This window comes from Streptomyces sp. NPDC058796 (genome assembly GCF_042745235.1).
GTDB lineage: Bacteria > Actinomycetota > Actinomycetes > Streptomycetales > Streptomycetaceae > Streptomyces.
In genome coordinates this window covers 341,330-392,479 of the sequence record NZ_JBHYOP010000004.1, presented here as the reverse complement: position 1 = coordinate 392,479, position 51,150 = coordinate 341,330, and the positions used below count along the sequence as shown (strand labels likewise).

Genomic DNA, 51,150 nt, shown 5'->3' with positions numbered 1-51,150 from the left:
GTCCGCAGCAGTGCCACCGAGCAGGTGGAGCAGGCGGGTGCCGCCCTCGCGCCCAGTCCCAGCGCGTCACCGCAGACCCTGCCCAGCGCGGCCGAGGCGCCCCCCGGGCAACCGGTCGCACCCGAGCAGCCGGCCACCGAGGAGCCGAAGAACGACGGCGGCGGGGGCGGAGACGGAGACGGAGGCGGCGGCGAGTCCAAGAAGCCCGCGCCGCCGAAGCCGGTGGTGCCCGCCCAGAACGTCCTGCTGCGCAACGCCACCACCGGCATGTGCGCCGAACTCCCCGGGCGTGGCAAGGGGGAGATCAACGGCCCCGTCCAGCAGGCCGTCTGCGACGACACCGACGGTGACAACCAGATTTGGGACATCGAGGTGAAGGACGAGAAGGGCGGCCCCGGCGGCGCGGACCTCTTCCAGATCCGTAATGTCAAGGACGAACTCTGCATGGACCTGGGCGAGTTCGGCGCGCGGCCCATCACGACGCCCGTCTCCGAGTTCCACTGCGACGGCACCCTCGCCGACAACCAGCTCTGGTGGATCGACAAGCAGCCCAGCGGCGCCTACTGGATCCGCAATGTCGTCAGCGACAACAAGTGCCTGGACGTGAGCAACGCCAACGGCGGCGGCCTCTTCGCCCGGCTGACGCTCTACAACTGCACCAACACTGACGACCAGGAGTGGGAGATCGTCCCGGTGAAGAAGGACTGACGTCAAGAAGGACCGACGGTCACCAGCCGCCTTCGCCGGGCACCAGCCGCCCGGCCTTGCGGTACTCACGGCGGGCGCCTTCCAGGAGGTCGCCCGCCGTCACGCTGTCCCCGCGTCCGGCGGCGAGGTAGGCGGCGGTGACCACGGCGCTGCGGATCGAACCGCCGGCCAGCTCGAAGTCCCGGGCCAGCGGCGCCGGGTCGATGCCGTCGGCGGACGGGACGTGGGTCAGGCCGTGCCGCCACAGGGCCAGACGCTGCCCCGCGTCCGGGAACGGAAAGTCGACCACCAGGTCCAGGCGCCGGGTGAAGGCCTCGTCGATGTTGGCGCGCAGGTTGGTGGTGAGCAGGGCGATGCCGTCGAAGGACTCCAGCCGCTGGAGCAGGTAGGCGCTCTCCATGTTGGCGTACTTGTCGTGCGCGTCCTTGACCTCGGACCGCTTGCCGAAGACCGCGTCGGCCTCGTCGAAGAGGAGTACGGCGTCGGTGCGGTCGGCCTCCGTGAAGATCCGCTCCAGGTTCTTCTCGGTCTCGCCGACGTACTTGTCGACGATCGACGACAACTGGACGACGTAGAGGTCGAGGCCCAGGTCGGCCGCCACCACCTCCGCCGACAGGGTCTTGCCGGTGCCGGACTCGCCCGCGAACAGGCCGAGGACGCCCCGGCCGCGCCCGCCGCCGGCGCTGAGCCGCCAGTCGCCGAGGACCCGGTCGCGGTGGCGGGCACGCAGGGCGAGTTCGCGCAGCTGGGTCAGGGGTTTGTCGGGCAGGACCAGATCGGTCCAGTCGACGGCGGGCCGGATGCGCCGGGCGTGGCTCTCCAGGCCGGAGGCCGACTGGCGGCGGGCGGCGAGCCGGACGTGCGCGGCGGTGACCGGGCCGCCGTCGAAGGCGGCGAGGGCGCGGGCGGCTTCGGCGGCCCGCCGGACGCGGTCGCCGCCGAGACGGTACGGGGCGACGGTGGCGGCCAGGTCGAAGGCGTCGGCGTCGGGGCCGAGCGCGGCCCGCCAGGCGGGCGTCCCGCCGGCCCGGCGGCCCGGGGCCTCCAGGATCAGGGGGTCGTCGGGCGACCAGTGCGGGTCGTACGGACGCGGGTCCGTCATCAGCACGGACACGTCGCTCGCCGCGGTCAGCGCCCGCACCAGCGGACCGGGTCGTTCCGGAAGGTTCGGCACGACGACCGCGCGGCCGCCGAGGCGGGCCTCGCGCAGCAGCTCGGGGACGTGGTCCCCGGGGTCCGGGCAGTGCAGCGCGTCGAGGCCGGCGAGGCGCAGGGCCGAGGCGATGGCGGCGAGGCCGTCGCCCTCGCGCTGTTCCCGCAGGTGGACGGTGTGCGGGCCGGCGAGCAGGCGGGCGGCGAGCCGCTGCGCGAAGTCGTCGGCGGCGGTGTCGGCGGGCAGCGGCTGAGGCATCGGGTGCAGGCGGCCGAGCAGGGCGGCGTCCGGGGTGTCGTCGCCGAGCAGGTGACCGGTCAGCCGGTCGGGGACGGTCAGCGAACGGGTCAGGAACGGGCGTTCCGGCTCCTCGACCTCCAGCAGGCCGAGGGCGCGCAACGGCGCCGAGGCGTGCAGGCGGGCGCGGGCCGCCGCCGCGTGCGCGGGCACGGCACACAGGTCGAGGGCGAGGCCGGCGGTGGCCCGGCGGCGGCTCACGTCGTCGTTGAGGTAGCCGTAGAGCGGTTCGAAGGTGCGGTCGACGTCGGGGGCGAGGGCGACGAGCAGCACGGCGACGTCCAGCTCGGTCAGCCCCGTCCGGGCGGCCAGGGACGCCAGCCGGTCGGCGGTTCCGCCGTCGGAGGGCAGCGGGCCTGAGGCGGTGCCGGTATCCGCCCCGGGACCTTCGGCGCCGGTCGCCGCGGGCTGCCAGGTGCGCAGCAGGTGGCGTACCGCCTCCTCGGACAGGTAGAGGCCCCGCAGCGGGTCGTCGGCGGTGGGATCGGTGGCGGCCCGCCGCTCGACCAGCGCGGTCACTCGCTCCCGCAGTGCGGTGAGCCGGGCGAGCAGGGCGCGGGCGGGGGCCTCGCAGGGGGCGTCGGAGACGGTGGTGTGCGGGGCGTTCACCGCGGGTCCGTGGGTCGGGCGGCCGGGTTCCTGCGGGCCGCGGCGCGGGCGGCGCGGGCGGCCGCGACCTGGTGGGGGCGGTGGGAGCGTCCGGCGGGCTCCGCCGTGTCGCCGGCCAGGTCGCGCACCCGGACCGTCGCGCCCTCGGTGACCGGGGGCCCGGCGTCGTACTCCGGGAAGGCGGGGAAGGGCGCGGTCACCACCAGGTCCAGGGACGGCTTGAGTTCGCCGCCCAGGGCGGACCAGATCTCGGCGAGGGAGCGGGACTCCGTCTGGATGCCGGCCACCGTCAGCGGCACCGAGAGGCCCAGCTTCGCCAGGGAGCCGGGGAGTTCGGCGGGCGTCAGTATCTCGCGGGGCAGCAGGGTGGCGAGTACGGCGGACAGCAGCCGGTGTTCGTCCTGGGGGGTCTTCGTCCAGGCCGTCACCAGGTACGACAGCCGGAACCAGCGCGGCGGCTGGCGGCGCCGCACCACGATGTCGTTCTCGTCGCGCACCGCCGTCTGACCGCGCTGCCGCCGGGCCACGTCCTCCCGGATGTCGTACAGGTAGGCGTTGACCGAGGGGGCGTTGCGCCGGGCCGCCCAGTCACGGGTGGGTGCCTCGAAGGACACGTCGATGCCCGAACCCGTCAACGCCCCGCCGCCGAGGAGGCTCTTGAGGACCTCGTCCACCTCGTGGATCACTTTTGCGCTCCCGCCCTGCCCGCCCTGCCCGTACTGCCGTTCCGCCCGGCCCGCCGTCCGTCCTCGATCGTGCCCCGGCCGGTGGGCCGTCCGCAGGCGCGCCGGGGACGGCGGCCGGGCAGCCCGGCCTGCCCGGCCGGTCCCGGAGGGCGGCATTCGATTGCCCGTTCGGTCAGATGTAGCCTTCCCGCAGGGCATAGGCCACGGCGTGCGCGCGATTGCGCAGGTGAAGTCGCGTGGTGAGCCCGTGCATGACGTTCTTGACGGTCCGTTCGGAGTAGGACAGCTTGCCGGCGATCTCACCCGTGTCGAGACCCTCGGACACCAGTCGCAGGACGTCCACCTCGCGGGGAGCCAGGCCCAGCGAGGGGGCGCCGGGACGGCCCGCCGCGCCCCGGTGCAGGGTGCCCACCTGGCTGATGAGCCGTCCGATGAGGTCGGCGGGCAGGTCGCCGTCGCCGCGTGCGGCGGCCAGTACGGCCTGCACCAGGCGGTGGGCGGTGGCCTCCTGGCGCCACACGATGGCGCCGACGCCGCACTCGACGACGTCCAGCAGTTCGTTCTCGCGGATCGCGCCGACCACGAGCACGGCGCGTGCGCCCTCGCTGCGCACGATCCGCCGCAGCCGGGTGAGCGCCGCCTCGTCCAGCGCGTCCTCGATGAGCAGGGCCACCGTGCCGGGGCCGGACTCCTCGCGCAGGTCGATCTCCGGGTGCCGGCGCAACTGGCTGACGGCGCCCTCGCGGCTGATCGGGTCCGGAGCGGACACCGCCACCGGGACACGCCGGTCGGTGACACCGGTGGTCCGGCCGGTGCCGAGCGTGGATGTGGCGCTGGTCCGGGGTGAGTTGGGCAACCGTTTCCCCCCTGTTCACGTGCCCGCTGTCCGGCACTGGCCGACAGCGGATGAGCGTGTTCCACACTTCTGTGACTGCTGGGACCGCGCAATCGTGGAGCACCACGAGGCGCACCACGAGACCACGGGAACAGCCGTCGTCATCGCGTCTCGCGAGGATGTTTCCGCAGGTCAGGAGAGTCCTGCGCAAGGGTGGGCGGGCTCGTGGCCGCGGGCGCGCACCACCGTGAGCCTCGCCACAACCGCCGCCCGGTCCGCGGAATCCGTCGCCGCGCGTGGGCCACTTCACACCACCCCCGTCCGCGTTCGTACGTCTCACAGACCGGGGGAGCATCATCCACCACAGGAGGCACCCGATGACCGGACCGCTCCGTGAACGCGACGACGCCCAGGCGCTGGTGGCGGGGGAGACCGAGCGCGCCCGGGCCGGCACCGGCGGGTTCGTCCTGTTGCGCGGCGCCACGGGTACCGGCCGGACCGCCGTGCTGGAGCGAGCCGCACGGCACGCCGCGGACCAGGGCCTGCGGGTGCTGCACGCACGCTGCTCTCCCGAGGACACGGCGGTGCCCTTCGCCACGGTCCTGCAACTCCTCGGGCCGGTCCCGGAGTTCACGGACCTCGTGCCCGGCGGTGACGACCGCGGCAGCGCGGCCCGGCTGTGGCGGCTGCTGCGGTCGTACGCGGACGAGGGTCCGCTGCTGGTGGCCGTCGACGACGTCCACCTGGCCGACGAGCCCTCGCGGCGCTGGCTGCTTGAGGCGGCCCGGCGGCTGGACCGATTACCGGTACTGCTGGTGGCCACCGAGCGCAGCCAGTACGACATCGACCCGAGGCCGGCCGGGCTGACCCAGGCCCTGTCGCCCTCCCTCGTACGCGCCCACACCCTCGCCCCGCTCGGCGACGCGGCGGCCGCCGGGATCGTCCGGGCGGCCTTCCCGGGAGCCGGGCCGCGCTGGACGGCCCAGTGCGTGCGGGCCGGCGCGGGCAGTCCGCTGCTGCTGCACGCCCTGCTGGACGACCTGCGCGGGGCCGGCTCCCCACCCGACGGCGTGCCGCCGCTGCCCGCCACCTGCGCCGAGCTGTACCCCGGGAGCTACCCGGCGGCCGTCTCCTGGTGGCTGAACAGCGCCGGTACCGCGACGGCCGACGTGGCCCGCTGCCTGGCGGCACTGGAGCAGGCGTGGCCGCAGGACCCGGACACGGATCCGGGGGTGCTGCCGGCCGGGGCTGTGGACAGGGGTGTCGGTCCGGGTGAGCCGGGTGGTCTGTGGGCCGGGACGAAGGCCGGCGGTTCGGACGACCCGCGCGCCGGGGCGGGTGCGGGGGGCCGGGGTGCTTCGCGCGCCGAGGCGGAGGCGGCCGGTGGGCTCGGCCCGCCTGCCGAGACGTACGCCGATGGCCGGGCCGGTCGCCGTGCCGAGGCGGGTGCGGGTGGGCCGGGTGGCCTGCGGGGCGGGGCGGACGCCGGTGACCCGGTCGACCTGCTCGCCGAAGCGGCCGGGGCCGATCCCGCCCGCGTCGCCGGGTGGCTCGCCGCCATGACGCGGCTCGGGCTGCTGCGGCGGGACGCCTCCGGCCGCCCCCGCTACGCCCACCCGCTCCTGCGCGACGCCGTGCTGACCGGCTGGCCCAGGCCCCGCCGGGAGGCGGCGCACCGGGCGGCGGCCGAGGCGTCGCTGCGGCGGGGCGGCCGGGTCGAGGCGGTCGCCCGGCACCTGCTGCGGACGCCGGCCGCCGGACCGCCCTGGGCGCTGCGTGTGCTGCGGGACGCGGTGACCGTCGCCGTGCACGACGCCCGGCCCGCCGACGCCGTCGCCTACCTGCGCCGGGCGCTGGACGAGCCGCTCGCCGACGACCTGCGGCAGCGGCTGCTGACCGAACTCGGCTCCCTGGAGTACGCGTCGGCCGACGCCCCCGCCGCCATCGCGCGCCTCGCCGAGGCCCAGCACCTGCCGGCCGAACCCCGCAACCGGGTCCGTACGGCCGTCGCCCTCGGCACCGCCCTCGCGGCCCGCGGTGAGATCCGCACGGCCATGGACGTACTGCGCCGCACGGAGGGCCGGCTGTCCGGGCATCCGGGTCTCGCCCGCACCGTGCAGGCCGCCGGCGCGCTGCTGTCCGACGAGGACCTGGCGACCCGCCAGGAGGTGTACCGGTCGCTGTGCGAGACCGGCGAGCACACGCCGGAGGTGCTGGGCACCGCCGGACAGGTGCTGCTGGTGCGGTACGGGGCGACCGCCGGGCTGATCTCGGCCGAGGAGGCGATGACGCGCGTACGGGCCCTGCTCGCGCAGCCCGGCGACCCGCTGGCGGAGCCCTTCCTGCTGGGTACGGCCGCCGCGGTCGCCCAGTGGGCGGACGAACTCGACGAGGCGGAACGGCTCGTGGAGCGCGGGCTGGCCGGGCAGCACCCCGCGCTGCTGCACCCGATGCAGCACGCGCTCCTCAACACCCGCGCCGACATCGCCGCCGCCCGCGGCGACTATGCCCGCCTGCTCGCCGACGACCGGCACAGCGACACGGCGGCCTCCCGTACCGGGCCCACCAACCGGGACGCGCACGCCCTGTTGGCACTCGTCCACACCGGGCGCACCGAGGAGGCCGGACGGCTCGCGCACGCCTTCGACCTGCGCAGGGCGCCTGAGGGGTGGGAGGTGAACCGCTTCCTGTACGCGCGGGGCGTGCAACGGGCCGCCGCCGGTGACGTGGTGGGAGCCGTGCACGACTTCCTGGAGTGCGGGCGGCGGCAGACGGCCCGCGACGTGGTCAGCCCCGTCGTCACCCCGTGGCGGACGGCGGTCGCGGAGTGCCGGCTGGCGCTGGGCGGCGGCCAGGAGGCGCTGGCCCTGGCGACGGAGGAACTGCGGCTGGCCCGGGTGTGGAACACTCCGCGCACGGTGGGCCGCGCCCTGCGCGTGCTGGGCACCGCGACCGGCGGACGGCGCGGCCTGGAGCTGGCCGAGGACGCCGTACGGACGCTGCGGGAGGGGCCCGTCGACACCGGCACCGAGCTGATCGAGGCGCTGCTCGCCCAGGGCCGGCAGCTCCTCGCCGCCGGTGAACGCGGACGCGCCAGGGACCGCCTGCGCGAGGCGGCGGACCTGGCCGAACGCAAGGGTGCCGTACGGCTGCTCGCCCTGGCCGGGCAGGCCCTGCGCGACAGCGGAGCCCGGAGCCCGGCGACCGCCGGGACCGGCTCCGGGGCGCTGACCGGCAGCGAACGCCGGATCGCCGAACTGGCCGCCGCCGGCCGCACCAACACCGAGATCGCCGACCTGCTCCACCTGGCCCGGCGTACCGTGGAGACCCACCTGACCAGCACCTACCGCAAGCTCCGCATACGCCGCCGCACCGAACTGCCCACCGCCCTCGGCCTGGCCCGGCCCCTCGAGCCCTGCCCGGTCACGCGTGACTGAAGCCCTCCTCCGGCGCGCGAGTTCACGGCGCGACGCTCGCCCATCAGGAGCGGTCCCGTTCCTCGCCCCGAGCGGTGCGCGGCGGAGCCGCGGCCGGCCGCCCGGCGAGCGCCGACGGCTCACCGCGTGCGCAGCAGCCGCCCGATCTCCAGCTGCTCCCTCTCCAGCGGATCGCCGTCCTCGACGTTCCACAGGCTGTTCTGCAGGACGCGGCCGAGGCTCCAGGCGCGGGCCCGTTCCCGGTCGAGACCGAGGACGTCGGTCATGGCGTCGAAGCGCCACATGGTCTCGTCCGGGTCGTAGCGGTTGTCGAGGGCCGGCAGCAGGTCGAAGGCGGGGTCGCCGGCCAGCGGCTTGGGGTCGATGGCGAGCCACGGGGCGCGGTCGGAGCCGAGGACGTTGTCGTAGTGCAGGTCCCAGTGGAGCAGCCGGTCGCCGGGCTCGTCCACGACCTCCCGCACGGCGGCCGCGCAGTCGGCGACCAGGCGCCGGTCCTCGGGGTCGGGGATGCGCTCCAGGGCCCTGGGCGTCCGTTCCAGCATGCCCCGCGCGATGTCCCCGAGGCGGCGCAGGCCGGGCGGTGCCGGGGTGGCGGTGAGGTGGGCGAGCAGCCGGGCGATGACCTGGACGGCCTCGCGGGAGTCCGCGACGTGACCGAGCGTGCGGGCGGGGTCCAGCCGCTCCAGCAGCATGGTGCCGGTGGCCGGGTCGTGGTCCAGCAGCCGCACCGCCCCGTCACCGCCCCACCGGCGCAGGGCGACGGGCTCGCCCTCGGTCTCCGCGTCGAGCATCTGGAGCTTGAGCGCGGCCGGGGTGCCGTCGCCGCGCACCACGGGCAGCACGAGCGCCGCCCAGCCGTGCATGGCGGACCCGTCGAGGCGCAGCTCCCACCGGTCCAGGAACTCGGCCGCCAGGGCGGGCAGCGCGTCGATGAAGGCGCGGCCCGCCTCTCCGTTGTACTTCGCCTGCGAGGCCGCCAGCGCGTCCGGAACGTCGATCACGTCGGCCGACGCTACCGGCGTCCGGCGCCGCGGTCACCCGGATATCGGGCCGCAAGAAGCGTCCCGCGCCGGGGAATTCAACGGAATCCGAAGCAGACAGCCCCCGCCCACCAGGGCTAACGTCCTGGCCATGAGCAGCCCGAGCAGCGGCGTCGTGAACGGCGGCATCTCCTACTGGTACGCGGACGACGGCCTCCCGGCGACGGTCCGGGAGCCGCTCGGCGGTGACGCGTCCGCCGACGTGGTGATCGTCGGCGGCGGATACACCGGCCTGTGGACGGCCTACTACCTCAAGAAGGCCGCGCCCTTCCTGCGGATCACCGTCCTGGAGCAGAGGTTCTGCGGCTACGGCGCCTCCGGCCGCAACGGCGGCTGGCTCTACAACGGGATCGCCGGCCGCGACCGGTACGCCAGGCTCCACGGCCACGAGGCGGCCGTGCGCCTCCAGCGGGCGATGAACGACACCGTCGACGAGGTGATCCGCGCCGCCGGGGCCGAGGGCATCGACGCCGACGTCCACAAGGGCGGCGTGCTGGAGGTGGCGTGCACCCCCGCGCAGGCGGCCCGGCTGAAGGCGTTCCACGAGGCCGAGCTGGCGTACGGCGAGAAGGACCGGGAGCTGTACGGCGCCCGGGAGACGGCCGAGCGGATCCGGGTCAGCGGCGCCGTCGGCTCGGCCTGGACCCCGCACGGCGCCCGCCTGCACCCGGTGAAACTGGTCAAGGGCCTCGCGGCGGCCGTCGAACGCCTCGGTGTCACCGTCCACGAGTCGACGCCGGTCACGGAGATCACCCCCCGGCACGCCACGACCCCCTACGGCACCGTCCGCGCACCCCACGTCCTGCGCTGCACCGAGGGCTTCACCGCCTCCCTCAAGGGCCAGAGGCGCACCTGGCTGCCGATGAACTCCTCGATGATCGCCACCGAGCCGCTCACCGACGAGCAGTGGGAGGCGGTCGGCTGGGCGGGCCGGGAGACCCTCGGCGACATGGCGCACGCCTACGTGTACGCCCAGCGCACCGCCGACGGCCGGATCGCGCTGGGCGGGCGCGGAGTGCCGTACCGCTTCGGTTCCCGCACCGACAACGACGGCACCACCCAGGCGGCGACCGTCGAGGCGCTGCGCGAGATCCTGGTCCGCTTCTTCCCCTCCCTCGCCGGGCTCCGGATCGAGCACGCCTGGTCGGGCGTCCTCGGCGTGCCCCGCGACTGGTGCGCCACCGTCACCCTGGACCGCTCGACGGGCCTGGGGTGGGCGGGCGGTTACGTCGGCTCCGGTGTCGCCACCGCCAACCTCGCCGCCCGCACCCTGCGCGATCTGGTCCTGCGGGACTCCGGCCAGGGCGGCCGCACCGACCTCACCGACCTGCCCTGGGTGAACCACCGGGTGCGCCGCTGGGAACCGGAGCCGCTGCGCTGGCTCGGCGTGCGGGGCATGTACGCCGTCTACCGAGAGGCCGACCGGCGCGAACGCGCCACGCACAGCGCCGGTTCCTCCCGGCTGGCGCGGATCGCGGACCGGGTGTCCGGCCGGGGCTGACGCACGCCGCGGGGCCCCGCACGGCGGGGCCCCCGCGACATCCCCTAGGCCACCGGTTCCGGCACCCGGTCGGCCGGGCTGCCGTGCTCCGGGGCCTTCGCCGTCACCATCAGGCCCGCGACCAGGGCCGCCAGCAGCATGATGCCGGCGGCCAGCCAGATGGCGACCGTGTAGCCGTGGACGATGCCCTCCCGCACGACCTGCTGCCGCTGTGCCGGGTCGGTGAGGTGGGAGGTGATCCAGGAGGCGCTGGTGCTGGTCGCGACGGTGTTGAGCAGCGCCGTGCCGATCGAGCCGCCCACCTGCTGCGAGGTGTTGACCGTCGCCGAGGTCACGCCGGAGTCCTGCGGGGCGACCCCGGCGGTGGCGGTGGAGAAGACCGGCATGAAGGTCAGGCCCATGCCGAGGCCCATCAGGATCAGCGCCGGCAGGATCTCGGAGGCGTACGCGGAGTCCACGGTCATCCGGGTGAGGAACACCATGCCGCCGGAGGCGAGGACCATGCCGGGCGCCATCAGCATGCGCGGGCCCACGCGGCGCAGCAGCCGGGCCGAGATCTGGGTGGAGCCGATGACGATCGCCGCGGTCATCGGCAGGAACGCCAGGCCGGTCCGCACGGGGGAGTACCCGAGGATCTCCTGGAGGTAGTAGGTCATGAACAGGAACATCCCGAACATGCCGATGACGGCCAGCATCATCGTCAGGAAGCACCCGGCGCGGTTGCGGTCGCGGATGACGTGCAGCGGCAGCAGCGGCACCCGTGCCCGGGTCTGCCACCACACGAAGACCGCGAGGAGGACGACGCCCGCGGCGAACAGCGCCAGCACCAGCCCGTCGGTCCAGCCGCGCGGCTGCGCCTCGCTGAAGCCGTAGACGAGGGCGACCAGCCCGCCGCAGCCCAGCAGCACGCCGGGCACGTCGAGGCGGGCGCCGGGGCGGCCGGGGCGGGTGTGCAGCAGGGCGTAGGCGCCGATCACGGCGGCGACGGCGACGGGGACGTTGACGTACAGGCACCAGCGCCAGTCGAGGTACTCGGTGAGCACACCGCCGACGATGAAACCGACCGCGGCGCCGCTGGCCGCGAGCGCGCCGTAGATGCCGAAGGCCTTCCCGCGCTCTTTGGGGTCCGTGAAGGTCGTCGTCATCAGGGACAGCGCGGACGGCGCGAGGACCGCGGCGAAGACGCCCTGGAGCGCGCGGGCGCCGAAGAGCATCGCCGGGGTGGTGGCGGCGCCCCCGATCGCGGAGGCGACGGCGAAGCCGATCAGCCCGATGACGAAGGTGCGCTTGCGGCCCACCAGGTCCGCGATCCGCCCGCCGAGCAGCAGCAGTCCGCCGAAGGCGAGGGTGTAGGCGGTGATGACCCACTGCCGGTTGCCGTCGGACATGCCCAGGTCGCGCTGGGCGGAGGGCAGCGCGATGTTCACGATGGTCGCGTCCAGTACGACCATCAGCTGGGCCAGGGCGATCACCACCAGCCCCCACCAGCGGCGGGGGTCGGCTTCCGCGGGCGCGGCCGGCTCGCCTGTCCGGGTGGCACTCATCTGGCCAGAAGACCATGAACCGAGACGTACCGCATCCTTTCGAGGGCCGGCCGTCGCCGCTCACGGCTCCAGGACCACCTTCCCGGTCGTCCCCCGGTTCTCCAGCGCGCGGTGCGCGGCGGCGGCGCCGGCGAGCGGGAAGCGGTGCACCGCCGGGACGAGCCGTCCCTCGGCGGCCTGGGCGAGGGCCCGCAGTTCGAGGGTGCGCACGGGGTCGTCGCCGCCGGCCCTCTCCGTCATCGCGGGGCCGAGCACCTTCTGGGAGACGCCCTCGACGAGGTACGGGGTGCCGTCGTGCAGTCCCTCGCCCGACCAGCCGAACACCAGGTGCCGGCCGCCGGGCCCCAGCAGGGCGACCGCCTCGCGGGCGACGTCCCCGCCGACGCCGTCGAAGACGACGGTGGCCTTCCCCGCGCCGCCCAGGTGGGCGCGGACCTCGGCCGGCCACTCGGGGTCCCGGTAGTCGACGGCGAGGTCGGCGCCGTTCGCGGCGACGCGGGCGGTCTTCTCCGGGCCGCCCGCGAGGCCGATCACCGTGGCGCCGGCGTGCTTCGCGTACTGCACGAGCAGCGTGCCGATGCCGCCGGCCGCGGCCGGGACCACGGCCACGGAGCCGGGACCGAGGTCGGCGAACTGCAGGATCCCCATCGTCGTACGCCCCGTCCCGACCATGGCGACGGCCTCGGCGAAGTCCAGGTTCGCGGGGATCTCGTGGAGGCGGGCGGCGTCCGCGACGGCGAGTTCGGCGTAGCCGCCCGGGGCGAAGCCGAGGTGGACGACGACCCGCCTGCCGAGCCAGTCCCCGGACGTTCCCTCCCCGAGGGCGTCGACGACACCGGCGACCTCGCGGCCGGGGACGGTGGGCAGGTCGGGCGGCTGGGGCATGGGCCCCTGGATGCCCTCGCGCAGGGCGGTGTCCAGGAGGTGGACGCCCGCCGCGCGGACGGCGACCCGGACCTGGCCGGGGCCCGGCCGCGGGTCCTCGACCTCTTCGAGGACGAGGTTCTCGGCCGGGCCGAAGGCGTGCAGACGGATGGCGTGCATGAATCCCCCAAGCAGGGCGGCGGGTCGGGTTACCGCCTCCACCCAACGACCTCAAGCATGCTTGAGGTCAAGCTCGCGCCTGCCCAGCGCCAGGGACACCGCCGTCAGCGCGCTGTTGAAGGACACCTCCGACAGCAGTCCCGGTGCGGCGACCTGGTCGCCGGCGAGGTAGATCCCGTCGCCGCGGTCGACGGCGGGCCGGTCGCGCCACGTGCTGCCCGGCAGGTCCACGGCCCCGGTACGGCCGTTCGCGACCGCCTCCCGCCGCCAGGTCAGCCGCTCGCGCCAGCCGGGGAAGCCCAGGTCGAGCAGCTCCTCGGCGCGGGCGGTGCCGTCGGCCTTCGACTCGCCGGGCGCGATGGGGACCTGCCCCTGGATCAGCTGCTCGCCCGCCGGCGCCAGGGTGCGGTCCTGGGCCGTGAACCGCTCGATCCAGCCCGGCGCGTCGAGGTCGGAGACCGCGAAGGCGTCACCGCGCCGGCTCCGTACGGCCAGGTCGACCAGCGTGGTGCGCCCGCTCGGCCAGGTCAGCGAGGCGTCCCCCAGCAGGCGGCGGGCGGCGTCCAGGGAGGTGGCCACGACCACCGGGGTGTCGGCCGGGACCGTGTCGACGCGGGAGAGGGTCTCCACCCGGACCCCGAGGTTCCACGCCAGGGCGGCCATCCGGTCGATCACGCCCGCCCAGCCGCCGCGCGGGTAGTGCGCCTCCGGCGGCAGCTTGGCGGCCCGGCGCAGCCGCTCCTGCACGAAGGCGGCGGACAGTGAACCGGGGTCGTGGTGGAAGAGGGCGACGGCGCAGTAGTGGGCGGCCGCCCGCGCGCCCTCCTCGCCCGCGATCCCCGACGCCCAGGTCAGGAAGTCGCTGTCCACGGGCGCCCGCCCCGCGCTCCGGCGCAGCAGCTTGAGCATGGCGAAGGGCGGGGTGCGGCGCAGTACGCCCTTGTGGCGCAGCCGCAGCCGGGTCCCCTCCAGCGGCGGCAGCGGCGCGAGCGGACCGATCAGGTCGCGCTGCCGGAGCCACGACCAGTGCGGGCCGCCGTTGTAGAGGGCGTGCGGGCCGTCGTTGGTGCGGTACGGGCCGTCGGCCGTCCGGGCCCGGCCGCCGAGCGAGTGGTGGGCCTCGTGCACGGTGACCTTGGCGCCCGCCTCGGCGGCGGTGATGGCCGCGGTCAGTCCGGCGAAGCCGCCGCCGATGACGGTGATGCGATGCATGGCTGTGGTTCTCCCTCGGGTCGGGGACGCCTTGCGTGGTGCCTGTCCGCGAGTACGACGCCGCCGGGGGCGCCGAATGTGACATGCGGCCGCAGAAGCGGCGTCCGCGCGGACCGGAGCGGAGGGCCGGAGCCGGCGGCCGGAGTGGCTGTCAGTGGTGGGGTGCAGCATGGGGGCATGGTGAGGAGAGCGGCGGGCGGCGGCGGTGCGGGTGCGAGGCCGGGCACGGCGAAGGTGCGGGCGGCGCGCCGCCCCGAGCTGCGGCTGCCGCCCCTGGAGCCGCACGACGGCGGTGAGCTGGAGCCGGACGGGGACTACGACGGGCTGGAGTTCCGCGAGACGGACTTCGCGGGCCAGGACGGCGCGGGCGCCCGCTTCATGGACTGCTCGCTGACCGGCTGTGCGCTGGACGAGGCGTCGATGCCCCGGGCCCGGCTGCTCGACTCCGTCCTCACCGGCGTCCGGGGCGTCGGGGTGAATCTGGCCGAGGCGACCCTGCGCGACGTCGAGCTGCACGACGCCCGCCTGGGCGGCACCCAGCTGCACGGCGCCGTGCTGGAGCGGGTCCTGGTCCGCGGCGGCAAGATCGACTACCTGAATCTGCGCCGGTCCCGGCTCAAGGACGTGGTCTTCGAGGGCTGCGTCCTCGTCGAGCCGGACTTCGGCGGTGCCCGCCTGGAGCGGGTCGCGTTCGTGGACTGCGCCCTGAAGGAGGCGGACTTCAGCGCGGCGTCCCTCACGGACGTCGACCTGCGCGGCGCCGCCCCGCTGGAGATCGCCCGGGGCGTGGACCGGCTCTCCGGCGCCGTGATCAGCCCGGCCCAGCTGCTGGACCTGGCGCCGGTCCTGGCGGCGGAGCTGGGGGTGCGGGTGCTGGCGGGGGAGTAGTCCGGTCCGGGACGCTCAGGAGACGCGCGGGAAGCGGGCCTGGAGCGTCCAGACGGCCGGGTTGTCCGCCAGGTCCTCGTGCATGTCGGTGAGGTCGGCGATCAGGTCGTGCAGGAAGTCCCGGGCCTCCCGGCGCAGTTCGGCGTGGGAGAAGGACAGCGGGGGCTCGTCCGCCGGCACCCACTCCGCCTCGATGTCGACCCAGCCGAAGCGGCGCTCGAAGAGCAGGCGGTCGGAGGACTCGGTGAAGTCCAGCTCCGCCCGCTGCGGCCGGGCGGCCCGGGAGCCCGCCGGGTCCCGGTCGACGCGCTCCACGATGTCGCACAGCGCCCACGCGAAGTCGAGCACCGGCACCCATCCCCAGGCTGTGGACAGTTCCCGGTCCGCCTCGGTGTCGGCGAGGTAGACGTCCCCGCAGAACAGGTCGTGCCGCAGGGCACGGACGTCCGCGCGGCGGTAGTCCGTCTGCGGAGGGTCCGGGAAACGGGTGGAGAGGGCGTAGCCGATGTCGAGCACGCAGGTGATGGTGTCACGGCGGCGGACCGGGTGCGCCGTCGCGGGCCGCCTGCGGGCGACGGGGTGTCGGATAGGTTGCCCGGCGTGATCCTCACGCCGCTCCACCTCACCCCCGACCACGACATCCCCGGCCCCCTCCTCACCGAACTCACCGCCCTCTACGCCTCCAACCACGCCTTCCACGCGCTCGGCGGCGACTTCCCCGACCCGGACGACATCCGTCCGGAGCAGGTGGCGGCGGCGCTGGCCGACGAGTTGGCGCGGCCGGGCGCCGAGGTGCTGCTCGCCCGGGACGCGGGCCGGCTGGTCGGCGTCGTGGTCACACTCGCCCGGCACCCCGACCCGGCCGACCCGGACCCCTGGATCGGGCTGCTGATGATCGACGCGGACCTGTGGGGCCAGGGGTACGGCCGCCGGCTCGCGTCCCTCGTCGAGGACCGCTTCCGCGCCGCGGGCCGCACCGCCGTGCGGCTCGCCGTCCTCGACTCCCACACCGGGGGCCTCGCCTTCTGGACCGCCCTCGGCTACAGGGCCGTGGACCACCGCCGGGACCACGCACTCGGCCGGCCCTGCACGGTGCTGCGCCGTCCGCTGGACAGCGACCGGCCGCGCATTCCGCGCCGCGCCGCCCGGTTCGCCGTGCTCGACCCCGAGGGAGCGGTCTTCCTCTTCCGCTACGACAACACCGAGGTCGGCGTGTACTGGGCGATGCCCGGCGGCGGCCTGGAGGCGGACGAGAGCCCCCGCGCGGGCGCCCTGCGCGAGGTGCGCGAGGAGACCGGCTGGACCGACCTGGAGCCCGGCCCGCTGCTGTGCACCTGGGAACACGACTTCACCCACCTGAGCGTCGGCCCCGTCCGCCAGTACGAGCACATCTACGTCACCCGCGGCCCCCGCCGCGAACCGACCGGCCCGCACCTCGCCGCCTCCCACGCCCAGGACGGCATCCTCACCTGGAGGTGGTGGACCCGCGAGGATCTCGCCGGGTCCCCCGACCCGCTCTGGCCCCCGGACCTGGCCCGGCTGCTCGACGCGTTCGAGGCGTCCGAGGTGTCCGAGCCGCCCGAGGTGCCGGGAGAGTGAGGCGGGACGGACGGGGGCCGGCTCACGGGCTGTCCGGTCTGCCGTCCCCGTACAGCCAGTCCTCCCAGATCGCCGTGAAGTCCTCGTCCGGCGCCGCCTTCTCCACGTAGGCCGTGAAGTCCTCGGTGTCCGCGTTGCCGTGGCGGTGCGCGGCGGCCCAGCCCCGCAGGAGGCCGAGGAACGCCTCGTCGCCGACCGTCTGGCGGATCTTGTGCAGGACCATCGCGCCGCGCTGGTAGACGGGGCTCGCCGAGATGTGCTCCGCGCCGGGCGGCTCCGCGGGCGGGAAGGCCCAGATCGAGGCGTTCGCGTCCGCGTCGCCGTAGTAGGACCCGTCGTAGAGCGCGTCGAAGGTCTCCTGGGCGGTGTCGCCGCCCTGGTCCTCCTCCCACAGCCACTCGGCGTAGGTGGCGAAGCCCTCGTTGAGCCACATGTCGCGCCAGGTCTTCGGGCTGACGGAGTTCCCGTACCACTGGTGCGCGAGCTCGTGGACGAGCAGGACGGTGTCGGGGGCGCCCGGGAAATACGGCCGGTTCTGCGTCTCCAGGGCGTACCCGGCGTCCGCCACGCGGTCGACGATCGCACCGGTGGAGGAGAAGGGGTACGGGCCGAAGTTCTCCACGGCCCACTCCATGACCTCGGGAATCCGTCCCAGCACCTCGCGGCTCGCCTCGGCCTGCCGCGGGTCGACGGCCGTGTGGACCGGCAGCCCGTCGTCGGTGGTGAAGCGTTCCGTCTCCCACTCGCCGACGGCGACCGTCACGACGTGGCTCGCCATCGGCTCTCCGACGTGCCAGGTGGACGTCGTACGGCCGCCACGGGTCGACTCGCCCGTCAACTCCCCGTTGGAGATGGCACCGAGCCCTTCCGGCACGGTCACCTCCAGGTCGTACGTCGCCTTGTCGGAGGGGTGGTGGCTGCCGGGGAACCAGGCCATCGAACCCGTCGGCTGGCCCAGCCCGACCGCGCCGTCGGCGGTGGGCAGCCAGCCCTCCTCGGAGTCGTCGGGGTCGGTGATCGTCACCGGCTCACCGGAGTAGCGGACGGTGACGCGGAAGGTCTCCCCGTCGTCCGGCTCGTCGGCCGGGCGGACGGTCAGCTCCTGACCGGCCCGGTTGAAACGGGCGTCCCGGCCCTCGACGGTGACCTCCTCGACGTCCAGGCCCTTGAGGTCCAGGTTGAAGGCGGACAGATCCTGGGTCGCACGGGCGGTGATCACCGCCGTTCCGGTGAGGTGCCCGTCGTCGGGGTCGTAGGCCAGGGTCAGGTCGTAGTGGCCGACGTCGTAGCCGCCGTTGCCCGCCTTGGGGAAGTAGGGGTCGCGCACGCCCGAGCCGCCGGGGGTGCCGTCGACCGCGCCGCCGCCGCTGCACGCCGCGAGGACGGTGGCGGTGGCGGCGGCTACGAGCAGACGGGGGGTGGTGCGCACGTCGTGATCCTATGGGGCGTTTCACGTGAAACGCCCGTTGGGACCGGCTGTTGGGCCTTCCGGGAGGATCCCGGGCTCTAGTTCAGTGCCGCCGCGCCCGCCTGCGCGAACTTCTCGTCCAGGGCACCGGAGGGAGCACCCGCCACACCGATGCCGGCGATCGGCGCCTTGCCGGACGTGACCGGGACGCCGCCGCCCAGGAACAGGGTGCCCGGGATGTCCTTCAGGTTCGGGGCGTTCTCCAGGCGGCCCTCCAGTTCGGAGGTCGGGGCGTTCCAGGAAACGGCGGTGTACGCCTTCTTCTCGGCCGATTCGTAGGACTGCGGGCCGGCGCCGTCACCGCGCATGGTGAGGATCGTGTTGCCGTTGCGGTCGACGACGGCGACCGTGATCCGCTGGCCCTCCTTCTTCGCGGCCTTCAGGGCCGCCTGCGCGGCCTCGGTCGCGGCGTCGATCGTCAGGTGCGTGGAGGTGGTGGTGTCGCGCTTGCCGGCCTCGGCGGCGGCGGGGGCGGCGGCCACCGCGGAGTCCTGGGCCGCGTCGGGGGCGGAGGCGTTCGCCGCCACCGTGCCGAAGGTCCCGGCGGCGACCGCGGCGAGAACGGCGCTGCCGGTGGCGATGCGGGCGCGGCGGGAGAGGGTCTTCTTCATGGGTGTCTGCTCCTCGAAAGGGGGCGGGCTTCCGTCTGCTCTCCACCCTCAGCCCGGCACCGGCGGTGCGCGGTCGCCGTTCCGGTTGCCGCTCGCGGGCGGATCGGGCGACGGCGGGGTCGTCCGATCGGCTGACCCGCGGGCCGTCCCGAAGGGTCATCATGGGAGTGTTCGCGCAGCTCAGCGTCCCCCTGCGGCAGGTTGGGGGAAGGGCAGGCGCGGGCGGAAGGAGGTGGGCGCCGGATGCCGAAGCCGTACGACCCGGACAGCCGGTGGCTCGGCGCCGTGATGCACGCGGCGTTCTTCCTCCTGCTCGGCGGCGCCCTCGCCCGCTTTCTGCTCCGCCACCCCGGCGAGCCCCGGACCCCGTGGATCTTCGCCCTCTCCCTCACCCTCGCGGTGCTGCATCTGCTCGGACCCGCCCTGAGCGGCCCGGAGCCGACCGGCTCCGTCACCCGGCCCGCCCGGCGGCGCCTGGCCTGGCTGGGCCTGGTGGTCGTGGTGTGGATGGTGCTGGTCGTGCTCGCGCCCAGCTTCGCCTGGTGCGCGGTGCCCCTCTTCTACACCGGCCTGCGCACCCTCCCGGCCAGGGCGGCGCTCGTGCTGGTCACCGTCCTGACGCTGTTCGTCGTCGCCGCGCAGCTCCGGCTCGCGGGGGGCTTCGACCCGAACCTGCTGCTCGCGCCGCCCGCCGTCGCCGCGATCGCCGCCACCGTGTTCCTGCACACCGAACGGCAGGCGGCCCGGCAGCGCGCCCTGATCGACGACCTGATCCGCACCCGCCGGGAACTCGCCGCCTCCGAGCGCCGCGAGGGCACCCTCGCCGAACGGCAGCGGCTGTCCATGGAGATCCACGACACCCTCGCCCAGGGCCTGTCCAGCCAGCGGATGCTGCTCCAGGCCGCCGAACGGGTCTGGGAGACCGACCCGGACAAGGCCCGCACCCACGTCCGGGGCGCCGCCTCCGTCGCCGAGCACAACCTCACCGAGGCCCGCCGCTTCGTCCACGACCTCGCCCCCGCCGACCTCGCCCGCGGCGGCGGCCTGGACGCGGCGCTGCGCGCCCTGGCCGCGCGGGAGTCCGGCGACCACCTCACCGTGCGGGTCCACGTCGACGACGGCGGCCGGTCCCCGCTGCTGCCCGACCGCGTCCAGTCGGCCCTGCTGCGCATCGCCCAGGGCGCCCTGGCCAACGTCCGGGAACACGCGGGCGCCACCGCCGCCGCCCTGACCCTCACCCTCCTCGACGACCAGGCCGTCCTGGACGTCACCGACGACGGCCACGGCTTCGACCCGGCGGTGCTCCCCGACGCCCCCGCCGGGGTGCGCGGACACGGGCTGCCCGCGATGCGCGCCCGGCTGCGCCAGCTGGGCGGCACCCTGACCGTGGAGTCGGCGCCCGGCGAGGGCACCGTCCTGTCCGCCGCCGTCCCTCTGGAAGCGCCCCGCCCCGACCCGGCCGACCGGCAGGAGACACTCCGATGACCCACCCGGCAGACGGCGGGCCCGCCCCCGTCCGCATCCTGGTCTGCGACGACCACGTCGTCGTACGGGCCGGACTGCTCGCCCTGCTCGACAGCGCCCCCGGCATCGAGGTGGTCGGCGAGGCGGGCACCGGCGAGGAAGCGCTGGCGCTCGCCGCGCGGCTGGCCCCGGACGTGGTGCTGATGGACCTGCAACTCGGCGCCGGCATCGACGGCGTGGAGACCACGCGCCGCCTCACCGCCGCCCCGGCGGCCGCTGCCCCGCCGACCGGCTCCGGCCACGTCCCGCACGTCCTGGTGCTGACCACGTACGACACCGACGCGGACATCACCCGCGCCATCGAGGCAGGCGCGACCGGCTACCTGCTGAAGGCCGAACGCCCCGAGGAGCTCTTCGCCGCCATCCACGCCGCCGCCCAGGGCCGGACGACGCTGTCCGGTCCCGTCGCCGGCCGGGTCATGGCCAACATGCGCAGCCCCCGCCCCTCCCTCACCGACCGCGAACGCGACATCCTGGCCCAGCTCGCCACCGGCCTCGGCAACCGGGAGATCGCCCGCGCCCTGTTCATCAGCGAGGCGACGGTGAAGACGCACCTGCGGCGCATCTACGACAAGCTGGGCGTCGACACACGCGCGGGCGCGGTCGCGGTGGCGAAGGAGCAGCGTCTGCTGCCGTGAGGCACGTCCCGAAAGCCCGCAACGGGAACGCCGAAGGCCTCCCGGCCGGACGTCCGGGAGGCCTTCGTGCCGCGAAACGCGCGGGCGAACGTCAGACGTTCACGCCGAAGTCCTGGGCGATGCCCACCAGGCCCGAGGCGTAACCCTGGCCGACGGCGCGGAACTTCCACTCGGCGCCGTTGCGGTACAGCTCGCCGAAGACCATGGCGGTCTCGGTGGCCGCGTCCTCGGACAGGTCGTAGCGGGCGATCTCGGCGCCGCCGGCCTGGTTGATGATGCGGATGTAGGCGTTGCGCACCTGGCCGAAGTTCTGCGAGCGGTTCTCGGCGTCGTAGATCGAGACCGGGAAGACGATCTTCTCGATGTCGGCCGGGAGGGCGGCGAGGTTGACGTTGATCGCCTCGTCGTCGCCGGCGCCCTCGCCGGTGCGGTTGTCACCGGTGTGGACGATGGTGTTGTCCGGCGTCTGCTTGTTGTTGAAGAAGACGAAGTGGGCGTCGGAGTAGACCTTGCCCTGCGTGTTGACCGCGATCGCGGAGGCGTCGAGGTCGAAGTCGGTGCCGGTGGTGGTGCGGACGTCCCAGCCGAGGCCCACGGTGACTTCGGTCAGGCCCGGAGCCTCCTTGGTGAGCGAGACGTTGCCACCCTTGGACAGGCTTACAGCCATTGTTGGGAGTCCCTTCCCTCGTTTACGTACGGCAAGAAAGCTACAGCTACCCCCATGAACGACGAGAGGGGTCCACAAGGTTCCAGCTCTCTTTACTTTCTTTACCGAGGCCGGGGCCGAGGATAATGGGGTGACGTGGACCGCACGGGGACGGGAACATGGACGGCATGTCCGCTCCCCATGTCATCCGCGGCTCCGTCTCCCTTCCCGAGGCCGAGCTCGTCTGGCGTTTCTCGCGCTCCTCCGGGCCGGGCGGGCAGCACGTCAACACCACGGACACGGCCGTGGAGCTCCGCTTCGACCTGGCGCGCACCGAGGCACTTCCCGAGGTGTGGAAGCGCCGCGCGCTGGAGCGGCTGGCCGGACGCCTGACCGACGGCGTCGTCACCGTCCGCGCCTCCGAGCACCGCTCCCAGTGGCGCAACCGCGAGAGTGCCGCCGTACGCCTCACGGCCCTCCTCGCCGACGCCACCGCCCCGCCGCCCAAGCCCCGCAGGCCGACCCGCATACCGCGCGGCATCAACGAACGCCGGCTCCGGAAGAAGAAGCAGCGCTCGGAGACCAAGCGGGGCCGCTCCCCGAAGAACTGGGACTAGCGCGGGCCGCCGGGGGGTCAGGCCAGTTTCAGCACCCCCACCGTCTGCCCCTCGCTCGTCTCCCCGTCCGGCCTGAAGCCCAGCCCCAGATAGAAGCCCTCGGGGCCGTCCGGGCCCGGGTGCCAGGTGACGTAGCACTCCTCGCCGCCGCGTCGGCGGAGCTCCTCGGCCACCGACTCCACCGCGAAACGGCCGTATCCCCGGCCCTGTTCCCCGGCCGCGATGTTCAGCCGCCACAGCCCGGAGCGCCGCACGCTGCCGTCCTCGTACCAGTCGATGTCGAAGAAGGCCATGAGGAAGCCGACGGGGCGGTCGCCGTCGAGGATCAGGCGGGGCCAGGCGACGCCGGGGTGGAGGTAGGCCTCGGCGAGCGACGTCATCACCGGTTCGACCGCGAACTCCTGGTCGGGGCGGACCCGTATGGCCGTGGCGGCCTCGAAGTTCGCGCGGGTGACTTCCTCGAGGCGGAGCTTGGTGCTGGTCGTCATGCGCGCACCCTAGGGGGGCGCCGCACCGACGACGAGCGAATAAAAGGTCACCCCAACTGCCGGTACCGCCCCCGGAAGTACGCCAGCGGCCCGCCGTCCGCGCTCGGCAGCGAGGCGGTCAGCACGCGGCCGATGACCAGGGTGTGGTCCCCGGCCCGCACACGCTGCTCGGTGCGGCACTCCAGGGTGGCCAGGGCGCCGCCGACCAGCGGGGCGTCGGTCGCCTCGCCGCGCAGGCAGGGGATGTCCGCGAACAGGAGCCGGTCGCTGACGCGGCCCTTCATGGCGAAGCGGCCGGCGATGTGCCGCTGGCTCTCGGACAGGACGGAGACCGCCCACAGCGGCTGCTCGTCCAGCAGGTCGTCCATGCGGGAGCCCTCGCGCAGGCTCACGAGGACCAGTGGCGGGTCCAGCGAGACCGACATGAAGGCGGTGGCCGTCATGCCGACGTCCTCGCCGCTCGGCGCCTGCGGGTCGTCGGGATCCAGCGGCGGCTCCTGCGCGGTCACCAGGACCACGCCCGAGGCCAGCCGGGACATGGCGGCACGGAACTCCTCGTTGCTCACCCCCTCAGCATGCCCGGCGGCGGGCGACGGCGACGGGAGCGTGGGGGACGCGGGGGACGTGAGGGAAGGAGTGTTCGGCACATCGTCACGCTAATCGCCGGGCCCGGGGCCCGGCATCGGGCCCCGGGCCGAACCGGGTCCTAGGACCACAGAAGGAGTGCGGCGCGAGGCGTGCGGACGGCTACAAAATTTGCGTTCAGTAAACGCACAGAGAAAACGCAGAAACACCACTCAATTGTTCATCTTTCGCTGTGACTTGAGTCACAAGCGACGGTAATTGTTGACCCTGTGTACCGAGTGGGCAGCGCGCTGTGATTCAGTGGCGGGGAACTGGAAGGGCACCATCACCAAAGGCGCCAAGGCGACCCTTGATTCGCTGCGAGGTCTCGGGGGGAGGGCGAGCATGGAGACCGAGTCGGAGCCCTACGTCCGTCTTGCGTCCCTGCGGCAACTGCACCAGGCCATGGCCGACATGAACAAGGCCCGCAGCCTGGCCGACACCCTGCAGGCCGTCGCCGACGGCGTCGTCCAGGCCCTCGGGTACGAGCTGGCGTGCGTCAATCTGGTCCGGCCCGACGGTGACCTCGTCGTCGCCGCCTTCTCCGGCAACCCGGCCGCCGAGGCCCTCATCACCGGCCGGGCGGGCTCCCGCGAGTCCTGGGACCGGCGGCTGCGCATGGGCGAGCAGTGGGGCGACCTGATCTTCATACCCCACACCGAGGGCTGGGTCCTCGACGACGACGACGTCCCGCAGTGGTACACCGACGGGCCCGCGCCCCGTTTTGAGGACGAGTGGCACCCCTCGGACCGGCTCTTCGCACCGATGTACGCCCCCGGCCCGCAGGGCGGCGGCAACAGCGGGGAGCTGATCGGCGTCCTGTCCGTGGACCGGCCGCGCAACGGCCGCCGCCCCGGCGCCTGGGGCCGCGAGGCTTTGCAGATGTACGCGTTCCAGGCCGCCATCGCGATCAGCAACGCCCGGCTCCGCTCCAACATGCAGCGCGCCCTGGTCCGCCTGGAGCGCGACCAGCAGGCGCTGAGGGCCAGCGAGGAAAGCTTCCGGCAGGCCTTCGAGTACGCCCCCTCCGGCATGGCCATCGCCGAGATGGGCGGCGACCAGCACGGCCGCATCCTGCGGACCAACGACGCCCTGTGCCGCCTCCTGGGCCGCCCCGCCTCCGCGATGCGCCGCTACGCCTTCTCGGACCTCGTCCACCCCGAGGACATCGGCACCCTGCTGCGCACCTCGGCCGAGGGCGGCCGGGCCGAGCTGCGCCTGGGCCGCCGCGACGGCACCTACGTCTGGGTCTCCCTGCGCAACTCCGTCGTCGCCGACGCCGCCGACGGGCCCCGCTTCCTGCTCACCCACGTCGAGGACATAGAGGAGCGCAAGCGCCGTGAGCTCCAGCTCGCCCACCGCGCCTCCCACGACTCCCTCACCGGACTGCCCAACAGCGCCGAGCTGCGCTCCCGCCTCGCCGCCCGGCTGTGCCGGCGCCCGCAGTCGCCCCACGCGGGCGTGGTGGACGCGATGGACGCCGCCTACGGGGACTCCGCCGTCTTCGACTCCGGCGGCCACACCTTCGACTTCGGGGCGGCGGCCGCCGAGCCGTACGGCGCCTACGACCACCATGTGCACGCCGTCGCCCCCGAGGACGGCCGCGACGACGGCACCAAGGGGCTCGCGGTCCTCTTCTGCGACCTGGACGGCTTCAAGTCCATCAACGACCGCTTCGGGCACAACGCCGGAGACGCCGTCCTCATCGAGGTCGCCCGCCGGCTCAGCGGCGGCGTGCGCGACGGCGACACCGTGGCCCGGCTCGGCGGCGACGAGTTCGTGATCCTCGCCAACGGGCTCGGCCGGGCCGACGCCCAGGACCTCGCCGTACGCCTGCGCAACGAGATCATCCAGCCGATCCGCGCCGAGGGACGGGCCGTCCGCGTGGGGGCCAGCTTCGGCATCGGGTGGGCGCACTGCGGCATGACGGCGGACGAAGTGCTGAAGTCGGCTGACGAACGGATGTACGTCGAGAAACGATCTCGTCCCAAACAGCACCGACGTGCCGGATGATCACCAGGTCAGAGCGCTGATGCGGTCTGAGTCACCCGTTTGGGTCACCGCGAGCGGGTAGGCTCGCCCTCTCACGACCCGTACCGCACACGCAACGCATCTGGTTAGGAGACCAAGGGATGACGCCCGGCAACAACGGCGCGAGCACGCCCGAGGACGACGACCCCTTCGGCTACCTCTACGCCGACGGGCAGGCCAACGGGGCCCAGCCGCCGTCCGGTGGCTACGGCTACCCGAACTCCGTCAACCGGGTGCGTCCCGTCGGCACACGGCAGTACGGCGGCGCACCGCAGGGCCATGCGGCCCCGTCCGCCGCCTACGGCCAGGCCGCCCCGCAGCAGCAGGGCGGTTACGGGTACCCACAGCCCAACGCGCACTACGCGGCGCCGGAGACGCTCCCCGGCGGCGGCGCGCCGAACGGCCCGCAGCAGCCGGGACGCGGCGCGGGCGGGGGCGGCGGGCGCCGCGGCCCGAACACCAAGGGCCTGCTGATCGGCGCGGTGGCGGTCGTCGCCGCGGTCGTCGTCGGCATCGCGGTGGCCATGACGAGCAGCGGCTCCGAGGACGACAAGGGCGGCAACGAGGCCGGCGGCGGCTCCACGCCCACCCAGTCCCAGAGCAGCGAGCCCAGCCCCTCGGCCAGCGACGGCGCCGAGGAGGAGGTCGAGCTCCCGGCGGTCGACGCGAAGGCGCTCAGGCTGTCGCCCGGCATGTCGACCGCCTCGGACATCAAGGGCGCGAAGGCCGACGGCGGGGTCTACGTCACGGGCTTCGACCAGGTCGGCGCGAAGGTCACCTGGACCGTGGACGGCATCGAGAAGGCCGGCAGCTACCGGCTGAACGTGCGCTACGGCACCCCGGGCACCGACGCCGACGCCACTTTGATGGTCAACGGCAAGGCCGAAGCCCGCCCGCTCAACATGAGCAACTTCGGCGGCACCCCGGCCGGGGACTGGGAAAAGGGCTGGAAGTCCACCTGGGCCAACGTGAACCTCAACGAGGGCACCAACACGATCGAGCTCGCCTGCAACGCGGACAACAAGTGCGAAGCGGTCATCGACCAGCTCTCGCTCACGACGGGCTGACGGCCCCGTAGACCGGCCGCGGGCCACGTCCGTCGCCCCGCGTCACGCCGCGTCGGCCTCCGCCGTCACCGCGACCCCGCGGCCGAGCAGCTCCTCGTACGCCGCCCGGTCGAACTCGCCCGCCACCGGCGCCAGCACCGTCGCCGCCGACAGGGCGACCGCGCGGGCCAGCCGGTCCGGCCAGGGCAGGTGCTCCACCAGGCCGGAGAGCAGCCCGGCGACCGCCGAGTCGCCCGCGCCGGTCGGGTTGCCGCGCACGTGGGCGGGCGGAGCAGCGCGCCAGCGGCCCTCCGGGGTCTCGGCGAGCAGCCCGGCGGCCCCGAGCGAGGCGACCACCGAGCGGGCACCGCGGCGCCGGGCAGCCTGCGTGGCCCGCAGCGGCTCGTGCGCGCCGGTCAGCTCGGCCAGCTCGTCGGCGTTCGGCTTGATCAGGTCGGGCCGGGCGGCGACCCCACGGCGCAGCGGCTCCCCGCTGGTGTCCAGCAGCACCGGCACGCCCGCCGCACGGGCGGCACGCACCAGGCCGGCGTAGGCGCCCACCGGGACGCCGGGCGGCAGGCTGCCGCACAGGGCGACCGCGGCGGCACCGGCCAGCAGGTCCTCGTACGCCTCCTGGAAGGCGTTCCACTCGGCGGGAGCGACGGCCGGGCCGGGTTCGTTGAGCTGGGTGGTGTCGCCGGTGCGTTCGTCCACGACGGCGATGGTGCGCCGGGTCGCGCCCGCCACCGGCACCAGCGCGTCCGCCACCCCGGGCACGCCGGTGAGTCCCGCGCGCACGGTGTCGCCGGTGGTGCCGCCCGCGAAGCCGGTGACCGTGACCTCGTGCCCGAGGGCGGCCAGCACCCGGGCGACGTTCAGGCCCTTGCCGCCGGGACGCTCGGTCACCCCGGTCACCCGGTGGGAGGCGTGGGGCCTGAGGCCCGGGACGCGGTAGGTGATGTCGAGCGCGGTGTTGAGTGTGACGGTGAGGATCACCGTGCCGACCTCCCCCGATCGTCTGCGGCTGGCGTGCCCGCGGAGCTGTGCTCCACGACACGATCATGCCAAAAGGGCGGCGGTCGGCCCAGCCCCCGGTCGGGTCGGCCGGGGACGGGTCCGGGGACGGATCAGCCCAGTTGGGGATCGACCACCCACGCGCCCCGGCGCATCACGCCCACCAGGTCGAACGCGTCGTCCAGGACCACCAGGTCGGCGTCCTTGCCGGGCTCCAGGGAGCCGATCCGGTCCTCCAGGCCCAGCAGCCGCGCCGGGTTGGCGGAGATCGCCGCGACGACGTCCCCGACCGGCAGCCCGTCCACCGTCACCGCCCGCTTGAAGGCGCGGTCCAGGGTGAGCGTGGAGCCCGCGATGGAGCCGCCCTCCACCAGCCGGGCCACGCCGTCCGCGACCTCGACCTCCATCGGGCCGAGCAGGTAGCGCCCGTCGCCGAAGCCGGCCGCGTCCATCGCGTCGGTGATGAAGGCGACCCGGGCGGCGCCCGCGTGGTGGAAGGCCAGCTGGAGCGCGGCCGGGTGCAGGTGCGTGCCGTCGTTGATCAGCTCGACGGTGATCCGCTCGTCCTCCAGCAGCGCGGTGATGGGACCGGGGGCGCGGTGACCGACCGGAGGCATCGCGTTGAAGAGGTGCGTGGCGACCGTGGCGCCCGCGTCGATGGCCTGCACCGTCTGCTCGTACGTCGCGTCCGTGTGCCCGACCGCCGCGATCACGCCGTGCTCGCTGAGCAGCCGTACGGAGTCCAGGCCGCCCGGCAGCTCGGTGGCCAGCGTCACCATCTTCGCGTGCCCGTGCGAGGCGTCGACCAGCTTGCGGACCTCGGCCGGGTCCGGGTCGCGCAGCAGCTGCTCGTCGTGGGCGCCCTTGCGGCACGGGGAGATGAACGGCCCCTCGAAGTGGATGCCGGCGATGTCGCCCTGCTGCGCCAGTTCGGCGAGCAGCCCGGCCTGCCGGGCGAGGAAGTCCAGGTCGCCGGTGACGGCGGAGGCGACCACCGTGGTGGTGCCGTGCCGGCGGTGGGTCTCGACGCCCTTGAGGACGTCCTCGGCGGTGCCGCCGGTGAAGGAGGCGCCGCCGCCGCCGTGGTTGTGGATGTCGACGAAGCCGGGGACCACCCAGTGGCCCGACACGTCGACGACCTCCGCCCCGGGGGGCGCCGTGTCCGCGATGCGCGTGCCGTCGACGATCACGCGGCCGTCGTCCACGGTCCCGGTGGGCAGTACCACCCGGGCACCGGCGAGAACCTTGCTTGGGGCCATCAGGTGGTTACCTCCGGGGGAGTCGTGGTCGTGGGGGTGCCGTGCGGACCGGCGCCGAGCAGGTCCCAGGCCATCAGCCCGGCGCCCAGGCAGCCCGCGGTGTCCCCGAGCGCCGCGGGGACGATCTCGGGCAGCTTCTGGAAGGTGACGCGCCGTCGGACGGCGTCCCGCAGCGGTGAGAACAAGGTTTCCCCGGCCTCGGCGAGGCCGCCACCGATGATCAGCACGCGCGGGTCCAGCAGAGTGAGCGCGGTGACCAGCCCGTCGGCGAGCGCGTCCACGGCGCCCTGCCACACGGCGAGCGCCCGCGCGTCCCCCGATTCGACGGCCTTGGCGCAGTCGGCGGCGTCCGCCTCCGGGTCGCCGCACGCCTCCGCCCACGCCTGGCTGACCGCCGACGCGGACGCGAACCGCTCCAGGCACCCGCGCTGCCCGCACGGGCACGGGATGCCGCCGGGGCGTACGACGACGTGGCCGATCTCGCCCGCGAAGCCGTGGGCGCCCGACTCGACCCGGCCGTTGATGCCGATGGCGCCCGCGATGCCGGTGCCCAGCGGCACGAACAGGAACCGGTCGGCGCCCTTCCCGGCCCCGACGCGCCCCTCGGCGAGCCCGCCGGTGCGCACGTCGTGCCCGAGGGCCACCGGGACGCCGCCCAGCCGGTCGCCGAGCAGCGCGCGCAGCGGTACGTCGCGCCAGCCGAGGTTGGCGGCGTAGACGGCGGTGCCGTGCTCCTCGTCGATGATGCCGGGGACGGCCACGCCCGCGGCGGCGGGCTCGCCGAACCGGTCGGCGCCCAGGGCGCGCAGCTCGGCGGCGAAGTCCAGGATGCCCGCGACGACGGCCTCCGGCCCGCGCTCGCGGCCGGTGGCCCGGCGGGCCTGGTGGAGCAACTCGCCCCCCGGCCCCGCCAGGGCGGCCTTCATCCCGGTGCCGCCCACATCGAGGGCGATGACATGTCTCACGGAGACAGTGTGGCCCGTTGACCCGGGAGAGGTCTAGTCCACTGTCGTGGTGTAGACCTTATTCCGTCAAACGAACAAGCGCGCAAGCGCGAACAAGCGAACGACTGCGGCAAGCAGTGCACGACGTGTCGTCGGCAGGGTTGGGGAATCAGGGTGCAGCGGCGTAGGACAGGAACGATCGCGGTGGTGTCCGCACTGGGCATGACGGCGGTCCTCGGCGGCTGCGGGCTCACCGGCGACTCCGGCGAGGTGACGCTGAGGCTGGTCGCCGCCGACTACGGCGACAGCAAGGCCAACGGCTCCCAGGGCTACTGGGACGACGTCGCCAGTGCGTACGAGGCCAAGCACCCCGACGTGAACATCGACGTCACCGTTTACTCCTGGAACGACGTCGACCGGAAGGTCCGCGAGATGGTCGAGGCCGGCCAGGCCCCCGACCTGGCCCAGATCGGCGCCTACTCCGACTACGCCGACCAGGACCTGCTCTACCAGGCCGGCGACGTGCTCTCCATCCCGGTCCAGGCGAACTTCGTCTCCCAGCTCTCCACCGCCGGCCAGGTCAACGGCACACAGTACGGCCTGCCCTTCGCGGCCTCCACGCGGGTGCTCTTCTACAACAAGACCCTCTTCGACAAGGCCGGCGTCACCCCGCCCAAGAGCTGGGACGACCTCGCCGACGCCGCCGAGGCGCTGAAGGCCGAGGGCGTGAAGTACCCGTACGCGCTGCCGCTGGGCCCCGAGGAGGCGCCGGCCGAGGCGATGCAGTGGATGCTCAGCGGCGGGGGCGGCTACACCGACGACGTCGGCACCTACTCCGTCGACTCCCCGCAGAACGTCACCACCTTCACCTGGCTCAGGGACGAACTGGTCGCCAAGGGCCTCACCGGCCCCGTCGCCCCCGGCAAGCTCGACCGCGCCGACGCCTTCGCCGCCTTCGCCAACGGCGACGTCGGCATGCTCAACGGGCACCCCACGCTGATGAAGACGGCGTCCGACAAGGGCGTGAAGTACGGCATGGTGACGACCCCCGGCATCGACGGCGCGAGCAAGAACACCCTCGGTGTCACCGACTGGATGACGGCCTTCAAGAAGAACGGCCACCAGGAGGAGATCGGCGACTTCCTCGACTTCGTCTACAGCGACGAGAACGTCCTCGCCTTCTCCCGCCGCTACGACCTGCTGCCGGTCACCACCTCCGCCTCCCAGGTCATGAGCACGGCCAAGGAGGACGAGAACCTCAAGCCCTTCCTGGACGAACTGCTGCTCTCCGAGCTCTACCCGGTCGGCAAGGCCTCCTGGGCCTCGGTCAGCGCGGACGTCAAGAAGCGCATCGGCCAGGCCGTCGCCCCCGGCGGCAGCCCCAAGGAGGTGCTCGGCCAGATCCAGGCCACGGCTATGCGGGCGGGCAGCGCCGAGTGACGGCGGGGGAGCGCCGTTGTCGGTGGCGGGCGTTACGGTGCCGTACATGGACCTGGGACAGAGGGAGCGGGACGTCCTCGCGCTGGAGCGCCGGAGCTTTCCCGGCCCCGGCGCCAAGGAGCGGGCGATCCGTGAGGAACTGGGCCTGGCCCCCGTCCGCTACTACCAGCTCCTCAACGCCCTCCTGGACGACCCCCGCGCGCTCGCCGCCGACCCGGTGACGGTCAACCGGCTGCGCCGGGTACGGGAGTCGCGCCGCTCGGAGAGGTGAGGTTGACCCACGCCGCGGCGGGATAGGTTCGCGGTATGGGCAGCCACCAGGAATCCACCCGTGACGACTCCCCGGACCACCTGCCGACCCCCGCGACCGAGGCCGGACGCGCAGGGCTCGACGCCCTCCTCGCCGACCCCGGCCGCGCGGTGATCGCCCTCGACTTCGACGGCACGCTCGCCCCGATCGTCGCCGACCCCGGCCGGGCCCGCGCCCACCCCGACGCCGTACCGGCGCTCGCGGCCCTCGCCCCGAAGGCCGCGGCCGTCGCGGTGATCACCGGCCGCCCCGCCGAGGTCGCCGTCCACCACGGAGGCTTCGCGGGCGTCCCCGGCCTCGACCACCTCGTCGTCCTCGGCCACTACGGTGCCGAACGCTGGGACGCCGCCACCGGCACCCTCACCGCCCCCGACCCGCACCCCGGCGTCGCCGCCGTCCGCGCGGAGCTGCCCGGCCTGCTGGAGCGGTCCGGCGCGGGCGAGGGCACCTGGATCGAGGAGAAGGGCCACGCGGTCGCCGTCCACACCCGCCGCGCCCCCGACCCCCAGGCCGCCTTCGACGCCCTGCGCGCCCCGCTGACCGACCTGGCCTCCCGCAACGGCCTGATCGTGGAACCGGGCCGCATGGTCCTGGAACTGCGCCCTCCCGGCATGGACAAGGGCGCCGCCCTGCGGGAGTACGTCCGCGAACTCGACGCCGCGTGCGTCCTCTACGCCGGCGACGACCTGGGCGACCTCCCCGCCTTCGACGCCGTCGACACCCTCCGCGCGCAGGACACCCCCGGCCTCCTGGTCTGCAGCGGCAGCGACGAGGTCCCAGCCCTCCGCGAACGAGCCGACCTGGTGGTCGACGGCCCGGAGGGAGTGGTGGCCCTGCTCCGATCCTTGGCGCAGGCCCTCTAGCCGCGGGCAGTCGTGCCTCCCCCAGCGCCTGAACGGCCTGGGGGTGCCCCCCATGGGCGGCACGGGTGGGCGGTGGGCGAGGCACCCCGCCGGCGCCGGGCCGCGCGACCCATCCCCGCCCGGCCCACGCCGGTCAGCCGGCAATCAGGACCTCAACGCCTCCAACTGCTCCAAGAACCACCGCCCCGGCGGCAGCGCCGTCCCCGCCGCGGCCAGCCGCTTCGACCGCTCCGCCCGCTCCCCGGCCGGCAGGCCCAACGCCTCGTGCAACGCCTCCGCCGTCCCCGACACGTCGTACGGATTCACGACGACCGCGTCCTCACCCAGCTCCTCGTACGCCCCCGCCTCCCGCGACAGCACCAGCGCACACCCCTCGTCGGAGACGACCGGCACCTCCTTGGCGACGAGGTTCATCCCGTCCCGGACGGGATTGACCAGCGCCACGTCCGCCAGCCGGTACGCCGCCAGGGACCGTGCGAAGTCGTCCTTGACGTGCAGCACGACCGGCGTCCACCCGGCCGTTCCGAACTCCTCGTTGATCGACTCGGCCACCCGCCGCACCTCGGCGGTGTAGTCCCGGTACACGGCGAGGTCCTGCCGCGACGGGTACGCGAACGCCACGTGCACGACCCGCTCGCGCCACTCCGGCCGACCCGTCAGCAGCTCCCGGTAGGCCAGCAGCCCCCGCACGATGTTCTTGGACAGCTCCGTCCGGTCCACCCGCACGATCGTGCGGCGCGTCCCGCCGTCGGGAGCCGTGCCGATCTCCTCCCGCAGCGCGGCCATCCGCTCCTCCACGTCGGCCCGGTGCGCCCGCTCCCGCAGGAAGTCCGCGTCCGCGCCCAGCCCGTGCACACCGATCCGCGTGTCACCGAGGCCGCCCACCAGCGCGTCGCAGCACGCGGTGAACGCGTCCGCCCAGCGCCGGGTGAGGAACCCGAGCCGGTCCGCGCCCAGCATCCCCCGCAGCACCTGCCCGGCGATGTCGTCCGGCAGCAGCCGGAAATAGTCGACCGGCGCCCACGGCGTGTGCGAGAAGTGGCCGATGCGCAGGTCGGGCCGCAGTTCCCGCAGCATCCCCGGGACCAGCGTCAGGTGGTAGTCCTGCACGATCGCGACCGCGCCCTCGGCGGCCTCCTCGGCCAGCGCCTCGGCGAAGGCCCGGTTGTACCTCTCGTAGGAGGCCCACTTCAGCCGGAACTCCGCGTCGAAGACCGGCTCCAGCGGCGTCTGGTACAGCATGTGGTGCACGAACCACAGCACCGAGTTCGCGATCCCGTTGTACGCGTCCGCGTGCACGTCGGCCGGCACGTCCAGCATCCGCACGCCGTCCTCGCCGACCCCGCGCCGGACCGCCTCGCGGTCGCCGTCGCTCAGCGCGGAGCACACCCACAGCGCCCCCGCGTCCGGCCCGATGGCCGACAGCCCGGAGACCAGCCCGCCCCCGCCCCGTTTGGCGTCGAGCGAACCGTCCTCCCGTACCTCGTAAGAGACGGGCCCCCGATTGGAGGCGACCAGCACCTGAGCAGTACCGAAGCTTGCAGCCATAAGCCTCAACGTAGCCCGGCCCCGAAAACCTCAAACGTGCCCGGGGACCACTTCGGCGGCGATTCGGTCACGCCACTTGTGTGGAAGATGTGAACAGGCCGAGGATGTGCGGTGCACATTTCAACTTCTCGGGGGGTGGGCACCATGGCCGTACGCACACGTACACGCAGACTCGCGGCCACCGCGGCACTGGTCGCGGCCTCCGCGCTGGCGCTGGCCGGCTGCGGCGACGGAAGCGCCGGTACGCAGGCGGACGAGCGGCCCGCGACCGCCACCGCCGCGCAGAGCCCCGGCCCCACCCCCGAGGCACCCGACAGCGCCGAGCCCTCCACGCCCGCCGTCACGCTGGGGGACCACACCGGCCGGGACGTCGGAGGGGCCGTGCTCGCGGCCAAGGCGGCCCACATCGACTACACCGTCCACCTGCAGGGGACAGGGCGGCAGGCCTCCACCTGGGATCTGGACGAGGAGGTCTGCGAGCAGACCGACGGCCCCGACGGCGTGACGTTCACCGTCCCCCGCGACGGCCGGGACTGCGCCGGACGCCTGCTGGACCCGCCGGAGCCGACCCCGGCCCCCGAATCGACCGAGCCGCAGGACACCGGCACCGGCGGCAGCGGAGGAGGCACCGGCGCCTGCGAGCTGACCAGCCCCGCGGGCAACTGCTACGCCGACGGCCAGTTCTGCGCGAAGAAGCACCGCGGCCTGAGCACCCACGGCCGCGGCGGCGAGTACCTGACCTGCGAGCCGGACTCGGGCGGCACCTGGCGCTGGTCGGACGGCGTCACCGGCTGAGGCCCCTCCCTCACGCCACCCGCCGGGCCGCGTACTCCGCGATCTCCGTCATCGGGGGCCGCTCCTCCGTGTCCACGGAGTACGTGCGCGGCTCGAAACCCTCGGCGCCCCGCTCGAACTGGGTGAGGGCGGGCCGGACCAGATGGCCGCGGGCCAGCCGGAGCTGGGCGGTGCGGTAGATCGCGGCGGCCATGCGGCCCAGCGCCTGGCCGTCCTGGTGCCGGTGCCTGCGGACCCCGACGTCGACCTGCGCGAGGGCATCGAGGCCCACCAGGTGCAGGGCGTCGACCAGCATCCCCAGCTCGACGCCGTAGCCGACGGGGAAGGGCAGCTGTTCGAGCAGGGAGCGGCGGGCCGCGTACTCGCCGCCGAGCGGCTGGACGAAGCCCGCCAGCCGCGGCCAGTGCATGTTGAGCAGCGGGCGGGCCATCAGTTCCGTGACCCGGCCGCCCTGGCCGGGCGCCGCGCCGAGCGGGCGGTCGTACATGGCCTTGACGAGGTGCACGTCCGGGTCGGTGAGCAGCGGGCCCACGATGCCGGAGACGAAGTCGGCGCGGAACTCGCGCAGGTCGGCGTCGACGAAGCAGACGATGTCGCCGCCGGTGACCAGCAGCGAGCGCCACAGCACCTCGCCCTTGCCGGGCACCGCCGGGATGCGCGGCAGGATCGCGTCCCGGTGCACGACCCGCGCGCCCGCCGCCGCGGCCACCTCCGACGTGCGGTCCCGCGACCCGGAGTCCACCACCACCAGCTCGTCGACGAGCGGCACCCGCTCCATCAGCTCCCGGCGGATCACCGAGACGATGCCGCCGACGGTCGCCTCCTCGTCGAGGGCGGGCAGCACCACGCTGACCGACTGCCCGCCGGCGTGCTTGGCGGCCAGGAGCCGCTGGAGCGGCCGGTCCGTCACGGACCAGGAGCGTGCGTCCAGCCAGCGCTCGACTTCTTCCAGCACGGTCGGTGGCTCCCTCTGTGATCCATCTCGCGGTTCGGACGACTATCTCAACCGTCATGGCCGTCGGTTACAGTCTTGAACAACGCGGGCGACCATCGCATGCCGGGGTCGCCGCGTGACCAACAACTGAACACCGCTCATCCAGAGGGGCAGAGGGATACGGCCCGATGAAGCCCCGGCAACCCTCCAGTCGGTTCTTGTCACACGGACGTGGCGAGGCTCCCGGCTAGGGAAGGTGCCAAATCCGTCTCACGGCGAGATGCGTCGTGAGGAAGATGAGGAGAAAGGGCCTCGCCTCACATGGCTGTGCAGACTGTCGCAAGCAACACCGACACCTCCGCTTCCACCCCCTCCGCCGCCTCCCCGGCCGACCTCGGCCCCGCCGCGGCGCTCTCCTGCCGCGAGTGCGGTCACCGCGTGCCGCTCGGCCCGCTCTTCGCCTGCGAGGAGTGTTTCGGCCCGCTGGAGATCGCCTACGACTTCTCGGCGTACGACACCGAGGAGCTGCGGGGACGCATCGAGGCGGGCCCCGCGAACATCTGGCGCTACGCGCCGCTGCTGCCCGTCCCCGCCGACGTGGCGACCAAGCCGAACATCAACCCGGGCTGGACCAAGCTGGTCAAGGCCGACAACCTCGCCCGCGAGCTGGGCGTCGAAGCCGGCAAGCTGTTCGTCAAGGACGACTCCGGCAACCCGACGCACTCCTTCAAGGACCGCGTCGTCGCCCAGGCCCTGGAGGCCGCCCGCGCCTTCGGCTTCACCACCCTCTCCTGCTCCTCCACCGGCAACCTGGCCGGCGCCGTCGGCGCCGCCGCCGCCCGCGCCGGCTTCCGGTCCTGCGTGTTCATCCCGCACGACCTGGAGCAGGGCAAGGTCGTCATGGCCGCCGTCTACGGCGGTGAGCTGGTCGGCATCGAGGGCAACTACGACGACGTCAACCGCTTCTGCTCCGAACTGATCGGCGACCCGGCCGGCGAGGGCTGGGGCTTCGTCAACGTCAACCTGCGGCCGTACTACGCGGAGGGCTCGAAGACCCTCGCGTACGAGATCTGCGAGCAGCTCGGCTGGAAGCTGCCCGACCAGATCGTCGTCCCGATCGCCTCCGGTTCCCAGCTCACGAAGATCGACAAGGGGCTGCAGGAGCTGATCAAGCTCGGGCTGGTCGAGGACAAGCCGTACAAGATCTTCGGCGCCCAGGCCGAGGGCTGCTCGCCGGTGTCCACCGCGTACAAGGCCGGGCACGACGTCGTACGCCCGCAGAAGCCGGACACCATCGCCAAGTCGCTGGCCATCGGCAACCCGGCGGACGGGCCGTACGTCCTCGACATCGCGCGCCGCACGGGGGGCGCGGTGGAGGACGTGACCGACGAGCAGGTCGTCGACGCGATCAAGCTGCTCGCCCGCACGGAGGGCATCTTCGCGGAGACCGCCGGCGGTGTGACGGTGGGCGTGACCAGGAAGCTGGTCGAGGACGGCGTGCTGGACCCGTCGCTGACCACGGTCGTCCTCAACACCGGCGACGGCCTCAAGACCCTCGACGCGGTGGCCGGCACCGGCCTCACCGCCACCATCCGACCGAACCTCGACTCCTTCCGAGAGGCTGGCCTCGCATGAGCGTGACCGTTCGTATCCCGACCATCCTGCGTACCTACACCGGCGGCCAGGCCGAGGTCGCCGCCGACGGCGCGAACCTCGGGGAGGTCATCGCCGACCTGGAGAAGAACCACACCGGCATCGCCGCCCGCGTCCTGGACGACCAGGGCAAGCTGCGCCGCTTCGTCAACGTGTACGTCAACGACGATGACGTGCGCTTCGAGCAGGGCCTGGAGACCGCCACGCCGGACGGTGCGGGCGTCTCCATCATCCCGGCGGTCGCCGGCGGCTGACACGCCTCGTAGTGCCCGTTGCCCCCTCCGTGAGAGAAGCGGAGGGGGCAATTCCATGTGATTGAGCGCGGTAGAGTTGGGGAACGCGCTCCCGATCGAAAGATCCGGAGCCCCGAATTCCTGCTTTGCGCCCGACAAGATGCAGCCAAAATGCAGGCGTATTTCGCGGCTTTTGTTCTCTTTGTGACACCCGACTTGACCCGAATTCAGGCGAAAGCTCGCCATATTCCGGACCGGGTGCGTCCAGATTTCTCGTCCGATTGACCTGTTGCAGACGGCAGTTGGACAGATACATTCAGCCGCGGTCGACGCGTTCCGGCGCACGCCCCCAGTCGTGGGGGGTGAGGTCTGACCCGGGTCCGCGAAGTGCGGATCTGTGCAAGGGCCAGTAATAGGGGAGTTAGGCATGGCTCAGGGCACCGTCAAGTGGTTCAACGCGGAGAAGGGGTACGGCTTCATCGCGGTCGACGGTGGTGCGGATGTTTTCGTCCACTACAGCGCGATTCAGATGGACGGCTACCGCACCCTCGAAGAAGGCCAGCGGGTCGAGTTCGAGATCTCGCAGGGTCAGAAGGGCCCGCAGGCCGACATGGTTCGCCTCAGCGCCTGAGACGTTCGGCCACCGCAAGTAAACGGTTCTTCTCCGAAGGGTCCGCACCTCACCCGGGGTGCGGGCCCTTCGGTCTGCCCGGACGTCGGCGGCCCGACCGTGTTCGCGGGTGGCTGAGCGCGGGCGCGGATCCTCGGTAGGCGCTTGCACTCGATGGGGGCGAGTGCTAATCATTGGCGTTAGCACTCTGAAGGTGAGAGTGACAACGAAGGACCGGGTCGGTGAGGCCCGCGGGCCGGGTGGGGAAGGAACCACGAGGCCGGCGAGCCGTCCGTCGCGGGCGCGGGCGCGGTCCGAAGGAATCACCCCCAGTCCTGGAGGGACCACTTCACATGGCCAAGATCATCGCGTTCGACGAGGAGGCGCGGCGCGGCCTCGAGCGCGGCATGAACCAGCTCGCGGACGCCGTCAAGGTGACGCTCGGCCCCAAGGGCCGCAACGTCGTCCTCGAGAAGAAGTGGGGCGCGCCCACGATCACCAACGACGGCGTCTCCATCGCCAAGGAGATCGAGCTCGAGGACCCGTACGAGAAGATCGGCGCCGAGCTGGTCAAGGAAGTCGCCAAGAAGACGGACGACGTCGCCGGTGACGGTACGACCACCGCGACCGTTCTCGCCCAGGCCCTCGTCAAGGAAGGCCTGCGCAACGTCGCGGCCGGCGCCAACCCGATGGCCCTGAAGCGCGGTATCGAGAAGGCCGTCGAGGCCGTCTCCGCCGCCCTGCTGGAGCAGGCGAAGGACGTCGAGACCAAGGAGCAGATCGCCTCCACGGCCTCCATCTCCGCCGCCGACACCCAGATCGGCGAGCTCATCGCCGAGGCCATGGACAAGGTCGGCAAGGAAGGCGTCATCACCGTCGAGGAGTCCCAGACCTTCGGTCTGGAGCTGGAGCTCACCGAGGGTATGCGCTTCGACAAGGGCTACATCTCGGCGTACTTCGCCACCGACATGGAGCGTATGGAGGCGTCGCTCGACGACCCGTACATCCTGATCGCCAACTCCAAGATCGGCAACGTCAAGGACCTGCTGCCGCTCCTGGAGAAGGTCATGCAGTCGGGCAAGCCGCTGCTGATCATCGCCGAGGACGTCGAGGGCGAGGCCCTGTCGACCCTGGTCGTCAACAAGATCCGCGGCACCTTCAAGTCCGTCGCCGTCAAGGCCCCGGGCTTCGGTGACCGCCGCAAGGCCATGCTCGGCGACATCGCCATCCTCACGGGCGGCGAGGTCATCTCCGAGGAGGTCGGCCTCAAGCTGGAGAACGCGTCCCTGGACCTCCTGGGCCGCGCCCGCAAGGTCGTCATCACCAAGGACGAGACCACCATCGTCGACGGCGCCGGCTCGACCGACCAGGTCAACGGCCGCGTCAACCAGATCCGCGCCGAGATCGAGAACAGCGACTCGGACTACGACCGCGAGAAGCTCCAGGAGCGCCTGGCGAAGCTGGCCGGCGGCGTGGCCGTCATCAAGGCCGGTGCCGCCACCGAGGTCGAGCTCAAGGAGCGCAAGCACCGCATCGAGGACGCCGTTCGCAACGCGAAGGCGGCCGTCGAGGAGGGCATCGTCGCCGGTGGTGGCGTGGCCCTGCTCCAGGCCTCCCAGGTCTTCGAGAAGCTGGAGCTGACGGGTGACGAGGCGACCGGCGCCAACGCCGTGAAGCTCGCCCTGGAGGCCCCGCTGAAGCAGATCGCCGTCAACGGTGGTCTCGAGGGCGGCGTCGTCGTGGAGAAGGTCCGCAACCTGACCGTCGGCCACGGCCTGAACGCCGCGTCCGGCGAGTACGTCGACATGATCGCCGAGGGCATCATCGACCCGGCGAAGGTGACCCGTTCCGCGCTGCAGAACGCCGCCTCCATCGCCGCGCTGTTCCTCACCACCGAGGCCGTCATCGCCGACAAGCCGGAGAAGGCCGCCGCGGCCGGTGCTCCGGGCGGCATGCCGGGCGGTGACATGGACTTCTGATCGACCGGTTCCGGTTGATCGACCGTCCAGTACGGACCGAGGGCGGCACTCCCGACAGGGGGTGCCGCCCTCGGGCGTTCGGCACCGTGACCTGCGTCACTGATGCCGGGCGGCCGGAATGCGCGCGGCGGGCGGCCCCGTTGTCACCGGCAGGTTCATGCGTATGCACATACCGACCGGTACCTCCAGAGGAGCCCCCACGTGACCGTCACCGCCGCCGACGCCGCCTCACGCGCCGCCCAGATCCTCGCCCGCCCGGCCACCATCAACGGCCTGACCGTGCCCAACCGCATCGCGATGGCCCCGATGACCCGGATGTTCTCACCGGGCGGCGTCCCCGGCGAGGACGTGGTCTCGTACTACGCCCGCCGCGCCGCCGCCGGTGTCGGTCTGATCGTCACCGAGGGCACCTACGTCGGCCACGACTCCGCCGGGCTCAGCGACCGCGTGCCGCGCTTCCACGGCGACGAGCAGCTGGCCGGCTGGGCGAAGGTCGCCGAGGCGGTGCACGCGGCGGGCGGCACGATCGTGCCGCAGCTGTGGCACATCGGCATGGTCCGCAAGCAGGGCGACCAGCCCTTCCCCGACGCCCCCGCCGTCGGCCCCTCCGGCCTGCGCATCGGCGAGGACGAGGCCACCGGCAAGGCGATGACCCAGCGCGACCTGGACGACGTCATCGGCGCCTTCGCCGACGCGGCCGCCGACGCCGAACGCATCGGCTTCGACGGCGTGGAACTCCACGGCGCCCACGGCTACCTCATCGACCAGTTCCTGTGGGCGGGCACCAACCGCCGCACCGACGCCTACGGCGGCGACCCGGTCTCCCGCACCCGCTTCGCCGCCGAGATCGTGGCCGCCGTGCGCGAGAAGGTCTCCCCCGAATTCCCGGTCATCTTCCGCTACTCGCAGTGGAAGCAGGAGGCCTACGACGCCCGCCTCGCCGAGACCCCCGAGGAGCTGGAGGCGATCCTCGCCCCCCTCGCCTCGGCCGGCGTCGACGCCTTCCACGCCTCCACGCGCCGCTACTGGCAGCCCGAGTTCGACGACTCCGACCTCAACCTCGCCGGCTGGACCAAGAAGCTCACCGGCAAGACCGCCATCACCGTCGGCTCGGTGGGCCTGGAGGGCGAGTTCCTGGGGTCCTTCCAGGGCGAGGGCGCCGCGCTGGGCAGCCTCGACAACCTCCTGGACCGCATGGAGCGCGACGAGTTCGACGTGGTCGCCATCGGCCGCGCGCTGCTCCAGGACCCGCAGTGGGCCCAGAAGGTGCTGTCCGGCCGCTTCGGCGAACTGTCCCCCTTCGACGCGGCGTCGCTGAAGACCCTCAGCTGACCCGGCCCGCTCCGGCGGCGCACCGCGGCGTAAAGTCCGTGGGATCACCAACTACTGCCGTACGTACCGTCAGCGGCGTCCAGTGAGGGAGTGATCCATGACGAACCCCGAGGTCCCGGAGCCGGTGGTGCGCACCGCCACCGGTGCGGTGCGCGGCCGGGTGGAGGACGGCCTGACCGTCTTCCGCGGCATCCCGTTCGCCGAGCCGCCCGTGGGCGGGGCCCGGTTCGCCGCCCCGCGACCGGCCCGCCCCTGGGACGGCGTCCGCGAGGCCCACGCCTTCGGCCCGCCGCCCCCGCAGGACACCGGGCTCGCGGGCCCGCCCGCCGCCCTCCCCCAGGGCGACGACTGGCTGACGGTCAACGTCTGGACCCCCGCCCCCGACCCGGCCGCCCGCCGCCCGGTGATGGTGTGGATCTACGGCGGCGCCTACCGCCTCGGCCACTCCGGCAGTCCCGGCTACGACGCCCGCCGCATCGCCGAGGACGGCGACCTCGTCGTCGTCACCCTCAACTACCGCGTCGGCATGGAGGGCTTCGCCCGCATCGAGGGCGCCCCCGCCAATCGGGGCCTGCTCGACCAGGTGGCCGCGCTGGAGTGGGTACGGGAGAACATCACCGCGTTCGGCGGCGACCCCGGCCAGGTCACGGTCTTCGGCGAGTCGGCGGGCGCCGGTTCCGTGGCCTCGCTCCTGGCCATGCCGCGTGCCGTGGGCCTCTTCCACCGGGCCGTCGCCCAGAGCGTGCCGGGCACCTTCTTCTCGGACGAACTCGCCCGCGACATCGGCACCGTCCTCGCCGCCGAACTGGGCCTGCGCCCCACCGTCGCCGACCTGGCCGCCGTGGAACCGGCCCAGCTGGTCAAGGCGGGCCAGACCCTCACCCCGAGGATGTCCCAGTACCTCGACCGCTGGGGCCAGGCCGCGCCCACCTCCACCCCGTACTCCCCGGTTGTCGACGGCGACGTCCTCCCGGTCACCCCGTGGCAGGCGCTGGCGGCCGGCGCGTCCCGTGACGTCGACCTGGTCGTCGGCCACAACCGCGACGAGAACCGCCTGTTCACCGCCATGGCGGGCAAGCTGGGCTCGATCGGTGAGGAGCGCGCGGGCAAGGCGCTGCGGCTGTACGCGCCGGGCGGTGAGGAGGCCTACCGCGCGGCGTACCCCGACTGGTCCGCGAACGACCTCTACGAACGCGTCCAGACCGACTGGCTGTTCGCCATGCCGTCCCTGCACCTGGCCGAGGCCCACCTCGCGGGCGGCGGCCGCTCCCACGTCTACGAGCTGACCTGGCCGGCCCCCGGCAGCGGCGGTGCCCTCGGCGCGTGCCACGCCCTGGACATACCCCTGCTCTTCGGCACCTTCGGGGCCGACCTCGGCCTGCTTCTCTTCGAGGGCGCGGAACCGTCGGCGGAGGCGCAGGCGCTGTCCTCCCGGTTCCGGTCCTCCTGGGCGTCCTTCGCCCGCACCGGCGACCCCGGCTGGCCGGCGTACGACACGCAGCGGCGCCTGGTCCAGGTCCTGGACGCGGAGCCGGCCGTCGCGCCGTACCCGGAGGAGGCGTCGCGGCGACTGTGGGAGGGGTACGAGTTCGCTGCGTTGCCTCTGCTGGTGCCGGGGGCGTGAGCAAGTGGCCGTGGGGCCGCCCGCTTCTTGGTCAGTGTCGTGCTTCCGCGAGCCGAGTAAAGGGCGCTCCCTGCGGTCGCGTCGCCTTCGGCGATGACCCTTCGGGTCACCCTTGACTCGGCTCGCTCCAGCACGGGTGAGAAGCGTGCGGGCGGCCGGAGGAAGGCGGGTGGCCGGCGTATGTCGGTCCCTTCCGTCGGCTGCGTACGCGCCGGGCGTGCGGGGGCGCGTCCGCGTCTCGCCGGCACGCCGCGTGGGTTTAGCGGCGACCGGCGGGTGGGTGGTGAGGAGGAATGGGGAGTGGATTGAGGGCGGGGAGGCTGGGGTCGGGGGTGGTCTGGGAAATGGATGACACTTCGGGGTGAAGTGTCATCCGTTTTTGGAGGGTGGTCCGGGGGGTGGTTCTGTGGTGCCCGCTCGGGTTGGCCGCTGGGACGGTGTGGCGTGCGGCTACGGCGCTGGGGCGGCGCATGTGACCGGTACCGCCCACCGGGGGTGAGCCGCTGAGCCGAGGCGGCGTGCTGGCGAGGCGCTGGTGCGTTCCGCCGTCGCCGGGTGGGTACGCAGGGGGCGGTTGATCGTGAACCCGGCTCGGCCACCCGTGTTTCCGGGCCGCTCGCTCGCTTCTGACCCGTGGTGGAGCGAGCCGAGTCAAGGGTCGGCCGCAGGCCGATCGCCGAAGGCGACGCGCAGCGCCCTTTACTCGGGTCGCGGAGGCACGACACTGGCAAGGAAGCGGGCGGCCCCGACGGTGCGTACGAACTCCGTCCAGGCCGCCGACCCCACGACGACCACCGGCCCGGCAGCCGCCTTGCTGTCCCGGACCGGCACGACGCCGGGGACTCCGTCGGCGACCTCTGCACAGTTGCCACCGCTGCCCCGCTGTAGCTGGACTTGTGCCAGTCCAGACGGCGGCAGCACCTGAATGACGATCCGGTTTCTGTGGCGCACGGCGGCCGTGACGTACGGCTGCGGCCGGTAGGTGGCGCCGCGCAGCCCGGGGAGCTGATGCGGGCCCGGCTGCACAGGGCCAATCAGGGCAGCGTGCGGGGCCAGTCAGTCCGGCGCCACGATGCGTTCGACGGCGGCGGCCACCAACGCGTCCCGTTCCTCCTGGGAGAAGACGTCCGGCAGCGTGAGCTGTTCGACGATCAGCCAGTTCAGAGCGAGATAGAGGAGCTTGACGGCCGTCGCGTCGCCGGGGAGGCCGGACGCCTCGTGGTAGGAGACGTTGGCGGCGACGTCGGCGCGAATGCGTTCGGTGAGGACGGCGCGCAGGCCGGGGCGGCGGGTGGCCTCCAGGCGGAGTTCCAGCAGGGCGAGGTAGCCGGTGCGGAACGAGGCGATGCGGTCGACGAGTTCGCGCATCAGGGCGACGTAGGTGTCACGGTCGCGGCCTGCCGTGCGCTGGCGGGTGATGGTGGCCTCGTCGGGGTGGAGCCGTTCGTAGACGCGGGCGCCGGCCTGGGTGAGCAGGTCGTCGCGGTTGGCGAAGTAGTTGGACGTGGTGCCGGCGGGCACGGCGGCCGCGGTGTCCACCGCCCGGAAGGTCAGGCCCCGGGCGCCTTCCGCCGCCAGCACTTCGATGGCCGCGTCGACGAGGGCGGCGCGGCGCTGGTCGTTCCGTCTCACCATGGTCATCACTCCGGGTGCGGTACTGATCAGACTCAAACCACTCTGGGTACAGTACTACGTGCGGAGTAGTGTGGGGTCGCGCTGCTCAGAGGCCGCCCATCGGTTCGATGTCCACCCGTACCGGCGTCCCCCACACCCGCAGCACCTCGTAGTCCGTGAACTCGTGGACCAGCCGGTACGCCATCGCCGCCCGGGGCGCGCGCAGTTGGGCCGCGATGTACAGCTCGGCCTCGCGGCGGTCGCGGCGCGGGGTGCCGCACAGCTGCCACGCCTGGCCGTTCCACAGCTCGGGCAGCCAGCGCTGCTGCGGCTGCGGCCGGTCGCCCCGGACGCCGTAGCGGGTCTGGACCGGCTCGGTGATGGGCCGGGCGGGGAGCGGGCCGCCGTTGTACTCGGCGCGGCGGGCGGAGCGGCGGCGGGTCTCGCACAGGAGGCACAGGTCGGGGGCGGCCTTGTCGACCGGGCCGTTCGGATGCTCGGGGCAGCGGGTGCTGGGGGCCGCCGTCTCGACACTCTCCTCCAGCAGGTCCAGCGCCCGCTTCAGGTCCGCGCGGACCTCGTGCAGCTTGGCGTCCGGGGTGTCGGTGCCCAGGGCCTCGCCGTGCTCACCGAGGAGACGCAGGGCGCGGCCCAGGGCGGTCAGCTGGGCGTGGTTCATGTTTCTCAGGGTCGCACACGGGGCGGACCGCGCCGTCGGGAAGACCGAAGAAGAACGTGGCCAGGAAGCCGGCCGCGTATCCGGTGAGCAGCCCGCCGCCGTACACCCCCGCCGTCACCGCCCAGCCTCCGCCACCCGCGAGGAGCGGGAACAGTGCCCAGCCGGACGGGCCGATCGCCGCCGCCCCCACGTCCGTGCCGAGCATCGCGAACAGTCCGACGAAGGCGCCGCCCGCCGCGCCGCCGACGCAGGCGGTGAGGAAGGGGCGGCCGAGGGGGAGGGAGACGCCGTAGATCAGGGGTTCGCCGACGCCGAGGAGACCGGCCGGGAGCGCCGATCTGATCGTCGTACGGAGGGAGGTGTCGTGGCGCAGGCGGACGTAGACCGCCGCCGCCGCGCCGACCTGGCCCGCGCCCGCCATGGCCAGGATGGGGAGCAGGACGGTGTGGCCCTGCTGCTCGATGAGGGTGGTGTGAATGGGGATGAGGGCCTGGTGGAGGCCCAGCATCACCAGGGGGAGGAAGAGGCCGCCGAGGACCAGGCCGGCCAGGGCGCCCGTGGTCGTCAGGAGCCAGTTCGCGGCCGTGCCGATGGCCGTGGCGGCCTCGCCGGCCGCGTACATGAGGGCGTAGAGGGTGACCAGGCCGGGGACCAGGACGGTGAGGGCGGGGGTGAGCAGGACGTCCAGGGTGCCGGGAAGGCGGGCGCGGCACCACTTCTCGACGCGGGTGGCGAGCAGGGCGGCCGCCAGTGCGCCGAGGACGCCGCCCTGGCCGGGGGCGAGGGCCACCCCGAACGCCGTCACCTTCGTCACGCCCGGGTACACGACGACGGCGGCCACCGCGCCGCCCAGCACGGGCGTGCCGCCGAACTCCTTCGCCGTGTTGTGGCCGACGAACACCGCGATCAGCGCCATGAAGGCGGCCGAGAGGGCGGTCAGGGCGGGGGTGAGGCCGGGGAGCCAGCGCAGATTCGTCAGCAGGCCCGCGAGGCCGGCGACGATGCCGCAGCCGATGAGGGCGGGGATGAGGGGGACGAAGATGTTCGCGACGCGGCGCAGGGCCGTCTTGAGCGGGGTCGCGTTGCGGGCCTTCTGCCGCGCCCTCAGCTCGGCGCCGCGCCGGGCGAGGGCGTCCGCCGTGCCGGGCGGCGCGTGGTGCGCCTGGGCGTCCGCCGCCAGCAGGGCCTCGAAGGCCTCCGTCACCCGGCCGACGATTCCCGGACCCAGCACCACCTGGTACGACTCGCCGTCCTCCACCACCCCGAGCACCCCGGGCAGCGCCCGCAGCGCCTCGTCGTCCACCCGGGAGCGGTCGGCCAGGCCCAGGCGCAGGCGGGTCACGCAGTGGGCGACCGAGGTGACGTTGGCGGGGCCGCCGACCAGGGGGAGGAGGGCGGCGGCCGTGGAGTGGGGATCCTTGATCACTCCCCGAGCGTGCGGTCAGCCTCTCGTCGCCGCCAGCGCGGCACGCAGGTGGCCGCCGGAGTCCTCCAGAAGGCGGGCGGCCGTCGGGCCGTCCACATCGGCCAGCAGGGTCAGGATCGCGTGCTTGACCTCGCCGCCGGTCGCGGTCAGGGCCCGCTCGATCTCGTCGTCGGCGGCGCCCGTGGCGAGGGCGACGATGCGGCGGGAGCGGGCGCGCAGCTTCTCGTTGGAGGCGCGGACGTCGACCATCAGGTTCCCGTACGTCTTGCCGAGGCGGATCATCGTGATCGTCGACAGCATGTTGAGGACCAGCTTCTGCGCCGTACCGGCCTTCAGCCGGGTCGAGCCGGTGATCAGCTCGGGACCGGTGACGACCTCGATGCCGTGCTCGGCGGCGGCGGCCAGGGCGCTGCCGCCGTTGCAGGCCAGCCCGACGGTCAGGGCCCCCTGCGCGCGGGCGTGCTCGACGGCGCCGACGGCGTAGGGCGTGCGGCCGGACGCGGAGACGCCGACCACCGAGTCGTCGGCGGTGAGGCCGAGGGCGTCGAGGTCGGCGCGGGCCAGTTCGGCGGAGTCCTCGGCGCCCTCGACGGAGGTCACCATGGCCTCCGGGCCGCCCGCGATCAGGCCGACGACCTGCCCGGCGGCCGTGTTGAAGGTGGGCGGGCACTCAGAGGCGTCCAGCACCCCGAGCCGGCCGGCGGTACCGGCGCCCGCGTAGATCAGCCGCCCGCCGCGCGTCATCCGGGCGGCGATCGCGTCCACGGCGGCGGCGATCTCGGGCAGCCGTTCGGCGACGGCGGCGGGCACGGCGGCGTCCTCGCCGTTCATCACGCGGGCGATGTCCAGGGTGGGCAACCGGTCGATCTCGGCCAGCTCGGGCCGGAAGGCCTCGGTGGTGAGGCTCGCCAGCTGAGAACGGAGGTCAGGCTGATGGGGGGTGGCAGTCATGGGTGCGGCTCTTTCGGTTCGATCTCGATGCTGGGCAGTGCGGCGTCCCAAGGGGCGCGGGGGACTGCGCGACCAGCCCCGACGGACCCGCGGTCGCGCACGGCGATCACCCCCTACGGTCTCCCCCGCGCCCCATGCCGATGCGCCAACGCCTCGTAAGACGCCGCCAGCGCCGGCGCAGCCGCCTCGTACGTCCGCTGCGCCACCCCCACGAACAGACAGTCCACCACCAGCAACTGACTCGTCCGCGACGACATCGCCGCCGGCCGCAGCTCGCTCTCCCGGGACGTCGACGTGGTCAGCACGTGGTCGGCGTACTGCGTGACGGGGCTGTCCGGCCGCCCGGTGACGGCGACGGTCGTCGCGCCACGCTCGAAGGCGACCCGCAGCGGCTCGATCACGTCCCCGGTCGAACCGGAGTGCGTGATCGCGATGGCGACGTCCCCGGCCCGCAACTGCACCGCGTTGGTGACGGCGAGGTGCGGATCGCCGGGCGCGTGGGCTATCAGCCCTATGCGCAGCAGCTTCTGCGTGAGGTCCTGGGCGACCAGCCCGGAAGCGCCGATGCCGTACACGTCGGTGCGGCGGGCGGCGGCGAGCGCGGTGACGGCCGCGCCGAGCTGGACGGTGTCCAGGCCGGCCGCCGTGTCGGCGAGGGTCTGCTGCTCGTCGTAGGCGAGCTTGGCCACGACGTCGGCGATCGGGTCGTCGACCGCGATGTCGGTGGTGATGGCGGGCGCGCGGCCGGACTGCTGCTGGGCGGCGAGACCGGCGAGGGCGAGGCGCAGGTCCCGGTAGCCGGGGTAGCCGAGCAGCCGGGCGGTGCGTACGACCGTCGCCTCGCTGGTGCCGGTGAGCTCGGCGAGTCCCGTGACCGTGAGGGCCGCGCAGCCCGCCGGGTCGCCCGCGACGGCCTCGGCGACCCGCTGCATGGACCGGGTCATCGACGGTGCCAGCGTGCGCACCTTGGCCGCCAGTGCGCCGGGAGCGGGAGGAGAGGCGAAAGTTTCCTTCACGTCATCGGTCACTTGTGAAAGATATTTTCGTTTCGGTCCGTGGGTCAAGAGTGCGCACAATGGGTGCATGGACCCCATCAGCCCCCTGGAGCAGGCGCTGCACGCCGCGCGCGCCTTGGTGCTCGCCGACCTGGTGGCGGGCCAGGTCGCCGAGCCGGACGTCGTGTCGCTGGTGGAGGAGTCCGTCGCACAGCGCCGTTGGTGGGTCGAACAGTGGCCCGAGGGCGCCGAGTTCGTGGCCGGGCTGGTCGCGCAGGACGTGCAGGACGCCCTGCTGGAGCGGTACGGACGGTGGCCGCTGTGCCCGGTGTGCGGCTCGGGCGACCCGCACGCGCTGGACGTCGAACCGGAGCTGGGCCCCGACCCGCACTGGGTGTGCGGCAAGGCGGGCGTGAAGGTCGCGGCGGTCGGCTCGCTGGGTGCGGCCGGCGGCGGCCCGCTGCCCTCCTGAGGACGCCGCGGTGACCGTCTACATCGATCCGCCGACCTGGCCGGGCCACGGCCGCATGTGGTCGCACCTGGTCAGCGACGTCTCCTACGCCGAACTGCACGCGTTCGCCGAGCGGCTGGGCGTCCCGCGCCGCGCCTTCGAACGCGACCACTACGACATCCCCGCCCAGCGGTACGCCGACGCGGTGTCCGCCGGTGCGCGGGAGGTCAGCAGCCGCGAGGTGGTGCGGCTGCTGCACGGGGCGGGACTGCGCCGGCGCAAGGGCGCCGGCGAGGGTGCCGGTCAGCCGCGCAGTTCGTAGGCGTGCTGTCCGGTGTCCGCCCCGGCGCCGGCGACCGCGACCCGGCGGAAACCGGCGCGGGCGATCACGGCCTGCGAGGCGGTGTTGTCCGGCTCGGTCGTCGCGAACACGGACGTCACCTCGTCCCGGGCCAGCGCCCACGTCGAGAGCACGCGCAGGGCCTCGGTGGCGTAGCCGTGACCGCGGGCGGCTTCGGCGAGGTCGTAGCCGACCTCCACCCGGCCGTCCTCGTCCGGCGGCCCGTGGAAGCCCATGCCGCCGACGGCGAGGCCGTCCTCGCGGCGCACCAGCGTGAAGACACCCCACTCAGGGCGGTGCACCCCCGCCTCGTACGCCTTCAACAGCAACCCGGCGCCGACCCTCGTGCCTTCGTAGGGGCCGCCCTCGACCCACGCGAAGCCACCGTCGCCGCCCGCGGCCAGGTCGGCGGCCGCGGCGGGGGTGACGCCCTGGAGGGTGAGGCGGTCTGCGTCGATCACCAGGTTGTTGCGCCAGCGCCACTCGGTGACCGCCGGGCGTCCGGGCAGGTCGCCGCGGCCGGTGGCCCACAGCAGGGTGCGCCAGGGGTCGGTGCCGGGACGGACGTGCGGGAAGATCCGGGCGAGGACGTCCGCGCAGAGCCGGGCGGGCGGGGCGTAGGCGAGCCCCAGGCCCTCGGCGATGTCGTGCGTGTGGAGCAGTACCTCGGTGATCCCCATCGCGGCGAAGCCCTCGCGGTTCGCGCTGCGGAAGGGGTACGGGTGGAAGGCGCGGACCTCGCGCGGGGTGGTGCGGAGGGTGGCGGCGAGCAGGGCGCCGCTCGTCTCGACGACGTGCAGGACGTCTTCGGTGCCGGTGCCGTCGTCGAGGGTGATGTCGAAGGGGACCCACGCCTGCGTGGCGCGTCCGGCGAGCTGGCCCGCGTAGGCGATGAGGACGCCCGCGATGTGCTCGGCCGTCTGCCGGCAGTCCCAGTCCGTCCGGCCGGCCCGCACCGCCGTCCAGTCCCGGTCCGTCGCCGTCCGCAGCGGCGCCACGGCGCCCGCGACGGCCTCTTCCACCTGTTCCCCGCCCAAGGTCAGCATGCGGGGCAGGCTACGGGGCCGCCTCCCCGCCGGGCGACAGCATTTCCAGCTCGCCGGTGAGGTTGTAGCGGGCGGTCGCCTCCCACTCGCGGCGGCCGTGCGGGGTGTGGAAGAGAGAGGGCAGGTCGAGGAGCTGGCGCAGGATCGCGGCGCGGCCCGCGCGGAAGGCGTCGTCCGGGACGAAGTGGTACTCCTGCCGTACGGCCGCCGTGTACGCGGCGTACGCCGACGGGGGCGAGGCGAGGACCGCCAGGTCGGCGTCGCACAGCACCTGCCCGTCGCGGTCGTCCTCGGCCGGGGCGTGGGTGACGGTGAGGCGGACCAGCCGGGCCACCTCGGCGGTCTTCCGGGCCGGGACGCCGGCCTCGGGCAGGGCGCGCTCGGCGAGCCGGGCCGAGCGTTCCTCGTTGGTGGACCGGTCGGGTAGGTAGACCGCGTCGTGGAACCAGGCGGCCAGCCGCACCACGGCCGGGTCGTCGGCGTACTTTTCCAGTGCGTCGATGTGGTCGAGGACCGCCGTGAGGTGCGCGAGCGTGTGGTAGCGCCGCTGCGGCTCCTGCCAGCGGGCGAGCAGGTTGTCGGCGTACCGGTAGGGATCGGGGTGGCAGGCGCCGTCGCGTGCCGGGAGAAGGGCGTGCAGCCAGCGGGAGCGCAGGGCGTCGAGGTCGGCCATGGGCTCATTGTCGCAACGGGGAGGCGAGCGACCGCGGTGATAGCCTCTAACTGAATCTTGACTCCGTAGTCGAGGTGGCCGAGGCAGCCGGGCAGGGACGGAGAGGGCGGCGGACCATGACGCGGGCGCGCACCGAGACACCGCGTGAGCGCTACCGTGCCCAGGTGCGCGCCGAGATCAAGGAGCACGCG

General features: G+C 73.7%; 49 protein-coding genes and 1 riboswitch (1 of these 50 running past the window's edge). Of the genes, 23 read left to right on the top strand and 26 right to left on the bottom strand.

Annotation, left to right across the window (positions count from 1 at the left end; genetic code table 11):
* On the top strand, window positions 1-708 hold a 708-nt coding region (locus ACFW47_RS13635), incomplete at its 5' end, for an RICIN domain-containing protein (protein WP_386305886.1).
* Window positions 709-727: 19 nt separating this feature from the next.
* Here ACFW47_RS13635 and ACFW47_RS13630 read toward each other — a convergent pair.
* The 3 genes from ACFW47_RS13630 to ACFW47_RS13620 form a co-directional block, all read right to left on the bottom strand.
* Complete coding sequence (locus tag ACFW47_RS13630; protein WP_386305884.1) at window positions 728-2,767, bottom strand: ATP-binding protein; 2,040 nt, start codon at window positions 2,765-2,767, stop codon at window positions 728-730.
* Window positions 2,764-3,453 (bottom strand): DUF4255 domain-containing protein, encoded by a 690-nt coding sequence (locus ACFW47_RS13625; protein ID WP_386280606.1) that lies wholly within the window; start codon window positions 3,451-3,453, stop codon window positions 2,764-2,766. Before ACFW47_RS13625 ends, ACFW47_RS13630 begins: the two co-directional genes overlap by 4 nt.
* 172 nt (window positions 3,454-3,625) lie before the next feature.
* Window positions 3,626-4,309 (bottom strand): LuxR C-terminal-related transcriptional regulator, encoded by a 684-nt coding sequence (locus ACFW47_RS13620; RefSeq protein WP_386280609.1) that lies wholly within the window; start codon window positions 4,307-4,309, stop codon window positions 3,626-3,628.
* Window positions 4,310-4,665: 356 nt separating this feature from the next.
* Here ACFW47_RS13620 and ACFW47_RS13615 point away from each other — a divergent pair, with 356 nt between their 5' ends.
* A complete protein-coding gene (locus ACFW47_RS13615; protein ID WP_386305883.1) occupies window positions 4,666-7,725 on the top strand; it encodes an AAA family ATPase in 3,060 nt (1,019 codons plus the stop codon).
* Between the two features lie 119 nt (window positions 7,726-7,844).
* Here ACFW47_RS13615 and ACFW47_RS13610 read toward each other — a convergent pair whose 3' ends face one another.
* The gene (locus ACFW47_RS13610) at window positions 7,845-8,726 is read right to left on the bottom strand and encodes an aminoglycoside phosphotransferase family protein (RefSeq protein WP_386305881.1); all 882 of its coding nucleotides are present in this window, start codon (window positions 8,724-8,726) and stop codon (window positions 7,845-7,847) included.
* Between the two features lie 130 nt (window positions 8,727-8,856).
* On the opposite strand from ACFW47_RS13610, the gene ACFW47_RS13605 reads away from it, so the two are divergent.
* The gene (locus ACFW47_RS13605; protein WP_386305879.1) at window positions 8,857-10,266 is read left to right on the top strand and encodes an NAD(P)/FAD-dependent oxidoreductase; all 1,410 of its coding nucleotides are present in this window, start codon (window positions 8,857-8,859) and stop codon (window positions 10,264-10,266) included.
* Between the two features lie 44 nt (window positions 10,267-10,310).
* Here the strand turns inward: ACFW47_RS13605 and ACFW47_RS13600 are convergent, their stop codons facing one another.
* Genes ACFW47_RS13600 through ACFW47_RS13590 form a run of 3 tightly spaced genes read right to left on the bottom strand, consistent with a single transcriptional unit; the run spans window position 10,311 to window position 14,066 of the window.
* Window positions 10,311-11,810: an MFS transporter gene (locus ACFW47_RS13600; RefSeq protein ID WP_386280617.1), complete on the bottom strand. Its 1,500-nt coding sequence runs from the start codon at window positions 11,808-11,810 to the stop codon at window positions 10,311-10,313.
* A 60-nt stretch (window positions 11,811-11,870) separates the two neighbouring features.
* On the bottom strand, window positions 11,871-12,854 hold the full coding sequence (locus tag ACFW47_RS13595; RefSeq protein WP_386280619.1) for a zinc-binding dehydrogenase: 984 nt from the start codon (window positions 12,852-12,854) through the stop codon (window positions 11,871-11,873).
* A 51-nt stretch (window positions 12,855-12,905) separates the two neighbouring features.
* On the bottom strand, window positions 12,906-14,066 hold the full coding sequence (locus ACFW47_RS13590) for an NAD(P)-binding protein (RefSeq protein WP_386280622.1): 1,161 nt from the start codon (window positions 14,064-14,066) through the stop codon (window positions 12,906-12,908).
* A 177-nt stretch (window positions 14,067-14,243) separates the two neighbouring features.
* Between ACFW47_RS13590 and ACFW47_RS13585 the strand changes: the two genes are divergently transcribed.
* Complete coding sequence (locus ACFW47_RS13585; RefSeq protein ID WP_386280624.1) at window positions 14,244-14,954, top strand: pentapeptide repeat-containing protein; 711 nt, start codon at window positions 14,244-14,246, stop codon at window positions 14,952-14,954.
* Window positions 14,955-14,969: 15 nt separating this feature from the next.
* On the opposite strand, the gene ACFW47_RS13580 is transcribed toward ACFW47_RS13585, so the two are convergent.
* Window positions 14,970-15,470 carry a hypothetical protein gene (locus ACFW47_RS13580; RefSeq protein ID WP_386280626.1) on the bottom strand — a complete coding sequence of 167 codons (501 nt, stop codon included), beginning with the start codon at window positions 15,468-15,470 and terminating at the stop codon, window positions 14,970-14,972.
* A gap of 84 nt (window positions 15,471-15,554) precedes the next feature.
* Between ACFW47_RS13580 and ACFW47_RS13575 the strand changes: the two genes are divergently transcribed.
* A complete protein-coding gene (locus ACFW47_RS13575; RefSeq protein WP_386305877.1) occupies window positions 15,555-16,553 on the top strand; it encodes a GNAT family N-acetyltransferase in 999 nt (332 codons plus the stop codon).
* Window positions 16,554-16,575: 22 nt separating this feature from the next.
* Here ACFW47_RS13575 and ACFW47_RS13570 read toward each other — a convergent pair whose 3' ends face one another.
* Window positions 16,576-17,982, bottom strand: a complete 1,407-nt coding sequence (locus ACFW47_RS13570) for a M1 family metallopeptidase (protein WP_386305876.1) — start codon at window positions 17,980-17,982, stop codon at window positions 16,576-16,578.
* Window positions 17,983-18,059: 77 nt separating this feature from the next.
* A complete protein-coding gene (locus ACFW47_RS13565; RefSeq protein ID WP_386280632.1) occupies window positions 18,060-18,632 on the bottom strand; it encodes a heme-binding protein in 573 nt (190 codons plus the stop codon).
* A 243-nt stretch (window positions 18,633-18,875) separates the two neighbouring features.
* Here ACFW47_RS13565 and ACFW47_RS13560 point away from each other — a divergent pair, with 243 nt between their 5' ends.
* Window positions 18,876-20,117: a sensor histidine kinase gene (locus ACFW47_RS13560; RefSeq protein ID WP_386280634.1), complete on the top strand. Its 1,242-nt coding sequence runs from the start codon at window positions 18,876-18,878 to the stop codon at window positions 20,115-20,117.
* Window positions 20,114-20,794, top strand: a complete 681-nt coding sequence (locus ACFW47_RS13555) for a response regulator (protein WP_386280636.1) — start codon at window positions 20,114-20,116, stop codon at window positions 20,792-20,794. The genes ACFW47_RS13560 and ACFW47_RS13555 overlap by 4 nt, the downstream gene beginning before the upstream one ends.
* 91 nt (window positions 20,795-20,885) lie before the next feature.
* Here the strand turns inward: ACFW47_RS13555 and ACFW47_RS13550 are convergent, their stop codons facing one another.
* Window positions 20,886-21,461: a TerD family protein gene (locus ACFW47_RS13550; RefSeq protein WP_386280638.1), complete on the bottom strand. Its 576-nt coding sequence runs from the start codon at window positions 21,459-21,461 to the stop codon at window positions 20,886-20,888.
* A 158-nt stretch (window positions 21,462-21,619) separates the two neighbouring features.
* On the opposite strand from ACFW47_RS13550, the gene arfB reads away from it, so the two are divergent.
* Window positions 21,620-22,057: an alternative ribosome rescue aminoacyl-tRNA hydrolase ArfB gene (gene arfB / locus ACFW47_RS13545; RefSeq protein WP_386280640.1), complete on the top strand. Its 438-nt coding sequence runs from the start codon at window positions 21,620-21,622 to the stop codon at window positions 22,055-22,057.
* Between the two features lie 17 nt (window positions 22,058-22,074).
* Here the strand turns inward: arfB and ACFW47_RS13540 are convergent, their stop codons facing one another.
* Both ACFW47_RS13540 and ACFW47_RS13535 read right to left on the bottom strand, forming a co-directional pair.
* Window positions 22,075-22,545 carry a GNAT family N-acetyltransferase gene (locus ACFW47_RS13540; RefSeq protein ID WP_386305874.1) on the bottom strand — a complete coding sequence of 157 codons (471 nt, stop codon included), beginning with the start codon at window positions 22,543-22,545 and terminating at the stop codon, window positions 22,075-22,077.
* Between the two features lie 47 nt (window positions 22,546-22,592).
* Window positions 22,593-23,192, bottom strand: a complete 600-nt coding sequence (locus ACFW47_RS13535) for a flavin reductase family protein (protein WP_386280646.1) — start codon at window positions 23,190-23,192, stop codon at window positions 22,593-22,595.
* Window positions 23,193-23,514: 322 nt separating this feature from the next.
* Between ACFW47_RS13535 and cdgB the strand changes: the two genes are divergently transcribed.
* Window positions 23,515-25,182, top strand: coding sequence for a diguanylate cyclase CdgB (gene cdgB / locus ACFW47_RS13530; RefSeq protein WP_386280649.1), 1,668 nt, complete (start codon window positions 23,515-23,517; stop codon window positions 25,180-25,182).
* A gap of 119 nt (window positions 25,183-25,301) precedes the next feature.
* A complete protein-coding gene (locus ACFW47_RS13525) occupies window positions 25,302-26,267 on the top strand; it encodes a CBM35 domain-containing protein (protein ID WP_386280651.1) in 966 nt (321 codons plus the stop codon).
* Between the two features lie 42 nt (window positions 26,268-26,309).
* Here the strand turns inward: ACFW47_RS13525 and ACFW47_RS13520 are convergent, their stop codons facing one another.
* From ACFW47_RS13520 to ACFW47_RS13510, 3 genes are all read right to left on the bottom strand, one after another.
* The gene (locus ACFW47_RS13520) at window positions 26,310-27,242 is read right to left on the bottom strand and encodes a 1-phosphofructokinase family hexose kinase (protein ID WP_386280654.1); all 933 of its coding nucleotides are present in this window, start codon (window positions 27,240-27,242) and stop codon (window positions 26,310-26,312) included.
* Window positions 27,243-27,373: 131 nt separating this feature from the next.
* Window positions 27,374-28,519: an N-acetylglucosamine-6-phosphate deacetylase gene (gene nagA, locus ACFW47_RS13515; RefSeq protein ID WP_386280657.1), complete on the bottom strand. Its 1,146-nt coding sequence runs from the start codon at window positions 28,517-28,519 to the stop codon at window positions 27,374-27,376.
* On the bottom strand, window positions 28,519-29,445 hold the full coding sequence (locus ACFW47_RS13510) for an ROK family protein (protein ID WP_386281244.1): 927 nt from the start codon (window positions 29,443-29,445) through the stop codon (window positions 28,519-28,521). The genes nagA and ACFW47_RS13510 overlap by 1 nt, the downstream gene beginning before the upstream one ends.
* Before the next feature lie 240 nt (window positions 29,446-29,685).
* Between ACFW47_RS13510 and ACFW47_RS13505 the strand changes: the two genes are divergently transcribed.
* Genes ACFW47_RS13505 through otsB form a run of 3 tightly spaced genes read left to right on the top strand, consistent with a single transcriptional unit; the run spans window position 29,686 to window position 32,076 of the window.
* Complete coding sequence (locus tag ACFW47_RS13505) at window positions 29,686-30,903, top strand: ABC transporter substrate-binding protein (protein WP_386281246.1); 1,218 nt, start codon at window positions 29,686-29,688, stop codon at window positions 30,901-30,903.
* Window positions 30,904-30,949: 46 nt separating this feature from the next.
* The gene (locus ACFW47_RS13500; protein ID WP_073729652.1) at window positions 30,950-31,174 is read left to right on the top strand and encodes a DUF3263 domain-containing protein; all 225 of its coding nucleotides are present in this window, start codon (window positions 30,950-30,952) and stop codon (window positions 31,172-31,174) included.
* Between the two features lie 35 nt (window positions 31,175-31,209).
* Window positions 31,210-32,076, top strand: coding sequence for a trehalose-phosphatase (otsB, locus tag ACFW47_RS13495; protein ID WP_386280661.1), 867 nt, complete (start codon window positions 31,210-31,212; stop codon window positions 32,074-32,076).
* 144 nt (window positions 32,077-32,220) lie between these two features.
* Here otsB and ACFW47_RS13490 read toward each other — a convergent pair whose 3' ends face one another.
* Window positions 32,221-33,624: a trehalose-6-phosphate synthase gene (locus ACFW47_RS13490; protein WP_386305872.1), complete on the bottom strand. Its 1,404-nt coding sequence runs from the start codon at window positions 33,622-33,624 to the stop codon at window positions 32,221-32,223.
* 144 nt (window positions 33,625-33,768) lie between these two features.
* Between ACFW47_RS13490 and ACFW47_RS13485 the strand changes: the two genes are divergently transcribed.
* Entirely contained in the window at window positions 33,769-34,419 is a 651-nt protein-coding gene (locus ACFW47_RS13485; protein WP_386305871.1) for a hypothetical protein, read from the top strand.
* Between the two features lie 10 nt (window positions 34,420-34,429).
* Here the strand turns inward: ACFW47_RS13485 and ACFW47_RS13480 are convergent, their stop codons facing one another.
* Window positions 34,430-35,374, bottom strand: a complete 945-nt coding sequence (locus ACFW47_RS13480) for a glucosyl-3-phosphoglycerate synthase (protein ID WP_386280666.1) — start codon at window positions 35,372-35,374, stop codon at window positions 34,430-34,432.
* A gap of 134 nt (window positions 35,375-35,508) precedes the next feature.
* Window positions 35,509-35,656: riboswitch (SAM riboswitch) on the top strand.
* A gap of 18 nt (window positions 35,657-35,674) precedes the next feature.
* Between ACFW47_RS13480 and thrC the strand changes: the two genes are divergently transcribed.
* The 6 genes from thrC to ACFW47_RS13450 all read left to right on the top strand — a co-directional run bounded on the left by thrC (window position 35,675) and on the right by ACFW47_RS13450 (window position 42,784).
* Entirely contained in the window at window positions 35,675-36,988 is a 1,314-nt protein-coding gene (gene thrC / locus ACFW47_RS13475; protein ID WP_386280668.1) for a threonine synthase, read from the top strand.
* Window positions 36,985-37,260: a MoaD/ThiS family protein gene (locus tag ACFW47_RS13470; RefSeq protein WP_062927577.1), complete on the top strand. Its 276-nt coding sequence runs from the start codon at window positions 36,985-36,987 to the stop codon at window positions 37,258-37,260. The genes thrC and ACFW47_RS13470 overlap by 4 nt, the downstream gene beginning before the upstream one ends.
* A gap of 406 nt (window positions 37,261-37,666) precedes the next feature.
* Window positions 37,667-37,870, top strand: coding sequence for a cold-shock protein (locus ACFW47_RS13465; RefSeq protein WP_004929928.1), 204 nt, complete (start codon window positions 37,667-37,669; stop codon window positions 37,868-37,870).
* A gap of 332 nt (window positions 37,871-38,202) precedes the next feature.
* Window positions 38,203-39,828, top strand: a complete 1,626-nt coding sequence (groL, locus tag ACFW47_RS13460; protein ID WP_386280673.1) for a chaperonin GroEL — start codon at window positions 38,203-38,205, stop codon at window positions 39,826-39,828.
* Between the two features lie 201 nt (window positions 39,829-40,029).
* Complete coding sequence (locus ACFW47_RS13455; protein ID WP_386280675.1) at window positions 40,030-41,160, top strand: NADH:flavin oxidoreductase; 1,131 nt, start codon at window positions 40,030-40,032, stop codon at window positions 41,158-41,160.
* Between the two features lie 97 nt (window positions 41,161-41,257).
* Window positions 41,258-42,784 carry a carboxylesterase/lipase family protein gene (locus ACFW47_RS13450; protein WP_386280678.1) on the top strand — a complete coding sequence of 509 codons (1,527 nt, stop codon included), beginning with the start codon at window positions 41,258-41,260 and terminating at the stop codon, window positions 42,782-42,784.
* Window positions 42,785-43,483: 699 nt separating this feature from the next.
* On the opposite strand, the gene ACFW47_RS13445 is transcribed toward ACFW47_RS13450, so the two are convergent.
* From ACFW47_RS13445 to ACFW47_RS13420, 6 genes are all read right to left on the bottom strand, one after another.
* Window positions 43,484-43,615 carry a DUF397 domain-containing protein gene (locus ACFW47_RS13445; RefSeq protein WP_386305869.1) on the bottom strand — a complete coding sequence of 44 codons (132 nt, stop codon included), beginning with the start codon at window positions 43,613-43,615 and terminating at the stop codon, window positions 43,484-43,486.
* Between the two features lie 225 nt (window positions 43,616-43,840).
* Window positions 43,841-44,419 (bottom strand): TetR/AcrR family transcriptional regulator, encoded by a 579-nt coding sequence (locus ACFW47_RS13440; protein WP_386281248.1) that lies wholly within the window; start codon window positions 44,417-44,419, stop codon window positions 43,841-43,843.
* 85 nt (window positions 44,420-44,504) lie between these two features.
* Window positions 44,505-45,077: a hypothetical protein gene (locus ACFW47_RS13435; RefSeq protein WP_386280683.1), complete on the bottom strand. Its 573-nt coding sequence runs from the start codon at window positions 45,075-45,077 to the stop codon at window positions 44,505-44,507.
* The gene (locus tag ACFW47_RS13430) at window positions 45,025-46,503 is read right to left on the bottom strand and encodes a PTS transporter subunit EIIC (RefSeq protein ID WP_386305867.1); all 1,479 of its coding nucleotides are present in this window, start codon (window positions 46,501-46,503) and stop codon (window positions 45,025-45,027) included. The genes ACFW47_RS13435 and ACFW47_RS13430 overlap by 53 nt, the downstream gene beginning before the upstream one ends.
* Window positions 46,504-46,518: 15 nt before the next feature.
* Window positions 46,519-47,454, bottom strand: a complete 936-nt coding sequence (gene murQ, locus ACFW47_RS13425) for an N-acetylmuramic acid 6-phosphate etherase (RefSeq protein ID WP_386305866.1) — start codon at window positions 47,452-47,454, stop codon at window positions 46,519-46,521.
* A gap of 113 nt (window positions 47,455-47,567) precedes the next feature.
* On the bottom strand, window positions 47,568-48,482 hold the full coding sequence (locus tag ACFW47_RS13420) for a MurR/RpiR family transcriptional regulator (RefSeq protein WP_386280689.1): 915 nt from the start codon (window positions 48,480-48,482) through the stop codon (window positions 47,568-47,570).
* A gap of 55 nt (window positions 48,483-48,537) precedes the next feature.
* Between ACFW47_RS13420 and ACFW47_RS13415 the strand changes: the two genes are divergently transcribed.
* The gene (locus tag ACFW47_RS13415) at window positions 48,538-48,921 is read left to right on the top strand and encodes a hypothetical protein (RefSeq protein ID WP_386280691.1); all 384 of its coding nucleotides are present in this window, start codon (window positions 48,538-48,540) and stop codon (window positions 48,919-48,921) included.
* A gap of 10 nt (window positions 48,922-48,931) precedes the next feature.
* Entirely contained in the window at window positions 48,932-49,222 is a 291-nt protein-coding gene (locus tag ACFW47_RS13410) for a DUF4031 domain-containing protein (RefSeq protein WP_386280693.1), read from the top strand.
* On the opposite strand, the gene ACFW47_RS13405 is transcribed toward ACFW47_RS13410, so the two are convergent.
* Window positions 49,204-50,286 carry a GNAT family N-acetyltransferase gene (locus tag ACFW47_RS13405; protein WP_386280695.1) on the bottom strand — a complete coding sequence of 361 codons (1,083 nt, stop codon included), beginning with the start codon at window positions 50,284-50,286 and terminating at the stop codon, window positions 49,204-49,206. The two genes, ACFW47_RS13410 and ACFW47_RS13405, sit on opposite strands and share 19 nt — an antisense overlap.
* A 10-nt stretch (window positions 50,287-50,296) precedes the next feature.
* Window positions 50,297-50,959, bottom strand: coding sequence for a hypothetical protein (locus ACFW47_RS13400; protein ID WP_386280697.1), 663 nt, complete (start codon window positions 50,957-50,959; stop codon window positions 50,297-50,299).
* A 116-nt stretch (window positions 50,960-51,075) separates the two neighbouring features.
* Between ACFW47_RS13400 and ACFW47_RS13395 the strand changes: the two genes are divergently transcribed.
* Window positions 51,076-51,150: the beginning of a TetR/AcrR family transcriptional regulator gene (locus ACFW47_RS13395; protein WP_386280699.1), read on the top strand. It continues 588 nt past the right edge of the window; the window shows 75 of its 663 coding nt (coding positions 1-75); the start codon lies at window positions 51,076-51,078; its stop codon lies off the right edge, out of view.

Coding starts and splice junctions, on each gene's coding strand:
- groL (WP_386280673.1), top strand. CDS start 38,203: ATGGCCAAGATCATCGCGTTCGACGAGGAGGCGCGGCGCGGCCTCGAG.
- ACFW47_RS13560 (WP_386280634.1), top strand. CDS start 18,876: ATGCCGAAGCCGTACGACCCGGACAGCCGGTGGCTCGGCGCCGTGATG.
- ACFW47_RS13555 (WP_386280636.1), top strand. CDS start 20,114: ATGACCCACCCGGCAGACGGCGGGCCCGCCCCCGTCCGCATCCTGGTC.
- nagA (WP_386280657.1), bottom strand. CDS start 28,519: ATGGCCCCAAGCAAGGTTCTCGCCGGTGCCCGGGTGGTACTGCCCACC.
- ACFW47_RS13470 (WP_062927577.1), top strand. CDS start 36,985: ATGAGCGTGACCGTTCGTATCCCGACCATCCTGCGTACCTACACCGGC.
- otsB (WP_386280661.1), top strand. CDS start 31,210: ATGGGCAGCCACCAGGAATCCACCCGTGACGACTCCCCGGACCACCTG.
- thrC (WP_386280668.1), top strand. CDS start 35,675: ATGGCTGTGCAGACTGTCGCAAGCAACACCGACACCTCCGCTTCCACC.
- ACFW47_RS13590 (WP_386280622.1), bottom strand. CDS start 14,066: ATGCATCGCATCACCGTCATCGGCGGCGGCTTCGCCGGACTGACCGCG.
- ACFW47_RS13500 (WP_073729652.1), top strand. CDS start 30,950: ATGGACCTGGGACAGAGGGAGCGGGACGTCCTCGCGCTGGAGCGCCGG.
- ACFW47_RS13415 (WP_386280691.1), top strand. CDS start 48,538: ATGGACCCCATCAGCCCCCTGGAGCAGGCGCTGCACGCCGCGCGCGCC.
- ACFW47_RS13485 (WP_386305871.1), top strand. CDS start 33,769: ATGGCCGTACGCACACGTACACGCAGACTCGCGGCCACCGCGGCACTG.
- cdgB (WP_386280649.1), top strand. CDS start 23,515: ATGGAGACCGAGTCGGAGCCCTACGTCCGTCTTGCGTCCCTGCGGCAA.
- ACFW47_RS13550 (WP_386280638.1), bottom strand. CDS start 21,461: ATGGCTGTAAGCCTGTCCAAGGGTGGCAACGTCTCGCTCACCAAGGAG.
- arfB (WP_386280640.1), top strand. CDS start 21,620: ATGGACGGCATGTCCGCTCCCCATGTCATCCGCGGCTCCGTCTCCCTT.
- murQ (WP_386305866.1), bottom strand. CDS start 47,454: ATGACTGCCACCCCCCATCAGCCTGACCTCCGTTCTCAGCTGGCGAGC.
- ACFW47_RS13465 (WP_004929928.1), top strand. CDS start 37,667: ATGGCTCAGGGCACCGTCAAGTGGTTCAACGCGGAGAAGGGGTACGGC.
- ACFW47_RS13450 (WP_386280678.1), top strand. CDS start 41,258: ATGACGAACCCCGAGGTCCCGGAGCCGGTGGTGCGCACCGCCACCGGT.
- ACFW47_RS13435 (WP_386280683.1), bottom strand. CDS start 45,077: ATGAACCACGCCCAGCTGACCGCCCTGGGCCGCGCCCTGCGTCTCCTC.
- ACFW47_RS13440 (WP_386281248.1), bottom strand. CDS start 44,419: ATGGTGAGACGGAACGACCAGCGCCGCGCCGCCCTCGTCGACGCGGCC.
- ACFW47_RS13585 (WP_386280624.1), top strand. CDS start 14,244: ATGGTGAGGAGAGCGGCGGGCGGCGGCGGTGCGGGTGCGAGGCCGGGC.
- ACFW47_RS13615 (WP_386305883.1), top strand. CDS start 4,666: ATGACCGGACCGCTCCGTGAACGCGACGACGCCCAGGCGCTGGTGGCG.
- ACFW47_RS13405 (WP_386280695.1), bottom strand. CDS start 50,286: ATGCTGACCTTGGGCGGGGAACAGGTGGAAGAGGCCGTCGCGGGCGCC.
- ACFW47_RS13525 (WP_386280651.1), top strand. CDS start 25,302: ATGACGCCCGGCAACAACGGCGCGAGCACGCCCGAGGACGACGACCCC.
- ACFW47_RS13400 (WP_386280697.1), bottom strand. CDS start 50,959: ATGGCCGACCTCGACGCCCTGCGCTCCCGCTGGCTGCACGCCCTTCTC.
- ACFW47_RS13595 (WP_386280619.1), bottom strand. CDS start 12,854: ATGCACGCCATCCGTCTGCACGCCTTCGGCCCGGCCGAGAACCTCGTC.
- ACFW47_RS13605 (WP_386305879.1), top strand. CDS start 8,857: ATGAGCAGCCCGAGCAGCGGCGTCGTGAACGGCGGCATCTCCTACTGG.
- ACFW47_RS13510 (WP_386281244.1), bottom strand. CDS start 29,445: ATGAAGGCCGCCCTGGCGGGGCCGGGGGGCGAGTTGCTCCACCAGGCC.
- ACFW47_RS13540 (WP_386305874.1), bottom strand. CDS start 22,545: ATGACGACCAGCACCAAGCTCCGCCTCGAGGAAGTCACCCGCGCGAAC.
- ACFW47_RS13600 (WP_386280617.1), bottom strand. CDS start 11,810: ATGAGTGCCACCCGGACAGGCGAGCCGGCCGCGCCCGCGGAAGCCGAC.
- ACFW47_RS13490 (WP_386305872.1), bottom strand. CDS start 33,624: ATGGCTGCAAGCTTCGGTACTGCTCAGGTGCTGGTCGCCTCCAATCGG.
- ACFW47_RS13565 (WP_386280632.1), bottom strand. CDS start 18,632: ATGAAGAAGACCCTCTCCCGCCGCGCCCGCATCGCCACCGGCAGCGCC.
- ACFW47_RS13505 (WP_386281246.1), top strand. CDS start 29,686: ATGACGGCGGTCCTCGGCGGCTGCGGGCTCACCGGCGACTCCGGCGAG.